Genomic DNA, 55,778 nt, shown 5'->3' with positions numbered 1-55,778 from the left:
TTTAGGCAAATTAGCGGAAAAGATGATCTAGTCTTAGAATACAAACACACACCAGATCTTTCCGAAGACAGGATGTTTATTTCAAAAGAACAAAAAATAAATACACCAGATATCGGCGAACATTGCATTTACGCGTATGAATATGCAGAAAATTCTATTGCTATAGGAGATATAGAATCGATAAAGCATAGATTATTGTCTATTATATCGAAAGAAGAGAACATCTCCGAAAAGTGTTTTACAATTCTCGATATCGCAAACTTCACGGAAAATGAGAACTTGATACGACTAGCCGCAGACAGCTGCTACAAATCCCTCAATAAATTCTCCTTTAACCTCTCGGAAAAATGGCTGAATGGAACACAGCTAAGCGATAGCATTAAAGAGCACGTACGACAACAGAATAGAAAAAGCACTACGATCGCTAGAGGGAAATTCTTGTTCCAGTTCACTTGCCGGAAAGCGGTCTGGCAAACACTGGCACGCAACGCATCTTTTAGAAATATGACTATCGATGATTATCTAGATGTATGTATTGATATAGCTATTGGAGATGGAAGTTTTTATGGGGAATTCTCTCCAAATGATATCTCAAAAATTTATGATATACTACTATCGCCGAAAAGCAAAATACTGTCTCGACACATGGAGGCAGTAGCAAAAATAATAATTGAAATTAGAAGTGTTCTTGAGAGAGAAAAACTTGTATATAGCCACAATATACTTGAGCATCTCATAATAGAACATGCCCAAGAAGATGGATTCACGAAAATAAAAACGTTTCGCGCGAGGATTACTAGAAATATGGAGAAAGACGTCAATAAAATATCCAAAAGATTTCGTCTTTCAAAATCCGAGGCGCGAGGAGTAATTATATCATCCATTTTAGATAAGGCCGATCCGGAATTTATAAGTAAAGTTCACGCTTTAGTTAAATCTAAATCGGACAAACTGCACAAAAATTTTGAATCGCAAGCAATTAAATATTATAATAAATATATCAATTACATACCAGATTTGTAAATTGCATTCTTTCGAGTGATAGTGCGTTGTTCGTCGCCCCGCCCACGCATGCCGTATCACGGCGATGCGCAAACGCGCAAAGAGTCAACGGTATATAATAAAAAACGGCCTCCGCCGGCTTCCCAACCCCAAAAAAAACGGCAAGAGCCCGGCTGTTAGGCCGGGCTGCTTGTCCGATGGGCGTCGTATAGGGTCAAAGCCCTGTTCGACGGGGGCTGTTACTTGCGCTTCTTGGTCGTCGGCAGGGGGGCGGGTTGGGCCGCCTCCTGCGCGATGCGCATCGCCCGCAACTTTTCCGTCTTCTTGTCGCGGGCGGCGGCTTCCTGCGCCACGATGGTCTTGGCGGCGGAATCGGTTTCCGCGGCCTTCGTCGCAGCGCTGACCTTCGTCGGCTTGAAAAACTGTTGTCGGGTCGCTGTCATCGCTTGCTCCTCTGCCGTCATCGTGACGTCGTGCCGATCAACCGGCTACGCGGCCCGGACCCGGGAGCGGCTTGCGCTTGGGACCAGGGATGAGGCCTTCGCGCTGGGCCTTCTTGCGGGCGAGCTTGCGGGCGCGCCGAACGGCTTCGGCCTTTTCGCGGGCGCGCTTTTCAGACGGCTTTTCATAGGCGCTGCGGGCCTTCATTTCGCGGAAGACACCTTCGCGCTGCAGCTTCTTCTTCAGAACGCGGATGGCCTGTTCGATGTTGTTGTCGCGGACGAGTACCTGCAAAACATATCCTTTCCATCGCGGCCGTGCGGCCGCCGCTGATTGTGATTATTTGTTAACGCGAATGCTGGATGGCTTGAACCAGGGTTCGCTTCCCTTGGAGGAAGCGGACGCACTGCCGCCACTGCGTATTTCCACCGTATCCGTCGCTTCGATGTCGCTCGCGACGATCCGGCGTTCACACGTCTCGTTGCCGAGACGCACTCGATATTGTGCCTCGCCGTGGTCGGACGGCAAGACCCCGACCACCCGGCAGACCCGTTCGCTGTCGGCCGATCGAAACAGATCGGCCTTGAGGGTGACCGTGTCGCCGATCGCAAATCGTTTCCGGCTCATGGACAACTCCCCGAACGTGATCAAAGGCGTGCACTCGAAACAAAAAGGCCGGGCTTTACCCCGACCTCTTCCTGTCGCTCGCCGTCTCGACTGCCGGTACATCCGTGGTCAGCCAAGAGGAACGACAATTCTTATGCGGCGCGCAGGTTGTCGGCCGAGCTCTTGCCCGACTTGCGGTCCTGAACGATGTCGTAGCTGACCTTCTGGCCTTCGGCGAGCGAGCGCAGGCCCGCACGTTCGACGGCGGAAATGTGAACGAACACGTCGTTGGCGCCATCATCAGGAGCGATAAAGCCAAAACCCTTGGTGCTGTTGAACCACTTCACAGTGCCTGAATTCATAACGATATCCTTTCAATCGTTGGAGAAAGCGACAAAACAGTCGCATGTAAATCGACGATGAGAGGAGATCTGACCGTGCCAAGAGGCGAGAGACAAAGGTCACAAGCAAAGTTCGATATGTGGGATGTAGGCTTTTATTCTGCCTTTCGCAAGGGAATTTTATCCGTTTAACCCGGCAAAGCACGGAAAATATTTGATAATCCCTCGTTTAATCAGGGAGATAGGCATCGAAATCATGGGCACGGAGTGCGGGTAAAGCGTCGGCCGCAACCACCGTTTCGGCCACGATCACGCTACTCGGCCGCCTCCTCCTTGAGCGCCTCCACGGCGGTCGCGAGTTCGTAGGAATAGCCTTCCAGCATGGCATAGGCCTGCTCGATGGCGGCGATCTGGCCCTCGGCATTGCGAATCGCCTCGGCAATCGATTGCGAGCGGGCGCGCAGCATCGAGCCGAGGAAATCCGTGCCGGCCTTGCGGCCGAGCCGGTCGATATGCTGGCGCACGCGGTTGCGGTGGCGTTCGAGCTCCAGGATGTGGAAGCGGCTCTTGACGATGTCGTCGGAAAGCTTGCGCCGCATCGCGGCCAGGGGATCGAAGCTGCCGGGTTCGCGCTCGTCGAGGATGACGTCGTTGACGAGCGGTTCCAAGAGCATCAGGCCCTTCAGGTCGCGCGGATCGGCGAGCTGCGGGTCGAAGCCGGTATCGTCGAAAACCTTGCGGCGCACGGGATCGCGCAGCAGGTCGTAGCAGGCCTGGAGGCGGGAAAACTGGTCGGCATCGCCGCCCGAATCCGGATGCACGCCCTTGGCGGCCCTGCGATAGGCGGTCTTGACCGCATTGTCGTCGGCATCGCGCTCTATACCGAGCATGGCGTAGGGATCGATCACGCGGCCACCTGTCCGTCTCTTAGCATTCGTCGTCTGTCCTAGTCCCGCATCCCTCGGCCATCAAGGGCGAAGCGGGAGGAAGTTTCCGACCCCGAGGGGACGAAATTGTGGTCGCGCCGGGGCGATGCACAGAAAGCGCTATTCCGCCGCCGCGGCTGTCGTCGCGCGGGCCGAGAGAACCGCGGCAAAGGCGGCCGAAATGACCTCCGGCCCCGCGCCCGGCTTCGTCGCATCGGTGGAAAGGATCTGCCGGTAGCGCCGCACGCCCGGAAAACCCTGGAACAGGCCGACCATGTGGCGCGTCACATGCGCCACCCGCCCGCCATCCGCCACGACCCGCGCGGCATAGGCCATCATCGCGTCGCGCACGGCTTCCCAATAGTCCACAGGAAGATCCTGCGGGCTGACAATCGTTTCAGAGGACTGGTGGCCTTCCGGCGACAGCGGATGCGGGAAAAGCCCGTCCACGCCCGTCAGGACGCCGCTATCCTGATAGGCGGCGCGGCCGAGCATGACGCCATCGAGGTTTTGCATCTCCTCGACAGCCTGATTCAATGTGTGAAGCCCGCCGTTGAGCCCGATGAAAAGATGCGGATTTTCCGCCTTCAGCCGGTGAACGAGACCGTAGTCGAGCGGCGGAATATCGCGGTTCTCCTTCGGCGAAAGGCCCTGCAACCAGGCTTTTCGCGCATGGACCCAGACGGCATCCGTGCCGGCGGCCTGGATGCGCGAGACGAGGTCGCGCAACGCCACCTCCGGGTCCTGGTCGTCGACGCCGATGCGGCACTTGACGGTGACGGGGATCGACACCGCCGCCTTCATCGCCGCCACGCAATCGGCGACGAGCTGCGGCTCGCGCATCAGGCAGGCGCCGAACGTGCCGGATTGCACCCGGTCGGAGGGGCAGCCGACATTGAGGTTGATCTCGGCATAACCGAACCCCTCGCCGATCCGCGCCGCCTCGGCGAGCTTTTGCGGATCGTTACCACCGAGCTGGAGGGCGACAGGATGTTCTTCTACATCGAAGCCGAGCAGCCGGTCGCGATTCCCGCGCAGGATCGCGTCGGCGACGATCATTTCCGTAAAGAGCAGCGCGTTCTTCGTCATCTGCCGCGCGAAGACGCGGTAGTGTCGGTCCGACCAGTCGATCATCGGAGCAACAGCGAAGATATTTTTATTATTATAAATCAATCATTTAACTCGTCTTTTTACTTCTCGTCGGGCGGATCTCTCGAAACGAAATTTCTCCGACACGCCGTTATGCGATCATCGGTTCGCCAAGTTTAACACGGGATAGCAAATGTTACACCGCCAATCAAAGTGTTACCCTGTGCGGAACTAAGCGTTTCGTCGATACGTCAGATGCACTCTGCAATCATTCCCAAACGAGACGAGCGGTCGTAACCCACACAAAAGTCCCTTACGCGATCGTCACTTCTAGCCTCTTACAGCGTGGTTTAAAACCAATCCCGTTTCCATACCAAGGCCCGCGCCGGCGGGAGACATAGATTGGGTGTGGAGCGATGTGAACCCGGCTTGAGGAAACCTTTAAAGCCATGGGGCGAACACGTTGCGCACAAGTGGAACGAACTTTTCGGCCGCGAACGTTGGCGTCGGATGTGAGTTGCCGATGTTACTGCGAACAACTGGCCACAACTCACGATCTGGATATTTTTCCTGCCCTCTCCTACAAGGTCTCCCAGACGAAGGCCTTTTAGGTGTGTAGATCATGCGATTTACCGAACTTTAAGCAGCACCCCGAGCGCAACAAACCTTTGTCTCTTCCTCTCTAGCTGCCTCATCACAAGCGAGTGTATCGCGCGAGGGTTGATACGAAGCTCACCACGTAATCCCTGAATCTGGTATGACATCAATATTGCCGACCAGCAGCATCACAAAATCCGTCGCACTCGGGTGTTTTCGATGTTACCTCGGAGACCGGGTCCAACTCAATTTTCGGCCCTTCACAATCCAGATTCGCGGTGAGCCCGCGCTTTGAGACTCTTTACCAGCCGTGCTAGAAACGTTGAGTAGCACTCAACCCGATCGCAACGGCACTGGACAGAGAATGAACGGCGACGCGAAGACGACAATTGAAGATCTCTTTGACCTGAAAGGCGCAGACCGAGAAGCAAAAGCCTATGCGTTTTTGTATGCAGCGTTCAGACGCACCGAGATCAGCGCCAATCCAGTTCGTGACGCGTTAGACTGCTTAATTCCGTTCATCGTTCCCTACACAAATCAAATTGCCGGGAAACAGATTACGTCCGCTGGGATTAAATCATATCTGAGTGAAAGCTTCGGCTTTGAGATTCCTCTGTATGCAGTAGACCAACTTGTCGAGGCTTTACAGCAGCAAAATTACGTTGAATATCGGCGAACCGTTAAGGCACATTTTGCATGTGCCCATGAGAGTACCTTCGACGCCGTCAAGTCGGAAATTGAAACTGATTTCGACGACATCATTTCTCAACTCACCGCTTACGCACAGTCTGTCGGATTTACGATGAATCCGTCTTCAGGGAGCTGGGGCGATGCCCTTATAAGCTTTTTGCGGATTCGAACCGAAAAATCAGCGCCGCGTATTGTTAAAGTAAAGAATGTCCTACTCGACCCAAGCAGTATAGAAATGGCCATTGTTGGTGGTTTCATACAACATCTTCATGATAATACAGAAGATATACACTTCAGCAAGATATTAAACATTTTCATGGGTGTCTTGATTGAGGACTTCATTTCCTCCGTGACAGCGATAGGTCAGATTGACCTCGAGAAGCCGGTGACAGTATTTTATGACACTGCCGTCCTGATGCGCCAACTTGGCTGCTCAGGAAAAATTCTGCGGTCGGCAACAGAAGAATTGACGCGTTATCTTCAGGATCTGGGATTTCAGATCAGATACTTTTCAGGAAACGAGGCCGAAGTCAGCGGCATTATCGATACAATCGTCCATATTAAGGATACGGGCGGCGAGTTGGAAGGCGAGACAGCTGCTGCGATCGCTGCTGGTGATGTGGGTACAAGCGATCTGCGCTTACTTCAGAACGCATTTCAGGAGCGCCTTGCCGCGTCAAATATTTTTCCCGCTGGCGATCTAGAACAGAATGCCCTGGAGAACGCCCGGTTTCAAATTGACGAACGAGGATTTGCGGAATTCTTGTTCCGGAGCTCGACTGCGGCGGGAAAGCCGTACGGCGTCCAGAATCGGCAGAACGATGCCGGATTCCTTGCGTCGGTGATGCGTCTCCGGCGTGGCAGCCGAGCAAGGGATTTAGCCGATTGCGGCTACGTTTTTGCGACCCCCAACAAGTTCTTGGCTGTGCAGTCGCGACGCTACCTTATCGACCAGCATGCAATTGGGTACGGAACCTTTCCACCCTTCATAGCGCTGGGTCAACTAGCCACGATAGCTTGGCTTCTCAAAGATCAAACCATCCCACCCGAAAAAGCTGGGAGGGAGTTGCTGACTAATTGTTTCGCCGCGGTAAGGCCGGACGCAGAGTGGTTTGGCTATTTCAGGGAAGGAATGGAGAAAGTCACTGGCGCACTCGACGACTTCACAAGCCAAGGGAAAAACGCGCTGACAATGCAGGCTGCGCGCCGCATAGCGCAGGAGGAGAGCTTCGGGAACTCGAGCATCGTCAGACAGCTAAATATGGCAGAGATTCTCAGTCGTGCGGAACAAGAGCACGCACGTCTAGATGCCGAGCGGATCGCCGCCGCTGAAGCAGAGCAACTGCGCAACGACCTCGATCGGGCAAAACTCATTTCCGATTCTGAGACGGAAATCGAGCGATTGAAGGCGAGTGCTGACGTAGAGATGCGGGAAGCCGTACGCAAAGCGATCGAAGAGAATACAGCCCGTTTATCTGCCGAAGCGGAAGAGGCCCGTAAAGCTGCATTACTTGCTCGAGCGGGACAGATTGTCACCGGCCTCAAGATCGCTGTCCTTACATCGCTTATCCTCGCAGTGCTTTATAATGTGTACCTGCTGTCCGTGAACGCACCAGCGAGTGGCACTACGTTGTCTCTAACTGTTATTTTAGCGCTAATGAATATTCCCGCTTTCGCCGATCTACTTAAATTCCCATTCATGGAAAGAGGGACAGAGGCTCTTCGACATTGGCTCGCTAAGCGCATGGGAAATTAGTACGCAATTCGAGAGGTGAAAGTTTGGTATCAAACCATTGAGCTGATGAAGTTGCCCCCTAAACTAACGCTCGTCCGCTCGATTCAGGGTAACACGCAGGGTAACATTTTCGATACGATACGTATAACTATCTGATTAATATTGTACTTTCCGTATCAATCGACCAGTCGATCATCGGCGCGGTGGCGAAAATCTTCGTCCCCGTGCTGACGGCCTGGTGGTACATCGTGCTGGCGTTGGCTCTTTCTGTCATGGCCGGGCTCATACTCCAAACGCGACGGAAAAACCACCCTCGGCCCTTTGCCTGCGCGGCCGGGCGGGTGCAGTATCGCCGGGAATCATCTTGGAGGAGAATGCCGATGCCGCTCTATGCCCTGGACGACGACCAGCCGACGCTGCCCGCGGACGACCGCTACTGGGTGGCGCCGGATGCCAATGTCATCGGCAGGGTCATCCTCGGCGAGGATGTCGGCATCTGGTTCGGCGCGACGCTGCGCGGCGACAACGAGCCGATCACGGTCGGCGCGCGCTCGAACATCCAGGAGGGCGTCGTCGTGCATACCGATCCCGGCAAGCCGGTGACGATCGGCGAAGGCTGCACGATCGGCCACAGCGCCATCATTCACGGCTGCACCATCGGCGACAATTCGCTGATCGGCATGGGCGCGACGGTGCTGAACGGCGCGGTGATCGGCAACAACTGCCTCGTCGGCGCCAATGCGCTGGTGACGGAGGGAAAAGTCTTTCCGGACAATTCGCTGATCGTCGGCGCGCCCGCCAAGGCGATCCGCACGCTGGACGAGGCGGCGCTTGCTGGTCTGAAGCGCTCCGCCGACAGCTATGTGCGCAACTGGCAGCGCTTCAAGAAGGGCCTGAAGCCGGTCGGCTGAATAATCCGCCTTCCCCGCCCGTCATACGTGCAGCATGATAGGGTAGGCCTCCGGGTTTTCAGGGGAGCATGGACATGCTTCTGCGCGCCGTCGTTTTCGTCCTTGCGGTCCTGCTGCTCGCGCCGGCACAGGCGGCGGTCAAGGTCGCGCTGCTCATCGGCAACGCCGCCTATGCCGACAGCGCATCGGCCCTTCGCAATCCGCCAAACGACGTCGCCGCGCTCAGAAGCGTGCTGGAAGCGGCGGATTTCGAGGTGACCGTGGTGGAGAATGCGGGGCGGGCCGCCATGTCGCGAGCGCTGTCCGAGTTTTCCGAAACCGCTGCGCAGGCCGAGATCGGCCTCATCTATTATTCCGGCCACGGCATCGAAATGAACGGCGAGAACTTTCTCATGCCCGTCGATGCGACGCTCGAATCCGATGTCGACGTGGAATATGAGACGGTGGCGCTCGGCAAGCTCGTCGATGCCCTTTCCGGTGTCAAAAAATTCAAGCTCGTGCTCGTGGATGCCTGCCGCGACAACCCGCTGTTCAGCAAGATGAAACGCCCCTGACGCGGGGCGGCGCGACGAAGGGCCTTGCCCGGATCGAGAGCACGCAGAGCAACCTCCTCATCGGCTTTGCCACCTCGCCCGGCGAAATCGCGCTCGATGGCGAGGGAGACAGCAGCCCCTATGCCAGCGCGCTTGCCCGCCATCTCGTCACGCCGGGGCGCGAGGTCGAAGTGGTGCTGCGCTCCGTGGCCAAGGACGTCTTCGAAGCGACCAAGGGCAAACAGCGCCCGTATATCACGGGCTCGCTCTTCGAAACGGTGATCCTCGGTCGTGAGGCCGAAGAGGCGCCCGCGGCCGTCGACCCCTGCCGCGACGCCGCGGTCCACTGGCAGGCGGTCAGTTCACGCGGCAACATGGCCCTGCTGAAAGAACATGTCCGCCTGTTTCCCTCCTGTGCGTTCGCGTCGCTGGCGAAGGTGGAGATCCAGGAGTTGCTGAAATCAAACGCTGAGCAGGCAACGACGGAAAGCATCTCCATTGCGGCCGGCCTGACCGTCAAACAGGCCTTCGAGCAACTGGCGCAGGATGCCCGGCTCGACGGCGACCTGCCGGCAGAGCTGCCGGCAGAGGGCGCCCTGATGCCCGGCACCTATGCGCTTGCGCGTGGCGCGACGCGCGCGGACGTTGTGCGGCAGATGCAGGCGGCGCAGGCCGAGCTCATCGGCCGGATATGGGCCGGCCGGCAGAAGGGCCTGCCGCTTGAAAATCCCGAACAGCTCGTCATTCTCGCCTCGATCATCGAGCGGGAGACCGGCCTGCCGGCGGACATGCCGAAATTCGCGGCGGTCTTCGTCAACCGCCTCAAGAAGGGCATGCGGCTGCAATCCGATGCGACGATGATCTATGGTCTCTTCGGCGGCGACGGAAAGCCCGTCGGCCGGGCAATTCTCCGGGCGGACCTTGAGACGAAGACGCCGTACAACACCTACCAGATTCCCGGCCTGCCGCCGACGCCGATCGCGCTTCCCGGGCAGGCCTCGCTTGAGGCGGCCGCAAATCCCGCAGCGACGGACGATCTTTATTTCGTGCCGGATGGCAATGGCGGCCATGCTTTTACGGCCACGCTGGCAGAGCACAACGTCAATGTCCGCCGCTGGCGCAAGCTCGCCGCCGAAACGCGGGTAAAGGCTGAATGAACCGGAGGCTCACGCGCAGCCGGCGCAGGTGCCGCGGATCTCGATCGTCGTCTTGCCGGTCTTGAAGTTGCGGTCCTTGGCAAAACCCTTCAGCCGGTCCTCGATCACATGGTCGTGGAATTCGTCGACCTTGCCGCAGGTCTCGCAGATGGTGAAGGCAGTGAGGCCGTGGGCGTGGCAGCCATCTTCCGGATGGGCGCAGGCGACAAAGGCGTTGATGCTTTCAAGCCGATGCACGAGGCCGAATTCCAAGAGCTTGTCGAGCGCGCGATAGACCTGCAAGGGCGCGCGAAAACCGCTGTCGCGCAGCTTGTCGAGGATCGAATAGGCGCTGAGCGGGCTGCCGGAATGCGAGAGCACGTCGAAGACCAGGCCCTGGTTGCGCGTCAGCTGTTGTGTGGTCATGTGTTGCGTGGTCATGCCTGACCTCCCTGGCCCATGGCCGGCTGTTGGGTTGTGCCCGTCCTGGGCTTCGTCAGCAGGCTCAGGACGAAGAGGCCGAGCGCTGCGACGACGATCGAGGGACCGGAGGGCGTATCGAATTTCAGGGAGCCGAACAGCCCGCCGACGACCGCAAGCGCCCCGATGACGGAGGCGAGCACGGCCATGATCTCCGGGCTGGTGGAAAAGCGCCGGGCGGTGGCGGCCGGGATGATCAGCAGCGAAGTGATCAGCAGGATGCCGACGATCTTCATGGCGATGGCGATGACGAGCGCCATGAGCAGCATGAAGGCGAGCCGCGCCCGTTCCGGCTGCAGGCCCTCGGCCTCCGCCAGTTCCGGGTTGACCGTCGAGGCGATCAGCGGGCGCCACATCCAGACGATGGCGAAGAGGACGAGAATGCCGCCGCCCCAGACGAGGTCTACGTCGGCACGCGTCACGGCCAGGATGTCGCCGAACAGGAAGCCGACGAGGTCGATGCGTACCCAGGTCATGAAGGAGACCAGGACGAGGCCGATTGCCAGTGTGGCATGCGACAGGATGCCGAGCAGCGCGTCGGTGGAGAGCGTGCCGCGTTTCTGCAACAGCAGCATCAAGAGCGACACCGCCGCGGCGACGAGGAAGACGCTGATCAGCAGGTTGAAATCCATCAGCAGCGACAGCGCGACGCCGAGCAGCGCCGAGTGCGCCATCGTATCGCCGAAATAGGCCATGCGCCGCCAGACGACGAAACAGCCGAGCGGCCCGGCGGTAATGGCAAGCCCCACGCCCGCGACCAGCGCGCGTACAAAGAAGTCGTCAAGCATCGCGGGCCTCCCCGGCCTGGCCAGCCGGCGCCGGGCCGTGGTCAAGGCCGCAGCCGCAGTTCGGCCCGTGCGTGTGCACGATGCGCATCGGCCCCGCCTTGCCGCTCGGCAGAACTTGCGTGTGATGCCCGTCGCCCGGCCGGCAATCGTCGGTGATCGAGCCATCAGCATGCTGCACCCGGCCGTCCGGCAGATGCGTATGGTCGTGGTCGTGATTGTAGAAGGCGAGCGTCTGGCCGGCGCGGGCGCCGAAGAGGCGGAGATATTCCGGGCTCTGGCTGACGGCCTCCGGCGTGCCGCGGCAACAGACATGACCGTTCAGGCAGATGACGGTATCCGTCTCGGCCATCACGACATGCAGATCGTGCGAGATCAGCAGGATGCCGCAGCCGGTCGTGTTGCGGATCGTCTTGATGAGGTCGTAAAGCGCGATCTCGCCGGAAAAGTCGACGCCCTGCACCGGCTCGTCGAGCACAAGCAGATCGGGCTTGCGGGCGATCGCGCGGGCGAGCAGCGCACGCTGGAACTCGCCGCCGGAGAGGTGCTGCACCTCGGCACGCGCGAGATGGCGAATGCCGGTGGCGGAAAGTGCGGCGTCGATCTCGGCGCCCTTCAGCGGCGACGTCAGCGTCATCAGCCGGTCGACGGTGAGCGGCATGGTCCAGTCGATCGCGAGTTTCTGCGGCACGTAGCCGACCTTGAGGCCGGCCTTGCGCTCCACCCTGCCCTCGTCGGCCTTCAAAACGCCGATCGCCGCCTTGGCGGTCGTCGACTTGCCGGAGCCGTTGGGGCCGATCAGCGTGACGATCTCGCCGGGTGCTATGGAAAATTCCACGCCGCGCACGAGCCAGCGGCCCTGGCGGCGCACGCCGACGCCGCCAAGCGAGACGAGCGGCGGGACGGTCTTGGTAGGGGTCTGCAGCATCACTTTTTTCCAAAGGCCTGTTGCCACCGGATATGGCACACGTTATAGCATAACGCAATTGATGTAATAACATTACATTCACAATCAAAGACGGAGATCCCCATGCAAAAGGCCGTTCGCGCCCTCTTCCTCTCGACCGCGCTCCTCGCCGCCGGCCCCCTTGCCGCACGGGCGGAGGTGCCGAATGTGGTCGTGTCCATCAAGCCTATTCACTCGCTCGTCGCCGCCATCATGCAGGGGGTCGGCGAGCCGAACCTGATCGTCGAGGGCGCGGCCTCGCCGCATACCTATTCGCTAAAGCCCTCCAATGCGGCGGCCTTGCAGGATGCGGACGTGGTCTTCTGGGTCGGCCACGGGCTGGAGGCCTTCCTGGAAAAGCCGCTGGAAGCACTCGGCGGCAACGCGACCGTCGTCGAGCTGGAGGATGCACCGGGCCTCGAAAAGCTGCATTTCCGCGAGGGTGGGCCGTTCGAGGCGCATGAGGACGAGGGCGAGGAAGGGCACGAGCACGCCGCGGAAGGTCACGACCATGGCAAGGAGGCCGAAGAGGCGCATGCCCATGGCGAGGAAGCCGGGCACGAGGGCCATGAACACGGCGAATTCGACATGCATCTCTGGCTGAGCCCGGACAATGCCCGCGCCATCGCCGCGGAGACGGCAAAGGTGCTTTCCGAAAAGGACCCGGCCAATGCCGAGGCCTACAAGGCGAACCTCGCGAGCCTGAACGACAAGCTCGCCGCCCTCGACAAGGAGGTCGCCGAGACCGTGGCGCCGGTGAAGGACAAGCCCTTCATCGTCTTCCACGACGCCTATCAGTATTTCGAGCATCACTACGGCGTGCACGCCGCCGGCTCCATCACCGTCAGCCCGGAAACCCTGCCCGGCGCCGAGCGCCTGACGCAGATCCGCGACAAGGTAAAGACGCTGGGTGCCACCTGCGTCTTCGCCGAGCCGCAGTTCGAGCCGAAGCTCGTCAACGTGGTAATCGAGGGCACACCGGCAAAATCCGGCACGCTCGACCCGGAAGCCGCAACGCTGGAACCCGGCCCGGACCTCTATTTCACCCTGATGAGGAGCATCGCCACGTCTCTGCGCGATTGCCTCGGGCAGGCTAGCTAAGAGCGCGCATGCAGGCCCTGAAACTGCGGGTTTCCAGGCTTTAGCTGGAGCGAAACGCCCGCCGCACTCTCCGTCATGCTCGGGTCAAGCCCGAGCATGACGAAGGAGAGGCTGATGGGCGCTACCAAGCCCGCAGTTTCCATTCAGCAAAGCTACGGCGGGATCACCCCGCCTTTTTCAGCGCACCAAATGTAATAGTATAACACAAAAGGCAAATTGCATGGACAACCGCCTCCCCGTCACCGTGCTTTCCGGCTTTCTCGGCGCCGGCAAGACGACGCTTCTCAACCATGTGCTCACCAACCGCAGCGGCCTGCGCGTCGCGGTCATCGTCAACGACATGAGCGAGGTCAATATCGACGCCGCCCTCATCCGCGATGGCGGGGCGGACCTGTCGCGCACCGGCGAACAGCTTGTCGAGATGACGAACGGCTGCATCTGTTGCACGCTGCGCGACGACCTGCTGAACGAGGTGCGCCGCCTCGCCGAGATGAACCGCTTCGACTACCTGCTGATCGAATCGAGCGGCATTTCCGAGCCGCTGCCCGTCGCCACCACCTTCGATTTCCGCGACGAGAACGGCCGAAGCCTGTCGGACGTCGCACGGCTCGACACGATGGTCACGGTGGTCGATGCGGCCAACCTGCTCAAGGACTACGGCTCGCAGGATTTTCTGGCAGAGCGTGGCGAGACGGCCGGTGAAGGCGACACACGCACGCTGGTGGAACTGCTGGTCGAGCAGATCGAATTCGCCGACGTCGTCGTGCTCAACAAGGCCGGCGCAGCGAAGCTCGACACCCTGCTTGCCGCCCGCCAGATCGTCGGCGGCCTCAATTCGTCGACCCGCGTCATCGAGACGGATTTCGGCCGCGTCGAGCTTGCCGACATCCTCGGCACCGGCCGCTTCGATTTCGAAAAGGCAAGCGAACATCCGCTCTGGTTCAAGGAACTGCACGGTTTCAAGGACCATGTGCCGGAGACGGAGGAATATGGCATCCGCTCCTTCGTCTACCGCGCGAAAAAACCGTTCCACCCGGCCCGCTTCAAGACCTTCCTCGATGAAAGCTGGCCTGGCGTCATCCGCGCCAAGGGCTTTTTCTGGCTGGCGACACGCCCGCACCATGTCGGCGAAATGAGCCAGGCCGGCGCCCTGGTGCGCAGCGGCCGCCTCGGTCTCTGGTGGGCTGCCGTGCCGCAGCAGCACTGGCCGCAGGACCAGGCCGCACGCGAGGGCATCGCCCGCGCCAGCGATCCGGTCTGGGGCGATCGCCGGCAGGAACTCGTCTTCATCGGCGCCGACCCGATGGACGAAGCCGCAATCCGCAGCAGGCTCGACGCCTGTCTCGTCGAGGCCGAGACATTCGAGCCGGCACGCTGGGCGAACCTGCCGGACCCCTTCCCGTTGTGGCTCCGGCAGGCCGGCTGATCAGGCGGCCGCGCTCAGTCCCGTTCGGTGGATCTCGCCCAGAGATTGACGTCCGCCTCCCGGGCATGGGCGTCGATCTCGGCCAGTTCCTCGGCCGTGAAATCCCGCTTTTCCAGCGCCTTGACGCAATCGACGATCTGCGACGAGCGGCTGGCGCCGATCAGCGCCGAGGTAATGCGCCCGCCGCGCAGCACCCAGGCAAGCGCCATCTGCGCCAGCGTCTGGCCGCGCCGCTCGGCGATGTCGTTCAGCTTGCGGATATTGTCGATGATCTCGGGACGGATGAAATCCTTCTTGAGAAAATGGTTCAGCGCCGCGCGGCTGTCGCCCGGAATGCCGCCGAGATATTTCGTCGTCAGCATGCCCTGCGCCAGCGGCGAGAAGACGATCGAGCCAATGCCGAGCTCTTCCAGCGTGTCCACCAACCCATCGTCCTCGACCCAGCGGTTGAGCATGGAATAGCTCGGCTGGTGGATGATGCAGGGCGTGCCGAGATCCTTCAGGATCGCCGCCGCCTCGCGGGTGCGCTGCGAATTGTAGGAGGAAATGCCGACATAAAGCGCGCGGCCGGAGCGCACGATATGGTCGAGCGCGCCGCAGGTCTCCTCCAGCGGCGTATCGGGGTCGAAGCGGTGGGAGTAAAAGATATCGACATAGTCGAGGCCCATGCGCTTCAGGCTCTGGTCGCACGACGCGATCAGGTACTTGCGGCTGCCCCACTCGCCATAGGGACCCGGCCACATGTTGTAGCCGGCCTTGGAGGAGATGATCAGCTCGTCGCGCAGATGCGCGAAATCGGTACGGAGAATTTCGCCAAAGGCGGTTTCCGCGGTGCCGGCCGGCGGGCCGTAATTGTTGGCAAGGTCGAAATGGGTGATGCCGAGATCGAAGGCCGTGCGGCACATGTCGACCTTGCGGTCATGCGGCGTGTCGTCGCCGAAATTGTGCCACAACCCCAGCGAAATCGCCGGCAGCTTCAGGCCGGAGCGCCCGACGCGGTTGTAGGCCATCGTATCGTAGCGGTTGTCCGCAGGCTGCCAGGCCATGGTTACGTTCCTTTGCATGAATTGAGATGTGTGTCGTACCCTTGGCCGGGGCGCGTTCACAAGAGGCAAGGTCCCCATTTCCCCCAGATGGTGCCCCCATCGATCTCCCCCCTTGAGGGGGAGATGCCCGGCAGGGCAGAGGGGGGTAACGTTTCGGCAAATGTCGCCGGTGCCGACTATGCCGCGCCGTCGCCACCCCCCTCTGTCGCTTCGCGACATCTCCCCCTCAAGGGGGGAGATCAACGGGAGCAAGCGGGACGGACAAAAAAATCCGTCTACCGCAGCAACGCCCGCGCCTCCTCGATACCCAGCGCCTCCGGCTGCGTGCAAGTCGTCACGATGTCCACCGCCCGGCCCTCATCGGCCGAGCGCAGGATCGCCGTTAGCACGTCGATCGTGTGCAGCGAGCGGTCGAGCGAGCAGCGATAGTCGCGGCCGGTCGTCACCGCTTCCATCATGTCGGCAAGACCGATGCCGCGGTAGTTGGCCTGCGTGCCCCAGTCGAACTGGTAGTTCTGGGCGGTCAGCGGGTGATCCCAGACCTCCACTTCCTTCGGCTCGCGGTCATTGCCGGCCACCTCCACCGTGCCGCCGAAGAAATTCGGGTCCGGCACGAAGACGGCGCCATCAGTGCCGTAGAGCTCCATGTTCTGGTGGCGGTGCGCCCAGACATCCCAGCTCGACATGAGCGAGATCTGCGCCCCGCTGACGAATTCCAGGATGGCATGGATGTTGGTCGCGACGACCACCGGCAATGCCTCGCCGAGACGCGGGCCATTGCCGATGATGCGCTCCTCGCGCGCCCTGTTGGCGAGCGCCACGACGCGCTTCACAGGCCCGACGAGATTGACGAGGTTGTTGACGTAATACGGCCCCATGTCGAGGATCGGCCCGCCGCCGGGCGCGAAGAAGAAGTCCGGGTTCGGATGCCAGCTCTCCATGCCCGGCCCCAACACATGCGCCGTCCCCGACATGATCTTGCCGACCTTGCCGCTATCGATGAGATGACGCACGAACTGGTGCGAGCCGCCGAGATAGGTATCCGGCGCCGAGCCGACCTTGAGGCCCTTGGCATCCGAAATGCGGCGCAAATCCTCGCCCTGTTCGAGCGACAGCACGAAGGGCTTTTCCGAATAGACGTGTTTGCCGGCTTCGAGCACCTTCTTCGACACCGGATAATGCGCCTCCGGCACCGTCAGGTTGACGACGACGTCGACGGCGGGATCGGCGAGAAGCGCGTCGATCTCCTGCGCCGCCACACCGAACTCCTCCGAGCGCGCCTTGGACGCGGCCGGGTTGATATCGGCACAGGCGACGAGCTTCAGGTTCCTGAAGGTCGGGATCAGCTTGAAATAGGCGCCCGAAATGTTGCCGCAGCCGATGATGCCGACTCCGTATTCCTTTGTCATATGCTCAGTCCTCAGAATGCCTTGATGGTGGCGATCGAGCGGGTGGCTAGCCGGGTAATGTCCTTCGGATTGTCATGCTCGACGATGAAATGCTTGGCCGGCGTGCCGGTGAGCGCCTTGGCGAGATCGGTCCAAGCAACGGTGCCGTGGCCCACATCCGCCCAGCCGTCCTCGTCGGCATTCTCGCCCTTCGGCGCGATGTCCTTGACGTGCACGGCGGTGATGCGGTCGCCGTATTTCTGGATCCAGGCGAAGGGGTCGGCACCGCCGCGAATGATCCAGGCGATATCCGCTTCCCAGGTGAGGTCCGGCCCGCCGGCAAAGAGGTGATCCTGCGGCACGGTGCCGTCTTCGAGCGCGAAGAACTCGAAATCGTGGTTGTGCCAGCCGAAGGTAAGCCCCGCCTTGCGGATCGGCTCGCCGGCCTGCTGCAAGCGTTCGCCCAGCGCGCGCCAGCCCGCGGCGTCCGTCGGGCGATGCTCCGGCAGGAGATAGGGGCAATAGACGGCCTCAATGCCGAGCGTGCGGCAGATCTCCAGCACGCGGCCGGGCTCCGCCTCCAGCATGTCGAGGCTGAAATGGGCCGTCGGCATGGTGAGGCCGTTGCGGTCGAGATCGGCCTTCACCCGCTGGATGGCCGCATCGTCGAGCTCGGCATAGAGGGCGCTGTAACCCTCGACTTCCTTGTAGCCGGCATCGCCGAGAATGCGGAACACTTCGGCGAAGGGCTGGAAATTGCGGGCGCTGTAGAGCTGGAAGCTGACCGTCTGCATGAATGTCTCCTCGTATTAAGCTTGATGGGTCTGGCAGGAATGAAGATCGAGCCAGTGGAATTGGGGGGCCGCGCCGCTTTCGGCGGGAGTGAAGATCACAGTCTTCTGTACGCCGGCCGTGAGGTCGAAGGCATTGTCGGACCAGCGGCCGGCGACGTCCGCCTCGATCATGACGTGCAGCGCCAGGCCGGTTGCCGATGCGGTGACGGCGAAGCGGCCGTCGTCGCGCGGCGAAACGTCGAGCGTCAGGCCGGAGGCTTCGAGATCGAGCGCCTTGTAGTTGACCGCGACGTGATGCCCCTCGCCCGTCATGCCGTTCGAGGCCGTGAAGGACCAGAAGAGCAGCGTGTCTTCCGGCAGGTCGGCGGAGAAGACGGAGAACAGCATTTCTGCCTTGTCCGGTCCGCATGTGCCTTCAGCGCTGCGATAGGGCCGGCGCTCGCCGGTGAGTGATACGAGCCAGGTGTCGAGCGTCACCGTCACCGGCTCCGCGGTGTCGTTGACGACGGAGAAGCCGATGGTCTCGCCGTCCTTTGACGGGATTGCCGCGACCGCGACGGGCTGGAAGAAGCGGCGCACCATATAGTGCATGGCCTTCCAGCTGCCGCCGTAATCGAGGCTCGACCAGGAGGCGACCGGCCAGGTGTCGTTGAGCTGCCAGTAGAGCGTGCCCATGCAATGGGGTTTGAGCGAGCGCCAGTATTCGACGGCGGTGCGGATGGCGAGGCCCTGCTGGATCTGGCTCAGATAGACGAAGCTCGCGAAATCCTTGGGGAAGCGGAAGTAGCGGAACATGGTGCCCGCGATGCGCTCGTTGCCGCCGGCATTCTTCTGGTGGCTCTCCATCACCGGCGAGGCGATGTTCATGTCCTTCGGCTCCGCGAAGGTCTTCATGACCGGCATGGAGGTGTAGGACTGGAAGCCGAATTCCGAGCAGAAGCGCGGGCGCACAGTGCGGTAATTGTCGAAGGATTTATTCTCGTGCCAGACGGACCAGTAGTGCATGTCGCCGGAACCGTCGGCATGCCAGGCATCGCCGAAATCGAGATAACCCGATGCCGGGCTCGACGGCCACCAGAGGGCGCCGGGCGCGGCCTTCTTCATCGCCACTTCGATGGTGCGGTTGAGGCGGTCGTAGGAAACGAGGTAGCGGTCGCGGTTCTCGCGGCTAACATCGAACCAGGTCAGCGCGCCGACAAGCTCGTTGTCGCCGCACCAGAGCACGATAGAGGGATGCGAGGCGAGCCGCTTGACCTGGTAATCCACCTCGGCGGTCACATTGTCGAGGAAATCGACGGTCGAGGGATAGAGGTTGCAGGCGAACATGAAGTCCTGCCAGACCATCAGGCCCATTTCGTCGCAAAGGTCGTAGAACCAGTCCGGCTCATAAAACCCGCCGCCCCAGACGCGCAGCATGTTCATGTTGGCGTCGACGGCCGATTGCAGCAGGTCGCGCACGCTGGCGGGCGTGATGCGGGACGGCAGCGCATCAGCGGGGATCCAGTTGGCGCCGCGGCAGAAGATCTCGCGACCATTGACCTTCAGCGCAAAGCGGCTGCCGGCGTCGTCCTTGTCGGTGATCAGCTCGACCTGCCGCAGGCCAACACGGCGTACGACGATCTCGGTGGGCGTCTCGACACGCACCGGATAGATCGCCTGCTCGCCATGCCCCGCCGGCCACCAGAGCGCCGGCTTCTCGATGCGGAACATGTGGGTGAGCTGCGTCTCGCCGGCGCTGATGCCGATATCGAGGCGAACGCGCTCCTCACCGAGCGCGAAATGCACCGGCAGGATGCCCGGTTCCTCGGCATGGAACGTGGCGGTCACATAGAGATCAACGGCACCACCGGCATGGTGGAACTGCCGCGTCGTGACATGCTCGATGCGCGCCACCTCCAGCTTGCGGAGCGTGATCTCGCCGTAGATGCCGAGCGGCGCAATCGCGATGTTCCAGTCCCAGCCGAAATGGCTCTGCGGCTTGCGCAGCATGTTGCCGTTCGGGATCGGCGAATTGCCGGTCGACCAGGGAATGAAGAACGGCTGCTCCGCCTGCCGGGCTGCCCCGGCGGCGATGCTCGAATGGATGACCACCTTCAGCCTGTTCTCGCCGGCTTTCAACGCATCGGTTACGTCTGGCCGGTAGCGGCGGAAGCAATTGTCGGTGTCCTGCACCAGCACCCCGTTGAGATAGACGGAGGCCACCGTGTCGATGCTGCCGATATCGAGATACCACTCGCCCTCCAGCATCTCGGGCGCGACCTCGAACGTGCGTTCGATCGCCCAGTCCTTCTCCGCCACCCACTGCACGTCGCGCTCGTTGCGGCCGGCATAGGGATCGGGGATGAGGCCGGCGGCGAGAAGCGAGCTGTGCACGTCGCCGGGGACACGCATCGGCGCGGCGTGTGCGGCGTCGGTGCTGGCGAGTTGCCAGGTGCCGGAAAGGTCGATGGCGGTGATGTCGGATGCTTGGGTCATCATGTGTCTCTAGTGTCTGTCTTCGGGGCATTACCCCCCTCTGGCCTGCCGGCCATCTCCCCCTCAAGGGGGGAGATTGGATGGGGCGAATGCCCCAATCCCCTCTAGCGTTGTGCCGGGAATACCGCCCTGTCCTCCTGCCCATCTCCCCCCTTGAGGGGGAGATGGCCGGCAGACCAGAGGGGGAAGCCCCAAACGCAACGCCCTAAATCCGCTCCTCCGTCCCCGCATCAAACAGCGACGCCAGTCCCATGTCGAAGGACAGCGTCACCGCCGTGCCCGGCGCGAAACGTCGTGCCCCGCCGACGCGGACGGACATCGTGTGGCCGGCATGTTTCAGCCAGAGCAGGTTGTCGGCGCCCATCGGCTCCTCGATGTCCACCGTCGCCTGATGGGTCTCGGCGCCGGCGGCCTCCTCGTTGACCTTCACATGCTCCGGCCGCACGCCGAGCACGACCTTGCGGCCCGGCTGGAGCCGCTCGGCCGCCTTGTAGCCATCGAGCGAGAAGTCGACGCCGTTCACCAGGAACACCGGCTTGCCGCCCCGCTCCGCGATCTCGCCGCGCAGAAAATTCATCGACGGCGAACCGATGAAGCCGGCGACGAACATGTTGCGCGGCTCGTTGTAGATCGTGTTCGGATCGGCAAGCTGCTGGATGACGCCGCTCTTCATGATGGCGATGCGGTCGGCGAGCGTCAGCGCCTCGATCTGGTCATGGGTGACGTAGATCATCGTGTTCTTCAGCGACTGGTGCAGCCGCTTGATTTCGACACGCAGCTCCGAGCGGAGTTTCGCATCGAGGTTGGAAAGTGGCTCGTCGAACAGGAAGACGTCGACGTCGCGCACCAGCGCCCGGCCGATCGCCACGCGCTGACGCTGGCCGCCGGAGAGCTCCGAGGGCTTGCGCTTGAGCAGCGGACCGATCTGGAGGATTTCGGCGGCGCGGGCGATGCGCTTTTCGATTTCCGGCCTCGGCATCTTGGCGACCTGCAGGCCGAAGGAAAGGTTCTTCTCCACCGTCATCTGCGGATAGAGCGCGTAGGACTGGAACACCATGCCGATGCCGCGATCCTTCGGCTCCTCCCAGGTGACGTTCTTGTTCTTGATGAAGATCTGGCCGCCGGTCGGCTCCAGCAGGCCGGCAATGCAGTTGAGCAGGGTAGACTTCCCGCAGCCGGACGAGCCGAGCAGCACGAGGAATTCGCCGTCGCCGATATCGAGATTGAGGTTTTCGAGCACGTTGACCGCGCCAAAACTCAAAGACAGGTCTTTGATGGAGACTGATTTCTGCATGGCTTAACCCTTGACTGCGCCGGCGGCGATGCCGCGGACGAAGAGACGTCCCGACACGAAATAAACGATGAGCGGAACCGCGCCGGTAAGCAGCGTTGCGGCCATGTTGACGTTGTATTCCTTCACCCCCTGGACGGAGTTGACGATGTTGTTGAGTTGCACGGTCATCGGGTAATATTCCGGCCGGGTGAACACGACGCCGAACAGGAAGTCGTTCCAGATGCCGGTGATCTGCAGGATCATGGCGACGACGAAGATCGGCAGCGACATCGGCAGCATGATGCGGAAATAGATCTGCCAGAACCCGGCCCCATCGATGCGCGCCGCCTTGAACAGCTCTTCCGGCAGCGACGAGAAGTAGTTGCGGAAAAGCAGCGTCAGGATCGGCATGCCGAAGATGGTGTGCACGATGACGAGGCCGGTCAGCGTGCCGTAGATACCCATTTCGCGCAGCACGATGACGATCGGGTAGATCATCACCTGATAGGGAATGAAGGCGCCGACGATGAGAATGGTGAAGAAGACATCCGCGCCCTTGAACTTCCAGTTGGCGAGCGCATAGCCATTGACCGAGGCGACAAGGATCGAGATCAGCGTCGAGGGAATGGTGATGCGCACCGAATTCCAGAAGCCCCGCGAAAGACCGTCGCAGTTGAGGCCCGTACAGGCACTCGCCCAGGCCTTGGCCCAGGGCTCAAAGGTGACCTCCAGCGGCGGCGAAAAGATATTGCCCAGGCGGATTTCCGGCATGCCCTTCATCGACGTGACGACCATCACGTAGAGCGGCAGCAGGTAATAGAGCGCCGCAAGGGTGAGCGTGCCGTAGAGCATGATGTTGCGGCCCGAGAGCACGCGGCGGGGTTTTGCCCCGTAGGGTTCGATACCGGCCTTGGTGGCGGCGGCAAGCGCCGGGCCGACCTTGAGAACAACCCTGTCAGACACGCTTGCGCCCTCCGAATTCGAGATAGGCCCAGGGCACGATGATGATGGCGACCGTGACGAGCATCATGGTGGAGGCGGCAAAGCCCTGCCCCAGGTTCTGCGCCTGGAACATGTAGTCGTAGACATATTTTGCCGGCACTTCCGACGAGATACCCGGGCCGCCGCTCGTCTGCGCCACCACGAGGTCGTAGACCTTGACGATGCCGCTCGCGATGATGACGAGCGTGGTGATGAAGACGGGGCGCATCATCGGGATGATGATGAAGAGATAGGTCTTCCACATCGGGATGCCATCGACGCGCGAGGCCTTCCAGATATCCTCGTCGATGCCGCGAAGACCCGCGAGCAGCAGGCACATGACGAGCCCCGTGCCCTGCCAGAGACCTGCGATCAGCACGCCATAGATGACGATGTCCGAGTTGTAGAGGGGATCGAACGCGAACGTCTCCCAGCCGAGCGAACGCACGACCGACTGCACGCCGAATTCCGGGTTCAAAATCCACTGCCAGACGAGGCCGGTGACGATGAAGGACAGCGCGAAGGGATAGAGGAAGATCGTGCGAAAGGTGTTTTCGAAACGGATCTTCTGGTCCATCAGCGCGGCGAGCAAAAAGCCCATCACCAGGCTGAAGATGAGCGTCAGGACGCCGTAGATCGCGAGATTCTGGATCGACATGATCCAGCGCGGCGCATCCCACAGGCGCTCATACTGGTCGAGGCCGACGAAGTTCGCCCGCGGCAGCAGTTTCGAATTGGTGAACGAATAGACGACCGTCCACACGGTTCCGCCGAGAAAGATGACGACGGCGGTGAGCACCATGGGAATGGAAGCAATCTTGGAACTGAGATTGCGCAGCAATTTACTGGGTCGACCGGTGTGTACCTGGCCCTTCATGGGTCACTCCTCCTTGGTCTTCGATCAGGGGTGGACGACGCCTGCCAACAGCAGGCGCCGGCATCACGAGACCCTGGTCAATCCGCCGAAGCGATGATGTCGGCAAAACGCTTCTGGGCGTCTTCCGGCGTCATCGATGCATTGGCGAAGAATTCGGAGAAGAGGTCTTCCTTCTGCTTCTGGCTATCGGCCGAAAGCAGCTGGTCGACCCATTCGACCACATTGCCCTTGGCAAGGATGTCGAGACCCTTCTTCATGCAGTCGTTGGCGGCGGCGAGGTCGACGTCGCCGCGCACCGGCAGCGAGCCCTTCTTCAGGTTGAAGGCGACCTGCGCCGTTGGACTGATGAGCGTGGAGGCAAGCACCTCCTGCGCTTTCGATTTCTCCTCGTCCTCAAGGACCGGGAAATAGAAGGCATCGCCACCCGTCGCGATCACCTCATTCACGCCAAGGCCCGGAAGGCAGGAATAGTCCTTGCCGGCAACCTTGCCCGCAAGCGCGAACTCACCCTGTGCCCAGTCGCCCATGATCTGGCCGCCGGCCTTACCGGTGATCACCATGTTGGTCGCCTGGTTCCAGTCCTGCACGTTCGTGCCCTTCGACAGGCGACGAGCGTCGTCGGCCGCCTTGAAGACCTTGGCGACATCGGCACCGGCCGCCACTTCGGCGTCCTTGTCCTTGTAGACCTTGTAGAACCTGTCCTTGCCGCCGAGCGCCAGCATCAGCACGTCGAAGGCGCCGGCCGCCTGCCATGCCTGACCGCCGACGGCGAGCGGAACGATGCCGGCCTTCTCAAGCGCCGGCCCGGCGGCGACGAACTCGTCCCAGTTCTTCGGAACGGCAACGCCCGCCGCCTCGAAAGCGCCGTTGGACAGCCACAGCCACTGCCAGGAATGGATATTGACGGGCACGCAATAGATCTTGCCGTCGATCGTGCAGCTGTCGAGCAGCCCCGCCGGCTTGATGATGTCCTTCCAGTTTTCGCGCGTCGCGACGTCGGTCAGGTCGCGCATCAGGCCGGCTTCCACCAACTCCTCGGCCTGGCGGCCATGGTTGAACTGGGTTGCGGCCATCGGATCGCCGCCGGTGATGCGGCTCACCATGATCGGACGCGCCGTGCCGCCGGCGCCGGCAATCGCGCCATCGACCCATTTGTTGCCCGTGGCATCAAAGGCCTTGGCGAATTCGGCGACCGCCGCGGCCTCCCCGCCGGACGTCCACCAATGGGTCACTTCCAGATCGGTCGCATGGGCTGCGGCGAACGGCAGGATCACGGTTGCTGCCAGCATGGCAGCCAAAGAACGGATTTTCATGAGTCTCCTCCCTCACTGAAACGTTGCAGTAAAAACGTAACCCAATCGATTTAATCGCGCAACCGGGCAGCGATCACAAAAACAAGGTTTCTTGTGAAGCAGGGATTTTTGACTCCGAAGAGCATCATTTTGCTCTGCACAAACCGCCGCATCGCAAAGCATCAAGGCCAGATCAACTATCCGTTTTTATTTAACTAATTCCGAAAATAAAGGCTTTACCCAGGAGCGCAATTTCGCAACCGCATAAATTATCGCTTTGCGGCGCAACGCGGGCTCAAGCGCGGGTTGCCGGCAGCCCGTCGAAAAAATCCGCTCGACAAAAGACCTGTATCGTTACAGTTTCACAGACACTCCCGGTAAGGAGTGGCGGGGCGGGTTAAAAAATGTATAACCGGCCCACGGGGCACAGGCGTGGCAGGCAGGGGATGGACAGACGATGAGCGAGGGCCAGGCGACAGCGCTTCCGCCACCGAACGAACGGCCGACGCTGAAGACGATCGCCTTCATGACCGGCCTCGGCATCACCACCGTGTCGCGCGCGCTCAAGGATGCGCCCGACATCAGCGCCGAAACGAAGGAGCGCGTGCGCCTCGTCGCCCGCCAGATCGGCTACCAGCCGAACCGCGCGGGCGTGCGGCTTCGCACCGGCAAGACCAATGTCATCAGCCTGATCCTCAGCCTTGAGGAAGAGATCATGGGCCTGTCGAGCCCGATGGTCATCGGCATCTCGGAAATCCTCGCCACCACGCAATACCATCTCGTGGTGACCCCCTACCGTGCGCAGGGCAATGCTCTGGATCCCGTGCGCTACGTGCTGGAGACGGGTGCGGCGGATGGCGTGATCATCTCGCGCACCGAGCCGAAGGACCCGCGCGTCGCGCTGATGATGGAGCGCAACTTTCCCTTCGCCACCCATGGCCGCACGGAAATGGGGCTTACCCACCCCTACCACGATTTCGACAATGAACGCTTCGCCTACGAGGCCGTGCGAAAACTCGTGGAGCGCGGGCGCAAGCGCCTCGTGCTGCTGCAACCCCCGCCGTACCTGACCTTCTACCTGCACATGCGCGCCGGCTTCGAAAAGGGCATTCGCGATTTCGGCGCGACCGCGCTGCCGTTCAGCCAGGTCAACCTCGACACCAGCCTCGTCGACATCCGCAAGGCGGCCGAAACGATGCTCGACGGCCCAGACGCGCCGGACGGCATCGTCTCGGGCAGCGGCTCCGGTGCCGTGGCGCTGGTCGCAGCGCTGGAGGCGAGCGGCCGCAAGCTCGGCCACGACGTCGACCTCGTCTCCAAGGAATCGCACATGCTGCTGCAATGGCTGCGGCCCGAGGTCGTGACCATGCGCGAAGACATCCGCCTCGCCGGCCGCGAACTGGCAAAAGCCGTGATCGCCCGCATCGAAGGCAAACCGCCGGCCGAGCTCCAGACGCTGAGCTATCCGATCCCGACCGAATGACGGGCGCTTAGTCGCGCCTTACCACATAGACATCATGCCGGTTGCCGGTGCGGCCGATCGAGCGCTGTATGATCGAAATGTCATCGGGCAACATCGAGCGCAAATATTCGGGCGATATGAACGTGAGCCCCCAATCATCCGTGACCGCATCTTCGATAAGCCTCAGATCGCCTTGATTGCCGACCTGCTTGAATGGCTGAAAATAGAAGCCGTCGCGCTCGTAGGTCTTCACGAGATCGAGAAGGAACGTGTCTCGCGTCCATTTCTCATGACCGGCGAAACGCTCGTACTTCGGCAGCGGGACGTCCTTGATGATGCGGGATGCAATGTCGTGCGGTCCGTGCACCGAGAAGAGAAAATGGCCGCCCTTCTTCATGACGCGCCGCATCTCGGAAAACCATCGTTTACCGGCCGCCTCCGAAAAGTGCGTCCAAATGCTCTTCGCAATGATGAGGTCGAACATGCCATCATCAAAGGGTAGCGGCGGTTCCTGCAGGCTCACCTTCGCGACGACGCCGGGAATATGCCTGTTGACCCATTCGATGGACGCCGTGGCGGGGTCGACACCGAACAGGTCCAATTGTTCGCCAAACGCTTTCTGAAGCACCGCGAGATTGCGGCCGGAACTACAGCCAAAGTCGAGCAACGTGCCCTTGATATCGACTCCTGCCTTCTGCAATTCATCAAGCGCGATGTCGGTGTTCTTGAAGTCGTAGTAGATATTGTATTGGCCCGGTATGAAATGGACCGGTGATGCGGGAATCGGCAAACCGAGACCGGCCTCCTCGCGCTCTGCCTGGCTCGCCGCGAGCAGCCATTTGCTCAGTTGATCATGCGCCGTGATGCCGGGTTGCCGGGCGATGCCAAGCTGTTCCATGATCTTGGCGCTTGCCAGAGACGTATCCGGCTCCGAGGTCTCTCTGAATTCCCCCTCCTCGTTATGAGCGATCTCTTGACGACGGCTGGCGAGAAAAGACTGAAATTCTGGGAACATGAAGGTCTCTCAGTTGATTTTTACACGTTCTACACAACCTGTATTTGTCGCGCAATCATTTAGCTTCCTAGGCACAGAGATGATAGGGCGAGTTCAAACAGACGGCAAATACCGACCATTCTGAACCGCCAAAGAAAAACCGCCCGCGAAGGTTCTTTCGCGGGCGGTTTTTTGAACAGGCTCGAAATCAGCCGTTGAGGCCGGAGCCCCACGGGCCGTGGTGGCTGTCGGCGCCGTCGGTGCGGTCGAAGCCGTGGGCGCCGAAGAAGTCGCGCTGGGCCTGGATGACGTTTGCCGTGCCGCGGCCGCGGCGGTAGCTGTCGAAATAGCCGAGGGCGGAGGCGAGTGCGGGCGCCGGCAGGCCATGGAGGGCGGCGGCGGAGACGACGCGGCGCAGAGCACCGTCGGTGTCCTTGACCATCGTCGCGAAGGCCGGGGTGACGATCAGGTTGGCGGCATCCGGTGCCTTGGTGAAGGCGCTGGTGATTTCGTCGAGGAACTGCGAGCGGATGATGCAGCCGGCGCGCCAGATCTTGGCGATCGTCGGCATCGGCAGGTTCCAGCTATATTCCTTCGAGGCGGCGGACATCACCGCGAAACCCTGCGCATAGGCGCCGATCTTGCCGGCGAGAAGCGCGCTTTCGAGGTCCTTGAGGAAGGCGGCCTTGTCGGCGACGGTGAGTGCAGGCACGTCCGGCAGGCCGAGGATCTTTTCGGCGGCTTCACGCTCGGTCTTGAACGAGGAGATGGAGCGGGCGGCGACGGCGGCCTCGATGCCGGTTGCCGGCACGCCCATGTTCTGCGCCTCGATGGCGGACCACTTGCCGGTGCCCTTCTGGCCGGCCTTGTCGAGGATCATGTCGACGATCGGGTTGCCACTGATCGGGTCCTTGGCGGCCAGCACCTTTGCCGAAATCTCGATGAGGTAGGATTCGAGGCGGCCCTTGTTCCACTCGGCAAAGACGTCGGCAATCTCGGGCGCGCTCATCTTCAGGCCGTCGCGCAGGATGCCGTAGATTTCGGCGATCATCTGCATGTCGGCATATTCGATGCCATTGTGGATGGTCTTCACGAAGTGGCCGGCGCCGTTTTCGCCGAGCCAGGCGACGCAGGGGTCGTCATTGTACTTGGCGGCAATCGAGGTCAGCACCTTCTCGACGCGCTTCCACGAATCTTCCGTGCCGCCGACCATGATGGACGGGCCGTGGCGCGCACCCTCTTCACCGCCGGAAACGCCCATGCCGATGAAGGTGAGGCCGGAATCCTTCAGCGCATCGAAGCGGCGCATCGTATCGCGGAAGTTCGCGTTGCCGGCATCGATCATGATGTCGTTCTTTTCGAGGTAGGGGCGCAGCAGTTCCATCTGCTGGTCGACCGCGGCACCCGCCTGGATCATGATGATGATCGGGCGCGGCGGGCGAATGGCGGCGACAAACTCTTCAATCGTGTCGCAGGGCACGATCTGGCCTTGGAGGTCGCCGGCCTCCTCGTAGAATTCCTTCGTGCGCGCCACCGTGCGGTTGAAAACCGCGATCTTATTGCCCTTTTCGGCAATGTTGAGCGCGAGGTTCGACCCCATCACACCGAGGCCGATAAGCCCGATTTCCGCCTGTGCCACGTTCATACCTCCGTAGGATGGCGCGGCGTGGGATTGGTCCGGACCCAGCCGGAAACGCCGCGCAGAAAGAGATTTTGGAGCTCCGCTCCAGCCGACGTGTTTTGGCATTCAAATCGATTTACGACAAGCAAATGTTTGGTGAAGCAACGCTTTTAGAACCAGTTGAAACTAGCCCGCAGGCCGGTCATCACCATCGTCCAGAACACGCCAGGCGGCGCCCTCCACGTCGTCATATTGCCCGCTCTTCAGCGACCAGAGAAAGGCAGCAAGCCCGAGCCCGCCGAGGAAAAGCGCAATCGGAATGAGGAAGACCAGCGTGTTCATGCGGCTTGCACCATGGGCTCGGCCGGGCGCGCCTCGCCGGCTGCACGCGTCGCGAATGCCGGTATCTTTCCGCGCAGCCGCAGCGAGTTCACCACCACGATGATCGACGACGTGGACATGGCGATGGCGGCGATCAGCGGCGTGGCATGGCCGAGAATCGCGACCGGCACGGCAATGACATTGTAGCCGATGGCGAGCGCGAAATTCTGCCGGATCAGGCGGCCGGCGCGGCGGGCGGTCTCAAGGGCGAAAGGCACGGCCTCAAGGCTTTCGTGCAGGAAGACGAAATCCGCCGCCTGCCGGCCGACATCCGCCGCCGTCGCGGGCGCCATGGAGACGTGGGCGGCAGCCAGCGCCGGCGCATCGTTGATGCCGTCGCCGACCATCAGCACGCGGTGGCCATCGGCCGCGCGTTCGGCCACGGCTTGCGTCTTTTCCCGCGGCGAAAGGGCGGCACGCCACCGGCCGACGCCGAGTGCACCGGCAATACGGGCGACGGCGGGCGCACGATCGCCGGAGAGGATGGCCATCTCGATTCCTTCCCGTTTCAGGACGTGAATCGTCTCGGCGGCACCGGCGCGCAAGGCATCCTCGAAGCGGAAGGTTTCGAGCTCCGCACCGTCGCGCGACAGCACGACCTCGGACAGCCCATGCTCCTCCGCGCCCGTGACCGCCTTGCCGCTGGCGAAGGCGCGGTTGCCGAGGCGGAGCAGGCCTTGCCGTGTCGTGGCTTCGAGACCGCCGCCGGCAATCTCCTTTACCCCATCGATGACGGGCATCGGGCCGGCATTGGCACCCGCAAGCGCCATCGAAAGCGGATGGCGCGAATGGGCGGCGAGCGCGGCGGCGAGCGCCAGATGGCCGCGGTTGACCTTGTCGCGGTCGACGAGGCGCGGCTTGCCGAGTGTCAGCGTCCCGGTCTTGTCGAAGACGGCGGTGTCGATTTCGGCGAGGCGCTCCATCGCCGAACCGTCCTTGACCATCACGCCGCCGGCAAAAAGCCGGCCCGCCGCGACGACCTGCACGACGGGCACGGCAAGGCCGAGCGCACAGGGGCAGGTGATGATCAGCACGGCAATGGCGACGAGCATGGCGTGTTTCCAGTCGCCGTCATAAAGGCCCCAGCCGAGGAAGGCGGTAAGCGCCAGCAGATGCACCGCCGGCGAATAGATCTGCGCCGCACGATCCGCGATGCGGCGATAGCGCGCCCTGCCCCCTTCGGCGGCCTCCATGAGGCCGATGACCTCAGACAGGAACGAATTGCGCGCCGTGGCGACCGCCTCGACGGTGAGCGAGCCCGTAAGGTTCATCGCGCCGGCTTCGAGCCGCGTGCCGGGCGTGGCGGCAAGCGGATCGGTCTCGCCATTGACGATCGAGCGGTCGACATCGCTGGCGCCGGACAGCACGCGGCAATCGACGGGGATGCGCTCGCCGGCAGCAATCGAGAGATGTTCGCCTATGGCGATCTCCTCGACCGGCCGATAGTCGCGCGAGCCATCCGCCCGCACCACCATGGCGCCGCGCGGCGAGAGACGCGCCAGACCGGTGATCGCCGAGCGGGCACGGTCGCGCATGACATGGTCGAGCGTGCGGCCGATCAGCAGGAAGAACAGCAGGCTGACCGTCGCGTCGAACCAGGCATGTTCCGCGCTGTGCAGCGTTTCCCACAGCGAGACCACGTAGGAGAGCGTGATGGCGAGCGCGATCGGCACGTCCATATTGGTGCGGCCGTGGCGCAGCGCCTTCCACGCCGACTGGTAGAAAAAGCGGCCGGCATAGATCAGCGTCGGGCCGGCGATGAAGGCGGAAATCCAGTGGAACAGATCACGCGTCGCGGCCTCCGCACCCGACCAGACGGAGACCGAGAGCAGCATGATGTTCGTCGCGGCGAAGCCGGCGACAGCGACGGCGCGAATGAGCTGGTTGCGCAGATAGTCATCGCCCTCGGCGGCCAGCGAGAAGAGATGCGCATCATAGCCGGTAGCCTTGATCGCGGCGGCGATCGCCTGCGGATCGGTCCGCCGCCCCTCGACCTCCTCTTTCCAGACCACGGAAACACGGCGCGTGGACAGGTTCACACGCGCGCGCGCCACTTCGGGCAGTGCATTCAGCGCGCCCTCGATGGTCGTGATGCAGGTGCCGCAAAACACGCCGGGCACGCTGAGATCGCTCTGGCGCAGCCCCTCGTCGACCGGGCGGCTGGCGAGCAACAACTCCTCCGAGGACGGCAAAGCCGCACGCGCCGCCTCGACGGCGCCTTCCGTGCCGGGTGCGCAGCAGCTCATTGCACGCCCCCTCCGGCCACGGTGCGGAGCGTCTGGTGAAAGACCTTCGCGCCGTCGCGCTTCGTGCTGATATCGACGATCCATTGGCCGGCCGGCACGGCGTACTCCGCTACGAATAACCCCTGCCCGACCGGCTGGAGATCGACGGAAAAGTCCTTGCGTTCGTCCACCGGCCGCTTGAAGACGGCCAGGACGTCGTCGGCGATGATCGGCACACCTTTCGCATCGAGGACCTTGTAGGTGATGCGGTTGCCCTCGATCGCCAGGCTGCCCTCAATGCCGCTCGCCGCCAGCGCCTTGGCCTCCGCCACCTTGCCGTTGAACTGCTGGCTGGCGACATAGGTGTTCGGCACAACGAGGCCGCTCCAGCTGTGCGAGGCGTTCCAGGCCATGATCAGGTTGACGGTGATGATGGTGCCGAAGAACAGCACCATGACGCCGAGCATGTGCCAGCCGGTGAAGACGAAACCTTGCTTGTGTTGCGTAGCCATCATTTCGCTCCCGGCGTGTTGAAATTGGCGGAGTAGACGTCGCGTTCGTGGCCCTGCCGGTCCTCGGCGATGATGCGGAACCCATCGGCCGCCTCCGCGAGGCGATCCTTCGGCAGCGTCACGAAGACCCGGATAGCCGTGACCTTGTCCGGATCGGCGGGGATATCGACGCTGCGGCTATCGGCGCTGTCATGGCCCGCGACCTTCATGGTGGCGCCCGGCATGCCCTCGATCGACACGGTGATGACGCGCGGCTCGGGGATCATGTTGAGCAGTTTCACGGCATAGCCGTTGCGCACCGAGCCGTCCGATTCGAGCACGAATTGCGGATTGCGGTCGTGGATGACGTTGAGGTCCAATCGGTCGCGCGACAGCAGCGCGAAGACCAGCGCAAGGCCGGCGAGCGACCAGATGCCGAAGTAGAGCAGCGTGCGCGGCCGGAAGATGATGCGCCAGTCGAAATGGCGGATCTTGTCGCTGAAGCGCCCTCTAGCGTCCCGCACGCGCCTGGGATCGATCGCCGTCGTGCCGCCCGCGGTGGCGAGCGCCATGTTGCTTGAATAGTCCGACAGCGTGGCATAGGCGATCAGGCCGCGTTCCCGGCCGAGCTTGTCCATCACGTTGTCGCAGGCATCGATGCAGAGCGCGCAGGTGATGCATTCCATCTGCTGGCCGTCGCGGATGTCGATGCCCATGGGACAGACGACGACGCAGGCATTGCAATCCACGCAGTCGCCGACGCTTTCTCCTGCGGCGATCGCCTTCTTCGCGTGGCGCGTGCGCGGCTCGCCGCGCCAGTCGTTGTAGGTGACGACCAGCGAGCTTTCATCCAGCATCGCCGCCTGGATGCGCGGCCAGGGGCACATATAGGTGCAGACCTGCTCGCGCATCAGCCCGCCGAAAACGTAGGTGGTGGCCGTCAGAATGGCGACGGTCATGTAGGCGACGGGCGGCGCCTGGAGCGTCGCGAAATTGACGAGCAAGGTTGGCGCATCGGCGAAATAAAAGATCCACGCGCCGCCGGTCGCGACCGCGATCACCAGCCAGATGGCGTGTTTGCTGACGCGTTTCCAGACCTTGTCCAGCGTCCACGGTCCGGTGTCGAGCTTGATGCGCGCATTGCGGTCGCCCTCGATCGCGCGTTCTACGACGAGGAAGAGATCGACCCAAACCGTCTGCGGACAGGCATAACCGCACCAGGCGCGCCCGACGGCGGAGGTGACGAGGAAGAGCCCGAAGCCCGCCATGACGAGCAGGCCCGCCACGAAGAAGAATTCCTGCGGCCAGATCTCGATGAAGAAGACGTAGAAGCGGCGGCCGGCGAGATCGACAAGCACGGCCTGGTCCGGTGCATGCGGGCCGCGGTCCCAGCGGATCCACGGCGTCAGATAGTAGATGCCGAGCGTCACCAGCATGACCAGCCATTTGAACTGCCGGAACCGGCCCTCCGCGCGCTTCGGGAAGATCTTCTTGCGCTTCTCGTAAAGCGGCTTGCGGACCTTCGCCGAATTGACGGGTTCGGCGTCGTGGCGCTCGACGGAATTGTAGATCGTGGTGGTATTCTGTTGCATGGCTTCTGCGGCACCTGTCGTTGTGCCACCACAATGACGCCAACAACCGCCGCCATCGTTGATGTAAGTCAAGTTTGCGGCGTGGCATGGCGTGGCGGGTTGCCGCACAGAAAGGACGTGATGACGGAGACGATCCTGGCGAAACGCTACGGCGATTATCGCGAATATGCCGCCGCGGGCACGCTTTCGGCCGTGCTTCGCTGCGCCTGGATGCACCGGGCGCCAGAGGGCAAACCGGCCTCGCGCATCGCCGTCGTGCCGGATGGCTGCGTCGACCTGCTGTGGACGGAGCACGGTTTTCTCATCGCCGGCCCGGACCGGACGGCCGCCTTTCCAAGGCTGCGGCCGGGCGAAACGATCCTGGGCCTGCGATTCCGGCCGGGCATCGCGCGCCACCTCCTGCGCTGCGATCTCGATGCCCTGACCGGCCAGGTCGTGCCCTTGGCCGATATCCGTCCGGGCGGATTGAGCGGACGCCATGAACGCCTGCTCGCGGCCGGCGATCCGTTGAAAAGGGTCCGGCTCCTGCAGGCGGTTTTCGCCTCGGAGATGCGGGACCTGCCCGCCATGCGGCCCGATGCCGCGGCGCTTCACGCGCTGAGCACGCGATTGCCGGCAGAATCGATCGCCGCCGAAATCGGCGTGACGGAGCGCACCTTGCGGCGGCTGAGCGTGGCGGAATTCGGCTACGGCCCTAAGACGCTCGCCCGCATCCTGCGACTGCAAAAGCTGCTCGACCGGATTGAAACCCCGGAAACGTCGCTGGCCGGGCTCGCCGCCGATTCCGGCTTTGCCGACCAGGCGCACATGAACCGCGACGTGCTGGCGCTGACCAGCCTGACGCCGGGCGAAATCCTGCGGCAGATGCGCGGCTGACTGTCCGTTTCGTTCAAGACTTCGCGGGCCGATCGCGTATGGTTCGCGCCGAAGGAGACAACCGATGACCACCATGCCCGCCCGCATCATCCACCGGACTATTCGGCGCGACTGGCGCACGGTCTATGCCTTTGCCGCCAAGCCGGAAAACATGCCGCTCTGGGCGTCCGGCCTCGCCTCCGGCCTGACGCGCGACGGCGAGGACTGGATCGCCGATGGCGGCCCGATCGGCAATGTGCGCGTGCGCTTTGCCCCGCCGAACGATTTTGGCGTGGTCGACCACACGGTAACACTGCCGAACGGGCTGGTGGTGGAAAATGCGCTGCGCATCGTGCCGAATGGCGATGGATGCGAGGTGATGTTCACGTTGCTGCGCCAACCGGATATGGACGACGCAGCCTTCGAGTCGGACGCGGCGCATGTGACGCGCGACCTCGAAGCGCTGGTAAAACTCATGGAACAGGAGACGCCGCGATGAGCAGCAGGGGCGCGGATCGCAAGATCGACTATATCGAATTCAACGTCGCGGATATCGCCCGGAGCAAAGCCTTCTATGGCGACGCCTTCGGCTGGACCTTCACCGATTACGGTCCGCAATATTGCGAATTCCAGGACGGTCGCCTCACGGGCGGCTTCACGACAACGGCGCCGGTCAAGGCCAACGGCGGGCCGCTGGTCATTCTCTTCGCGGACGATCTGGAGGCCATCTTCGATCGCGTTGAAAAGGCGGGCGGGACGATCGTCAAGCCGATCTTCGACTTTCCCGGCGGCCGGCGTTTCCAGTTCACCGATCCGGATGGCTATGAGCTTGCGGTCTGGTCCGACCGGTAGAATGCCTTCCCTAACGTCAATGTGATCGCCTGAAAGACTTTTATCGAAGCAATTCAGGCTTTTTCAATCAGACGCTCCTAGTGACAAGCCCGCGATCAACAATCGGCGCGGGCTCCTCATGTACAAAATCCTGGGCAAGGCATTGGCGGTGGGCGTGCTCTCCACGCTGGCGTCGCTGATGATCAGCTTCGCCTTCGTTCCCATGATGGGCGGCGAGGTGGCGGGCGCCGGGCTCGTCATGACGATCGTCTGCCCGATCGCCATCTCCATCCCGGCTTCGCTGGTGCATTTCTACTTGGCGGAAAAAGTGCGCTCGGCCAATGCCGCGCTGGCCCAGGCTAAAGACGAGCTCGCCGACGCCTATGCCCGCCTGCAATACCAGGCGCAGCGCGATGCCCTGACCGGCGTCTTCACCCGCGCGACCTTCATGGCCGCCCTCGATGAACGCAGCCGTGCCGGCGCGCATGGCGGCCTGCTCTTCCTCGATGTGGATCATTTCAAGTCGGTCAACGACCGTTTCGGCCATGCGGCCGGCGACGAGGCGCTCATCCGCATCGGTGCCCTGCTGTCCCGGCTCGTCGCGGAAGACGATCTGGTCGGCCGGCTCGGCGGCGAGGAGTTCGCGGTCTTCCTGCACGCGGCCTCGCCGGAGCGCATGCTCGATCGTTCCCAGGCGATCCGCGAGGCGGTGGAAGCCATCGACCTGCGCACCGCCTCGGGCGTGCGGATCGCACTCGGCATCAGCATCGGCGCCTTCCATTGCGCGCCGCGCTTCGATCCCGCCGAGGCGCTCGCCGCATCCGACCGCAATCTCTACCGCGCCAAATCCATGGGCCGGAACATGGTCGTCGCCTGAAGAAAAAAGGCCGCGGAAACCGCGGCCTTCGTGTTTGTGGCGCTTACTCGCCGCCGCCCAGCGAATGCACGAAGACGGCGAGCTGCTTGACGGCCGGGTCGCCAAGGCGGGGCAGCCAGGCGGGCATGACGCCGTGTTTCGGCGACTTGACCTGCGCGGCGATGGCGCCCTCGCCCTCGCCCTTCAGCCAGATGGCGTCGGCAAGGTTGGGTGCGCCCATCTCGCGGTTGCCCTTCGCATCGTCGCCATGGCAGGCGGCGCAGTTGTCCGCGAAGATCTGCTTGCCGGGCTCGATGAGGCTCGCATCCGACGGCGTGCCTGTCAGGCTGACGACATAGGCCGCAACCTGCTTGATCTCGTCGGGCTGGAGGATGTCGCCATAGGCAGGCATTTCCGAGATGCGGGTCTCGTCATCGCCCGGATGGCGGATGCCATGGGCGATCGTCTGGTAGATGTCGTCCACCGTGCCGCCCCAGACCCAGTCGTCGTCGTTTAGGTTCGGGAAGCCGGCCGCACCCGCCGCACCCGAGCCGTGGCACTGGGCACAGTTGACCTTGAAAGCCGAGGCGCCACCGGCAATTGCGAATTGCGAAAGCTGCGGATCGGCCAGGATCTCCTGCAAGGACGATTTTGCGATGCGGTCGACGAAGCCGGCCTGGGCTTCCTTGGCGGTCGCCAGTTCCGTCGCGATATTGGCGCGGCTCGACCAGCCGAGCATGCCCTTGGTCGTGTCGGAGATCAGCGGCCAGGCCGGGAAGGCGATCGTGTAGCCGATCGCCCAGAGGATCGTCGCGTAGAACGTCCAGACCCACCAGCGCGGCATCGGGTTGTTCAGTTCGCGAATACCGTCCCATTCGTGGCCGGTGGTTTCGACGCCCGAGATTTCGTCAATGTGTTTCTCGGCCATGATCAGTCCTCCTTGAGGGGGATTTCGGCGGCCCGTTCGGCGGCCTTGCGGGCGCCGGGGCGAAGGGTGAAGACGACGACGGCGAGGAAGAACAGCGTCATAGCGAGAAGCCCCCAGCTGTCGGCGAAGTGGCGCATGGCGGTATAGGTTTCCATGGGAGCCTCCTCAGCGGTAACCGGCGGCATCGTCATAGGTGGAGAAATCCACCAGCGTGCCGAGCATTTGCAGATAGGCGACGAGCGCATCCATTTCGGTGAGCTTCCTGGGATCGCCGTCGAAATCGCCGAACTTCGCCTTCGGGTAGCGGGACTCGATGCCGGACGTATCGGCGTTCGGGTCGGCCTGCGCCTTCATGTCGGCCTCGGCGTTTTCCAGCATCTCGTCCGTATAGGGCACGCCGACCGCGCGGTTGGCCGAGAGGTGCATGGAGACGTTCTTCACCTCCAGCGGCGTTTCCTTGAGGAAGGCATAGCTCGGCATCACCGATTCCGGCACAACCGAGCGCGGCTCGACCAGGTGCTGGACGTGCCACTCGTTCGAGTAGCGATCGCCGACGCGGGCAAGGTCCGGCCCGGTGCGCTTCGAGCCCCACTGGAACGGATGATCGTACATCGATTCCGCGGCCAGCGAATAATGCCCGTAGCGCTCGACCTCGTCGCGGAAGGGCCGGATCATCTGGCTGTGACAGACATAGCAGCCCTCGCGGACATAAATGTCGCGCCCGGCAAGCTCCAGCGGCGAATAGGGCCGCATGCCCTCCACCTTCTCGATGGTGTTTTCCAGGTAGAAGAGCGGCGCGATTTCGACGATGCCGCCGATGGTGACCACGAGGAGCGAGCCGACGAGAAGCAGCGTCGCGTTGCGTTCGAGGATGGCGTGTTTATCAAGAATGGACATCGGGTCCCTCCTATTCGGCCGGCTGGAGCGCGGGCGCAGCACCCGGGATCGGGGCCTCGTCACGCTGGTAGCCGAGGATTGTCATGGTCACGTTGTAGGCCATGATGAGCGCGCCCAAGAGGAACAGCCCACCGCCGACGGCGCGCAGCACGTAGTAGGGGAACATGGCCGCGACCGTTTCGGCGAACGAGTAGACGAGGAAACCCTGCTCGTCATATTCGCGCCACATCAGGCCCTGCTGGATGCCGGCAACCCACATGACGGCCGCGTAGACGACGATGCCGAGGGTGGCGAGCCAGAAGTGCCAGTTGACCATGCGGATCGAGTAGAGCCGCTCGCGCTTCCACAGTTTCGGCACGAGGAAGTAGATTGCGCCGAAAGTGATGAGGCCGTTCCAGCCGAGCGCGCCGGAATGTACGTGGCCGATCGTCCAGTCCGTATAGTGGCTGAGCGAGTTGACCGACTTGATCGACATCATCGGGCCTTCGAAGGTCGCCATGCCGTAGAAGGCGACGGCCATGACCATCATGCGCACGATCGGGTCGGTGCGGATCTTGTCCCAGGCGCCTGACAGCGTCATCAGGCCGTTGATCATGCCGCCCCACGAGGGCATCCAGAGCATGATCGAGAAGACCATGCCGAGCGTCTGCGCCCAGTCGGGCAGCGCCGTGTAATGCAGATGGTGGGGGCCGGCCCAGATATACATGAAGATCAGCGCCCAGAAGTGAATGATCGACAGCCGGTAGGAATAGACCGGGCGGTTCACCTGCTTCGGGATGAAATAGTACATCATGCCGAGGAAGCCGGCCGTCAGGAAGAAGCCCACGGCATTATGGCCGTACCACCATTGCGTCAAAGCATCCTGCACGCCGGAGAAGGCCGAGTAGCTCTTCACGCCGAGGAAGGAGACGGGGACCGCCAGGTTGTTGACGATGTGCAGCATGGCGATCGTCACGATGAACGACAGGAAGAACCAGTTCGCCACGTAGATATGCGGTTCCTTGCGGGTCATGATCGTGCCCAGGAACGCGATGAGATAACAGACCCAGACGACGGTCAGCCACAGGTCGACATACCATTCCGGCTCGGCATATTCCCTGCCCTGCGTGATGCCGAGAAGATAGCCGGTGGCGGCCATGACGATGAAGAGCTGGTAGCCCCAGAACACGAACCAGCCGAGATTGCCGCCGAAGAGCCGGGCGCGCGAGGTGCGCTGCACGACATAGAAGGAGGTCGCGATCAGCGCATTGCCGCCGAAGGCGAAGATGACCGCCGAGGTGTGCAGCGGGCGCGTGCGGCCGAAGTTCAGCCAAGGCTCGATGTTGAGATCGGGGAAAGCCAGCTGCAGCGCCACGACGACGCCGACCAGGAAGCCGACGACGCCCCAGAATACCGTCGCGATGACGCCGTACTTGATGACCTCGTCGAAATAGCCGTCGTCATCCGAAGACGACTTGGCGGCGACGGCGGGCGCAAAGGAAATGCGCCGCACCATGAAGAGCGTGCTGGCCAGCAGCACGAAGAAGAGCACCCACATATGGGCCTCGAAGAGCCTGTCCTGGGCAAAGGCCGCGCCGAGCAGCGCGATGAACGCTCCCAAGGCCAGGACGATCGTTTCCGTCATGAATTTCATCGTTGGCATCCCCCAACCGGTCAATTTCCCGCTCAAGCCGGCTCCCTCGCGGAGCAGGCCCTTGCGCTCGATTGAGGCTTCGCAGATGCGCAGGCGAGCATCCTTGACATGGATCAAGGCAGCGGACGGAAGCCGGCGGCATCAAAGGGACAGGTTGACGCAGCCGCGCGTCGCACGGCGCCGCGGCCCTTCCCAAACGAGGAAGCACGAGATGACGGACTATGCAGATATCGCCCGGCTGCTTTCGGACCGCCCGACGGACACGGTTTCGCTGGACTGGCTGAAGAAGGCCCACGACACGCAGCTGACGCTGTGCGAAGCGCTGGAGGAGATCGCCGACAGCCTGCCGGCAAACATCAACCGGCAGAAATGCATGTATGCCGCGAAATCGCTGATTCCGCTGGTCAACGGCGTGCATCGCTACGAGGAGGAAGCGGTCTTTCCGCTCTTGGAGCAGGCGGCGACCGGCAACCGCGACCTCACCGAGACGATCGTCCGGCTGAAGTTCGAACATGTCGAGGACGAGTGTTTCGCGGAGGAACTGACCGACACATTGACACGGCTCGGCAGCGGCGACGGCACCGTCAACGCGGAAGCCGCGGGCTACATGCTCCGCGGTTTCTTCGAATCGATCCGGCGCCACATCGCCTTCGAACAGCAGTTCATGCTGCGCGGCACCGGCCTGGCGTCCTGAAACTCAGGCCGCGATCGGCCCGCGCGTCTCCAGCGTTTCCTGGAGCACGAGGATGGCGCCGAGCACGTTTCCGGCGGCCGACATGCAGGGCGTCATGCGGCAGCGCGTGATGGAATTGCCCCGCCGTGGAGAGATATAGTCGTACTCCACCACCTCGCCCGAAAAACAACGGTCCAGATGCCGCTTCACGCGGCCGTCGAAGCGCTGCATGCCGATGAATTCCACGATGTGGCGTCCCACCAGATCGATGGGCTTCTCGCTGAAGCGCTGGGCGTTCAGCGGGTTGGAATAGAGATAGCGGTAATCCGTCGTGATGACCGCCACGCGATCCGGCAGGCTGTCGAGGATCGCCTCGTTCAGCAGGCCATCCTCCACCACCCGCGGCGCCGCGACGGGCCGCGCGACATCCTGCATGTCCACGCGGAAGGGCCTGGCGGCCTCATCGGTGCCGAAATAACGATCCAGCAGGAGCTTGAAATTATGCGCCTGCCGGAGCACGCAGGCCCTGTCTTCGGATTCCTCGCGCAGGAGGTCCACCACGAACTGGAACTGGGAGCGGAGTTCGGAGACGTCGCTCGCCTCCCGCTGCAACACGGCCACCAGGGCCGGCTCGATTTCCTTGTCCAGCATGGAAACCAGTCGTTCGTTTCCGATCTTGACTGCATGCTGAAGTTGCGAATACTTAAACCAGAACAACTCTACAAGAGCTTTCAATTGTTGCTCCCTGAATTGCTGAAATCTACAGCAATTGCATCATTACACTACTTAAATTGTCCGGAAACAGGATATAGCTTTGATCTTTCCTCCCGCAAATATGCTGTCCAAAGCGCTTCTATTAGCAAAATGGTAACAGCGTACGGAAGGATGTCAAACCCTTAATTAGCCTAAAGTCGTATAATTCGGAATAATGAATACGTTCAGATTTAGAATAGAAAGAAAGAAATCGTAAGCACTCAAGTAATAAGGCTCCGCTTGATATTCCAGCGGTCGTGATACCACAACCACTGGCCGGGATACTCCCGCACCCACTGCTCCACCTTGTCGTTCAGCATCTGCGCGGTCGCGTCGACATCGACGGCGCCGTTCTCCTTGCGGGGCACCGCCATCGCCGGCTCCAGCTCCAGGCGGTAGCGGTTGCCGGGCAGGCGGATGCAGCGGGCGGGATAGACCTCACAGTCGAACTGGCGCACGAGCTTTGCGAGCAGCGGGTTTGTCTGCACGTCGCGGCCGAAGAATTTCGTGTGCAGCCCCTTGTTGAACTTCTGGTCCACAAGCACGCCGACCGGCCCGCCGGCATCCAGCTTGCGCGCCAGCGTGAAGGAGGAGCCGGCATGGGACGGCACAAGGTGGCCCATGCGCTCGCGGCGGAATTCGAACACCTTTTCCGCGACATAGGGGTTGTTCGGCGGCCGGAAGAGCACCGTCACGTCGAGCCCGAAGGCAGCCCCTGCCACCGGCAGCAGCTCGAAATTGCCGGTATGCGCGGTGAAGACGATGAACGGCCGCGGGTTGTCGCGCAGATCCACGAAGAGCGGAATGCCGGAAACCTCGATGCGGCCGGGCGTCGGTCGCGCGGGATCGAAATCGAAAAGCCGGTCGAGGAAGACATATTCGGCGGCAAGCCGGCCCATATTGCCCCAGGCGTCGAGCGCGATCGCCTGGATCTCCGCCTCCGGCTTTTCCGGAAAGGCATTACGCAGGTTGGTGAGCGTCAGCGTGTGGCGGCTCGTCTTCGGGCCGATCCAGCGCGCGAAACGGTCGGCGAAGTTGATGGCGCCATCCGCCGGCAGCAGCTTCAGGAGGTTGAGCAGGCCGAAGGCGAACTGCGCCACCAGCCATTGCTTGGTGTTCCTTGCCGCGAGAACCAGGCGTGTGACGACCATCCGCACGGGCGTCAGTCCAGCCTCAGGACAATCTTGCCGAAGATCTGGCGCGATTCCATGCGTTCCAAAGCGGTCGCAATGCCGTCGAAGGTGATTTCGGTGTCGATGACCGGGTGCACGAGGCCGCGCGCCATCTTCTGCATGGCATTCGACATGTTCTCCATGCGGCAGCCGAAGGAGCCGAGCAGCTTCAACTGCTGCTGGAAAAGCATCATCAGGTTCATATCGGTCGAGATGCCCGAGGTGGAGCCGCAGGTGACGAGACGCCCGCCGCGCTTCATGCAGAGCATCGAGCCCGCCCAGGTATCCTTGCCGACATGTTCGAAGACGACGTCGACGCCCTTCTTCTTGGTCAGCTTGCGCACGACGCCCTCGAAGCGGTCTTCGCGGTAGTTGATGACATGGTCGGCGCCGAGCGCCTTCGCCCGTTCGATCTTGTCGTTCGAGCCGACGGTTGTGATGACGGTGCAGCCGATTTTCTTGGCAAGCTGGATGGCCGCCGAGCCGATGCCGGAGCCGCCGGCATGGACGAGGATCGTCTCGCCCGGTTCGAGTCTCGCGTTGTCGAACAGCATGTGCTCGACCGTGCCGAAGGTGACGGGGGCGAGTGCGGCCGCGACCGCATCCACGCCGGGAGGAGCCGGCACGAGCAGGCGGGCGGGAAGGTTCACCTTCTCCTGCGCAAAACCATCGAGGTGGAAGCCATGCACGCCGCCGACATGTTCGCAGAGGTTGTCGCGGCCTTCGCGGCACGGCTTGCAGAGGCCGCAAGTGCGCGCGCCATAAATCGAAACGAGCTGGCCGGGCAGCACGCTGGAGACACCGGGGCCGAGCGTCTCGACGACGCCGGCCGCTTCCGCGCCAATGACGAGCGGCATCTTGCGCTTGGCGAACGCCATGCCGCGCCAGCCCCAGACGTCGATATGGTTGAGCGCCACGGCTTTCACGCGCAACGTGACCTCGCCGGGGCCGGGGGCGTCCGGTTCCGGAATATCGGTCAGTTCAAGCTTGCGGTCGTCGAGAAGCTGCAGGGCGCGCATGGCAAAATTCCTATCAGGCCGGTTCGGCCGTCATGACGAGGCTGGCGTTCTGGCCGCCGAAGCCGAAGGAGTTGGAGAGAACTGCGGTGACGCGCGCATCGCGCTTCACGTTCGGCACGACGTCGAGAACGATCGCCGGGTCGGGGTTCGTGTAGTTGATGGTCGGCGGAAGCGTGCCGGTTAGCATGGTCTGGATCGAGAACACCGCCTCGACGGCACCCGCCGCCGTCAGCGTATGGCCGATCATCGACTTGTTGGACGAGACCGGAATGCCCGCCAGCTTCTCGCCGAAGACGGTCGACATGGAGAGATATTCCATCTTGTCGTTTTCCGGCGTCGAAGTGCCATGCGCATTGATATAGCCGATGCCGCTCTCGTCGATGCCGGCGTCTTCCAGTGCGGCACGAATCGTCGCAATCGCCGGGCCGCCATCCGGCGAGGAGCGCGTGCGGTGGAAATGGTCGGCCTTCTCGCCGCAGCCCTTGAGGATGCCGAGCACCTTGGCGCCGCGCGCGATGGCGGATTCCAGCGATTCCAGCACGAGCGTCGCCGCACCTTCGGCAATGACGAAGCCGTCGCGGTCCTTGCTGAAGGGCTTTGAGGCCTTGGTCGGCGGATCGTTCTGCGTCGATAGCGCGGAAAGCAGCGCGAAGCGGATCAGCGCTTCGGCCGTCACCGAGCCATCGGTGCCGACGGTGAGCGCCCGGTCGGTGCGACCCTGGCGGATCGCCTCGACGCCGAGCTGGATGGCGGTGGCGCCGGAAGCACAAGCGGTCGACAGCGTCACCGGCAGCCCACGCGTGCCAAAACGATCGGCAAGGCGCTCGGAGATCGCCCCGAAGGCCCAGGCCTCATGCAGCGCCGGTTCGGGCTTGTCGCGCAGCACGGAAAGGAAGCGGTCATAAGCATCGCCCGGACGCTGCGACGGCGGCGCGCGGTCGGCCAGCGCGAAACGATCGCTCCAGTCCGGCTCGATCGGCGGCGCGGCCAGGAAGAGCGGGCCGCCGAAGTCGCGGGAAAGGCCGGCCTGCGCCAGAGCCTCGTCCGTCGTCTCGCGGGCATAGGCGAAGGAACGCTCGACCGGGTTTTCGACGGGAAGGTCGATGAAATCGACGGTGCCGGAAATACGGGTGTTGAGCCCTTCGACGGGAAAACGCGTGATGCCGTGGATGCCGGACACGCCGCCGGTCAGCGCTGCCCAGTTGTCCTGGAGCCCCTGCCCGAGCGAGGTGATCACGCCCATGCCGGTAATGGCGACGATCGGGCGACCGAGATGATCCCTGTAAGCGGCTTTCGTCATGGCCGTAACCTCACTTCTCTGCGACAAGAATTGCGACGCCCTCGCCGCGCGAATGCCCGACCGTCGTGACAACAGCGGCGCGCGCCGGCGCGCTCATCGCCGCCTCGGACGCCGCATCGAACGGGGCGACCTTGAGACCCGCGCCGAGCGTCAGCGCGGCAAGCGCCAGGCCGAGCGGAAACTGCGCTTCGAGCGCCTGGCCGGTGACGGCGCTGAAGCCGCGCACCGGGCTGCCGGGAAAGCGTTGGTCGAGCCAGGCCCGTTCCCGCGCCGTCGGGCCATGCTGGCCGGAAGCGCCGGAGAAGACCAGGGTGTCGGCGCCCGTCGCAGCACCCTCCGCCAATTGATCGAGGCGGGCTTCGAGCCGGCCCTCGTCGCGCGAACCGCGGTCGCCGCCGATCGCGTCGATCGTCGCATAGATGCGCGCATTGCGGGCCTCGGCATGCGCCCGGGATTCGAGGATCAGGAAGGCCGCCGCGGTGCCGGTGATGATGCCGCCGCCGGCATCCTCGACGCGCGACCAGAGCGGCGCCCAGCCGCCGGTCGCATGCGCGCCGATCGCCTCATAGAGCAGGATGACGTCCTGCCGTTCGGCAACCAGCGCACTGCCGACGAGCGTATGCGTCGACTGGCCGGAACGGATGCGGTGGAAGGCGGTCTCGACGGCGCTGATGCCGGCCGCCTCCTCGCCCATGAAGGTACGCGAGGAGCCCGTGACCTTGTGCACGATGGAAATATTGCCGGCGAGCAGATTGGAAAGCTGGGCAAGGAACAGCGTCGGACGCAGTTCCGTCGTCAGCTTCTCGTTCAAAAGCCGCTCGCGATCGTTGCGCTTCAGGCCCTCGTCGACGATCAGGGAATCGACCGCGATATCGCGCTCGCCGCCGCCGGCCGCCACGATCATGTCCATCGTGCCGCAGGCTTCCGCATTGTCCTTGAAGCCGGCATCGTCCAGCGCAAGGCCCGCGGTGAACACGCCGAGGCGCTGCCAGTTCTCCATCTGGCGCTGGTCGCCACGCTTGGGGATCTGCTGGTTCCAGTCGATCTCCGGCATCGGATGCACCGGATAGGGCGCGAAACGGGCCGTCTCGATCTTCAGGTCCGGCGCCGTCGCGGCACCGAGGATCGCCACATGCGCCTGCGCCCCGACACCCTGACAGGTGACGATGCCGACGCCCGTGATCACCACATCGTTGTTCGCCATGCTCACTTTCCTTCCGCAGACGCCTCGAGCGCCTCGAACAAACCCACCTCGCCCGCGCGCTTGCGCACGATATCGCCGAGCGGCACCTCGGCAAACGGCACGGTGCGCAGCTTCAGCTGCGCGTCGCAGACCTTCTTGCCGGCCGACGTGATCTTCGCCTTGGTCACGGCATAACCCGACCCGTCATGCTCCAGCACGGCCTCGATGTCGAGCACCGCATCGGGCTCGACGAAGGCGCGCATCTTGGCGCCGTCGACGGTCATCAGGAAAGGCATGGCGGCAAAATCCGTCGCCGCCAGCACGAGGAAGCCGGAGGCCTGTGCCATCGTCTCGATGAGAAGCACGCCGGGAACGAGCGGCATGCCGGGGAAATGGCCTTCGAAGACGGGGCTTTGCGCGGGCACGACCGAGCGGGCCTTCAACACGCGGCGCGCGCCGTCGATGGCTTCCACGCGATCGATCATCTGGAAATATTCGAGCAGCATCGGGATATCACCTGCGGCGGGGTCCGGAAATCGAAAGGCCTGCCGAAGTCGGCAGGCCGCGAGCCAAAGGCACCGGGATCGTCCAGTCAATCCCGCCGAGGCGGGCGCCGTAACCTCAAGCCTTGGCGGCGCGAAGCTCGTCGATCTTGGCGCAGAGGTTCTTCAGGACGAAATACTCTTCCGTCGCGACCTTGCCTTCGTTGACTTCCTGCGTCCACTGTTCCAGCGGGATCTTGATGCCGAATTCCTTGTCGATCGCGAAGACGATGTCGAGGAAGTCCAGGCTGTCGATGCCGAGATCGTCGATCGTGTGGCTGTCAGGCGTGATCGTCTCGCGATCGATCTCGCTGGTCTCAGCAATGATGTCGGCAACCTTGTCGAATGTAGCAGTCACGCCCATACCTCATGAATCTATAGTCGCGCGATCCTATAGGGAAAACGGACGCAATTGCCAATGGGGTTTGATGAGGGCCCTGCGCAGTCGGCGCTGCTGTGTTGCGCAAACAGCATGGCGCAACCGCCGGTCAGACCGCGATGGAATGCCGGCCGCGGCCGCTGGCGAGATGCGCGTCGAAGACGGCGGCGACCGTGCGGGCAAAGGGCCGCCCGGCCGGCGTCAGCAGGAAACGCTCCCCGTCGATGCGGCAGAGGCCATCCCTGTCGGCGGCTGCAAAGCCGGTCGCCTCCGCGCGGATCGTACGGCGAAACGCCGACGGCAGGTCGGCGAAGGCAAAACCGAAATCGCACATGACCCGTTCGATGACGAAGGCGCGGGCGCGATCCTCCTCCGTCAGCGCGTAGCCCCGCACCGCCGCCAAGCCATCCTCCTCCACCCGGCGCAGATATTCGCCCGTCGCCGGCATGTTCTGGATATAACCTTGCGGAAGCTGGCCAATGGAAGAGGCGCCGAGGCCGATCAGCGCATCCGCCTGGTCATCGGTATAGCCCTGGAAATTGCGCCGCAGCGTGCCTTGCCGCGCCGCAAGGGCAAGCCGGTCCGCCGGCAGCGCGAAGTGGTCGATGCCGATCGCTTCATAGCCCACCGCCACCAGCATCTCCGCCGCCATCGTCATTTGATGGAACCGCGCGACAATGCCCGGCAGGACCGCCTCGTCGATCATCGTCTGGTGCTTCTTCATCCACGGCACATGGGCATAGCCGAAGAGCGCGATGCGATCGGGAGCCAGCGTAATGACCGCGCGCACGGTTTCCGCCAGCGTTTCCATGGTCTGGTACGGCAATCCATAAAGAATGTCGCAATTGACCGAGCGCACGCCCCGCGCCCGCGCCGCCTCCACCACGCCGCGCGTCTGTTCGAAGGTCTGGATGCGGTTGATCGCTTTCTGCACCTTGGGATCGAAATCCTGGATGCCGAGGCTGGCACGCGTCATGCCGATTTCGGAAAGCGCATCGTGGCGGGCCTCGTCGAGATCGTTCGGGTCCATCTCGACGGAGATTTCCGCATCGCTCGCGAAGGCGAAGTTTTGCGCCAGACAGTGCTTGAGCGCGATCATGTCCTGCGGCCGCAGCAGGGTCGGCGAGCCGCCGCCGAAATGCAGCGCGGTGACGGGTGCGTCGCGCGAAACGCGGGCGCCGACCGCGGCGATTTCGGCGTGAAGTCCCTTCAGATAGGCCTCGATCGGCTCGTAACGCAGCGTCTGCTTCGTGTGGCAGGCGCAGAACCAGCAGAGCCGGTCGCAATAGGGAATGTGGGCATAGAGCGACAGCCGATTGTCCCGCCCGAGCAGGCCAAGCCAGTCCGCATAGACCTCCGTGCCGATACTATCGTTGAAATGCGGCGCGGTCGGATAGCTTGTATAACGCGGCACCGGCGACGAAAGGCGTTTCACGAGGTCGTCCTGCATGGTCATCTCCTTGCTCGCCAAGGCAAATAAACCTGAAATGGCCGCCGCCATTTGATTTTGATCAAGTGAAAGGCGGAATGACTGGTCTAGGATTTGACAATAGTCAGGAAGCGCCATTTTGCCGCGAGGCGGCACGCTTTATGTTGCTGTCTGCGTGCGGTAGCACCGCGATATGCGCCGCAAGGCGAAAGGAAACCGATATGGAAATTCGCCGCCAAGATATCCATAATTCCGATATCCCGCTTGTCTGCCGCGCCTGCGAGGCACGCCATGGCGGCGTATGCGGCGTGCTGACGGCCGAGCAGCTGACCGAGCTCAACAAACATTCCTCCCGCCACCGGCTGGACAGCGGCGCCGAAGTGATCGGCCAGGGCGAGACGGTGGTGAACTATTCCAACATCATGCGCGGCGTGGTGAAGCTGACGAAGGTGATGGCGGACGGCCGCCAGCAGATCGTCGGCCTGCAGTTCGCGCCCGATTTCCTCGGCCGCCCGTTCCTCGCCGAAAGCGCGATCTCCGCGGAAGCGGCGACGGAAAGCGAAATCTGCAATTTTCCGCGCAACGTGCTCGACCGGCTGGTCAAGAGGACGCCGGAGCTGGAGCACCGGCTGCACCAGCAGGCGCTGAAGGAGCTGGACGAGGCGCGCGACTGGATGCTGACGCTCGGCCGCAAGTCGGCGCAGGAGAAGGTCGCGAGCTTCCTCTACCTCATCGCCACCCATATCGACCCGGAAAGCGTCGACATGTCCTCGTTCGACCTGCCGCTGTCACGCGCCGATATCGCCGATTTCCTCGGGCTGACGATCGAGACCGTCAGCCGCCAGTTCACCAAGCTGCGCAAGGAAAACGTCATCCGCATCGAGAACAACCGCCACGTCACGGTTCCCGACATGGACCGCCTGATGCGCCACGCCGGCAACGACTAAGGCTTCCCCTCGCCTCAGCGCGTGATAACGATGCGCGTGTTCGAAAGCCCGCTGCGGTTTGCCATCTGGTAGAACGTCGCCGCATTGTCCGGCGAGAGCCGCACGCAGCCATGCGAGGCCGGCCGGCCCAGGCGCTTGGTCTCATAGGTCGCGTGCACCGCATATCCCCCCTTGAAGAAGATCGCGAAGGGCATGGGCGCGTTGTTGTATTTGCGCGAACGGTGGTTGCGCGACGCCCATTTCGCGCTCCAGGCGCCCGTCGGCGTGCCATAGCCCTTGCGGCCGGTGGAGACGCGCCAGCGGTGCTTGACCACGCCGTTCTGAGTAACGGTCATGGTTTGCGAAGAAAGGCTGATCTGTGCGGTAATGTTGGCGGCAAGTGCGGTCTGGGTTTGAAACAGTACAAGAAGGAATGCGACTGCGGTCGCAAATAACTTACGCATGACTTCCCCTCAAAACGATTGGGCATGGCTTGAACGCCATGTCTCACGGCGAGACAGAATATAGACGTTTCAGCCTTCCGCAATATTGACGGGGGTGGCGAAAAGAAAACGAAGTTAAGCTGTAAAATTTTAGTGAAGTGCGGCCCGGGCGCTCAAAGCAGAGCGGAAAGAAGCGCCGCCAGCAATACAACGCCCGCAAGAGCAGCGCAGGCTGCGGAAAATATCCGCAAGGACAGATCGATATCCGCGATCGTCGCCACGGTGCGGCCGCTGGCATTCATCATCGGCTCATCGACGCGCGTGCCGCCATAGATGCGCGGGCCGGCAAGGCCGATGCCAAGTGCCCCGGCCATGGCGGCTTCCGGCCAGCCGGAATTCGGCGAGCGATGCAGGCCGCTGTCGCGCAGCGCCGTGCCGATTGCCGCCCGCGCCGCCGCCCAGCCCTTGCGCAGCCACGCGCCGGCGGCGATGAAGGCGATCGACAGGCGCGCGGCCGGCCAGTTGGCGAGGTCGTCCAGCCGGGCGGAGGCCCAGCCGAAATCGAGATATTTCGCGTTCTTGTGGCCGATCATCGAATCGGCCGTGTTCAACATCTTGTAGGCGAAGAGGCCCGGCAGGCCGAACAGCGCATACCAGAGGGCCGGCGCCACGACGCCGTCGGAAAAATTCTCCGCGAGGCTTTCGATGCCCGCCCGGCAGACCGCCGGTTCGTCGAGCGTCGCCGGATCGCGCCCGACGATCATCGACACGGCCTGGCGCCCGCCTTCCAGCCCACCGCGCTTGAGGCCGCTGGAAACGGCGCGCACGTGATCGTAGAGGCTCTTCTGGGCGAGGAAGATCGCGACGACGACGATCTCGACGATGGCGCCAATGAGCCCAAGGGGGCCGAGAAGTCGGTGCACGAGGACACCGAGGAAGACGCTGGCCGCAAGCAGCACGGCAATCCCGACCGCGCCATTGAACCGTTTGGTGTCGGCGGAGAGGCGTTTTCCGTTGAAGAGCTTGTCCATCAGCCCGATCGCGCGGCCGAACAGCACGACCGGATGCGGCACGCGCCGCCAGAGCTTTTCCGGATCGCCGACGAGGCGATCCAGCACGAGGGCGAAGAACAGCAGGAAAAGCGTCTCCGTCATCGACCGGCCATCCCCTCCGCCAGCGCCGCGGCAAGCCGCGCATCCCCTGCGGCATCGGGCGTAAGGCCGAAGCGCAGCCAGCGCGGATTGTAGTCGAACGGCCTGACAAGGATATGGCGGCGGCAGAGCGCTTCGTGGAGGGCCGCAGCATCCGCATGCTCGACCAGCGAAAAGAGACCGGTGCCGCCTACGACCGTGAGACCCGCGCCGGTCAGTACCGCATCGAGCGCCGCCTTGCGCGCCGCAATGGAGCGGCCAATGACGGTAGTGTCGGAGCCCATCAGGCGTGTTGCGATGGTGAGCGCCGGGCCGGAGACGGCCCAGGGGCCAAGCCCGTCCTCGATACGCTCGATCACCGCTGTCTCGCCGACAACGAAGCCGAGGCGCAGGCCCGCGAGGCCGAAAAACTTGCCGAAAGAGCGGAAGACGAGAAGACCCGGCCGGCCTTCGCCGGCAAGCGGCGCGATGCAGCTTTCCGGGCGCATGTCGCCAAAGGCCTCGTCGACGACCAGAAGTCCGCCCTCGCCCGCGACGCGGGCATGCAGGTCGAGCAGCGTCTCGCGTGAAAACAGGCGGCCGTCCGGGTTGTTCGGATTGACGACGATGACGAGGCCGTGTGCGCCTGTCACTTCCGCGGGGTTGGCGACGCGATCCACCGGCACGCCGGCATTGCCAAGCACGCGGGCATATTCGCCATAGGTCGGCGAAAACACGGCGGCGCGGCGGCCGGCGGCGACGAGGCGCGGAAGCAACTGAATGACGGATTGCGTGCCGGGAACCGGGAGCGGCAGCGCATTGGGCGTGCCGTAGTAGCGGGCGGCGGCAGCGCGGGTTTCGTCCTGCCGGTGGCGATCCGGCAGGCGGTGCCAGGCGGCGACATCGACCTCGGGAAGCACGGCGGGAATGGGGTTGATACCGGTGGAAAGGTCGAGCCAGTCCTCCGGCCGGCCACCGAAACGCGCGGCCGCCGCGGCAATGCCGCCGCCATGCACGATAGGCGGCGCGGTCATGCCGCCTCCGGCGCGAGATCGATCAGGTGCATGTAGGAGCCGCTGACGGCACCGCGCCGCAGGCCGGCCTCGCCGAGATCGTCGCCCATCGCATCCGTGACGGCAAAGAGGCGCTCCGCCTCACCTTCATGCACGACAGTCGAATAATGGAATTCATGCGCCGTCATCGGTGCGGCAAACCCGCTGCCCTCAAGCGGCGTGACACGGCGATAGCCGAGATGGCGGCGGCGTTCGGCAAAGCTGGTGACGAGCGGCAACAGGCCGAGCATCTCGTAGCGCGATCCATCCGCCGCAACCAGAGCCTCCCCCAGAGTCATATACCCCCCGCATTCGCCATAGACACGCGCCCCCCGGCGCGCCACCGAATGCATGCCTAGGCGGAAATGGCCGGCATTGGCAAGAGCCGGCCCATGCAGTTCCGGATAGCCGCCGGGCAGATAAACCGCATCGGCGTCGGCGGCCGGCGCTTCGTCGGCCAAAGGCGAGAAGAAGGAGAGGCTTGCACCAGCACCGCGCCAGCCGATCAGCAGGTGCTCGTAGGTGAAGGCGAAAGCGACGTCCTGGGCGATGGCAATGCGCTGGCCGAGCGGCGGCAAGCGCGAAACGGACGGCCCCGGCGCCTGCAAGGCGCGAGTCGCCGCCACCGAAACCAGCCGATCGAGATCGCAGCAGCGCTTCACCACATCCGCCGCATGCGCGATAAAACTTTCCAGCCTGCCATGCTCGCCGGCCTGCACCAGGCCGAGATGGCGCTCCGGCAGGGCCAGCGCCGGATCGCGCTCCAGCACGCCGAAAATCTCGACGCCGCTTGCCTCCAGCGCACCACGCAGCATCGCCTCGTGCCTGACGCTGCCGACCTTATTGAGGATGACGCCGGCAACCTGGATATCGCGGCGGAAATCCCGGTAGCCCAGCACCATGGCCGCGACGGACTGGGACAGGCGGCTGCAATCCACGACGAGCACGACCGGCAGGCCGAGCGTTGCCGCAAGGTCAGCCGGCGCGCCGGTGCCGTCGGCAGCCCCGTCGAAAAGGCCCATCATCGCCTCGATCAGCAGGAAATCGCCCGCGCCGGCCTGCGTGGCGGCATTGTCCCGGATCATTTCCGGGCGCATCGCCCAGGGATCGTAGTTGAGGCAGGGCTTGCGGCTGGCGGCGGCGTGGAAGGCCGGGTCGATATAGTCCGGCCCCGCCTTGCCGGAGACGAGACTGAGGCCGGCATCGGCCAGCGCGCGCGCCAGTCCCAGCGTCACCGTCGTCTTGCCGGAGCCGGACGCAGGCGCGGCGATGAGCAATCCGCTCATGCCTGGTCCTTCATTTCATGCGAACGAAACGGATCGGGTGCCAGAGTGCGGCCCGCCGTCAGCGCACCGAGCCAGTCGAGCGAGGGCCGCAGCCGCACGACCTCGCCGACGACGACGATGGCGGGCGGCTCGATGCCGGCGGCGGCGACATCGGCCTCGGCACGCGCGAGCGTGGTTTCCAGCACCTGCTGCTCGGCGGTCGCGGCATTGCAGACGAAGGCGACCGGCTCGTCCGGCGAACGCCCTCCGGCGATGAGGTTGGCGGCGATCTGGCCGATATGTTTCATCGCCATATACATGACGATGACGGGGGAGCCCTTGGCGATGCCTTCCCAGTTGATGCGGTCCGGCACGAGGCCGGAGGAATCATGGCCCGTCAGGAAGGTGACCGCGTGGTTGACCTCCCGGTGGGTGACCGGGATGCCGGCATAGGCAAGCCCGCCGATGCCCGCCGTAATGCCCGGCACGATGCGGAAGGGAATGCCGTGTTCGACCAGCGTCAGCGCCTCCTCGCCGCCGCGCCCGAACACGAAGGGATCGCCACCCTTCAGCCGCAGCACGCGATGGCCGACGCGCGCCAGCTCGACGAGCCGCAGCGAAATGTCCCGCTGCTTGTGCGAGGGTTTGCCCCCGCGTTTTCCGGCGAATTCCAGCACGGCGCCGGGACGTGCGAGCGACAGGCACTCGGCATTGACCAGCGCATCATGCACGATGACATCCGCCTGCTGGAGCGCATTGGCGGCATGCAGCGTCAGCAGGCCCGGATCCCCCGGCCCGGCGCCGACGAGCCAGACGCTGCCTTTTTCCATCGACGGGAGGGCGGAAAACAGGGTCTGCATCAGGCGTGGTCCCGGCTTGAATCAAGGAAAGAGGAGACGGAATCACTTCCGGAGGAATCCCCCGCAAAGGATTGGAAAGATTCCGCGATCGCCACGGTCGCATGCGCCGATTTCGTCTTTTCCACGATCAGCCTGCCGCCTGCCCCGGCCTGCGCCAGCGCCGCCGCCTCGGCGACACCGTGGCAGCCGGTATGGGCGAAGACGATCGTCGATGGATTGGCAAGCCGCGGCGTCTCTGCCTCAAGACGTGCGGCTGGGAAGGTCACGAGCGGCGCAAAAAAATGCCGGGCAACGGCGTGCATGGCCGGCTCATCAGCCCGCACATCCAGCGTCGCGACGAAGGCGACGTCCGAGGGGCGCGCGACGACCGATATGGCAAGATCGATGAGTTCGGCGGGGGGCGTGCCGCGTTCGCAGCCGAGGCCGAGCACGAGCGATCGTCGTCCGGCGTCCCGTGATGTGGCCTCTTGGCGCATTGGCGGTCTCTCGCAAAATTCCACGCGAAAGGGCCCGGCCATGCCGTCTCCGACAGTTCCGGATGAAGCCCCGTCTTGGTCGGCCGCACCGGACACCGCTCGGCCCGCCAGGCGGGCACCGTCGCACCCTCCTTAGTACCGGAGGGCGAAAGGCCGGTCAAACCGGATTGCGCCAGCGACGATGCCGGATGCGGCATGCCTCAGATGGTTTGCAGGTTGGCGATCACGATTTCCCGCCAGATGCGCGTCGGCGACACCCAGGCTTCCGGCGCGTTGTAATTGCCGGAGAAAATAACGCAGGCGAGTTCTGCATCCGGCATCAGCCACAGCCGCTGACCGCCATTGCCGAAGCCGGCCACCCACGGCCGCACCTCGCCGAAGGCCGGCACGAATGCCGCGTCGGTGAACCATTAGCGGCCATAACCAAGCCCGTCATCGGTCGGGACAACCCGCGCACATGATTTTTCGATCCAGCGTTGCGAAACGATCTGCCGACCTCTGGCAAGACCATTGTCCAGCACCATCTGGCCGATCCGCAGCAGATCCCCCGGCCGCAGGCGAAGGCCGGATGCGGGGGACGCAACGCCGTCCCGCCCGCTCATCCATTCGAAATCCAGGATACCGAGCGGTGCAAACAGCGCGTCGCGGGCAAAATCCTCGATCCTGAGCCCCGTCCCGCGCTCGATCACCGCGCCCACCAGCGCCGTCGCACCACCCGAATAGACCCAGCGTGTGCCGGGCGCATGCAAAGCCGGCTGCGCCAGCACGAAACGATAGCGGTCCGGCGCGTTTTCCATCGCGATCTCGCTGTTCAGCGGATCGGCATAGGAGCGGTATTCGTCCCATTCGAGCCCGAGCGTCATGGTCAACGCATGGTCGATCGTCAGGCCGGCGCGCGCCGGATCGGCCGCAAGGTCGGGATATTCCGGAAACTGGGCAAGAAGCGGTGCCTCCGGCGGCGGAACGAGACCGCGATCGAGGGCGATACCATAAAGCAGGCCGACGACGCTCTTCGTCACCGAACGCAGATCATGCAGCGTGCCGGCATCGAAGGCGACGGTGCCGAGCGGCATGCCCCAGCTCTCGTCCGGCGCCTCGCGATAATGCTCCAGCACCAGCTTGCCGCAGCGGCTGACCAACACGGCATGCACATCGCGGATCAGGCCCGATTCGATGCCGGCCAGAAGTTTCCGCTCCAGCCCGGCGGCAAACCCCTGCTCCTCAGCCGCAGCACTTTCCAACGCGCCTACAGATCCGTTCATGTTCAACCCCTCTTTCGCCGCGCACCACTCTACATACGCACCACCAGCCTGTTTGATCCGTGTTGCGCGAAACGCACAAGAGGCCTGGCAACGTGAGGCTTTGCTTTTGCCGCGCAGTCTGACAGAAGACCAGCCACGTCTCTCCCTCGCGCCCCCGAGTACCGTCTTGGCCGATATCGCCCCTCAGATCCTGTTCTTCCTGTTTCTTGCCGCCTTCCTCGCCGGCTTCATCGATTCCATTGCGGGCGGCGGCGGCATGATCACCATTCCCGCCATG

Annotated in this window: 59 protein-coding genes (2 of these 59 running past the window's edge); 15 read left to right on the top strand and 44 right to left on the bottom strand. The window is 62.9% G+C overall.

The window, feature by feature from the left end; genetic code table 11:
- Positions 1-1,023: the 3' portion of a hypothetical protein gene (locus GB927_RS05065; protein WP_256115550.1), read on the top strand. 81 nt of this gene lie to the left of the window's left edge; 1,023 of the gene's 1,104 nt are visible here — the last part of the coding sequence; its start codon lies beyond the left edge, outside the window; it ends in the stop codon at positions 1,021-1,023.
- Between the two features lie 218 nt (positions 1,024-1,241).
- Here GB927_RS05065 and GB927_RS05060 read toward each other — a convergent pair whose 3' ends face one another.
- The 6 genes from GB927_RS05060 to dusA all read right to left on the bottom strand — a co-directional run bounded on the left by GB927_RS05060 (position 1,242) and on the right by dusA (position 4,450).
- Positions 1,242-1,445: a hypothetical protein gene (locus GB927_RS05060; RefSeq protein ID WP_256115549.1), complete on the bottom strand. Its 204-nt coding sequence runs from the start codon at positions 1,443-1,445 to the stop codon at positions 1,242-1,244.
- 37 nt (positions 1,446-1,482) lie between these two features.
- Positions 1,483-1,737 (bottom strand): 30S ribosomal protein S21, encoded by a 255-nt coding sequence (gene rpsU, locus GB927_RS05055; protein WP_256115548.1) that lies wholly within the window; start codon positions 1,735-1,737, stop codon positions 1,483-1,485.
- Between the two features lie 45 nt (positions 1,738-1,782).
- A complete protein-coding gene (locus GB927_RS05050; protein ID WP_256115547.1) occupies positions 1,783-2,070 on the bottom strand; it encodes a cold-shock protein in 288 nt (95 codons plus the stop codon).
- Between the two features lie 131 nt (positions 2,071-2,201).
- The gene (locus GB927_RS05045) at positions 2,202-2,411 is read right to left on the bottom strand and encodes a cold-shock protein (RefSeq protein WP_256115546.1); all 210 of its coding nucleotides are present in this window, start codon (positions 2,409-2,411) and stop codon (positions 2,202-2,204) included.
- Positions 2,412-2,704: 293 nt separating this feature from the next.
- A complete protein-coding gene (locus GB927_RS05040; RefSeq protein WP_256116167.1) occupies positions 2,705-3,280 on the bottom strand; it encodes a J domain-containing protein in 576 nt (191 codons plus the stop codon).
- Between the two features lie 156 nt (positions 3,281-3,436).
- Positions 3,437-4,450: a tRNA dihydrouridine(20/20a) synthase DusA gene (gene dusA, locus GB927_RS05035; RefSeq protein ID WP_439655469.1), complete on the bottom strand. Its 1,014-nt coding sequence runs from the start codon at positions 4,448-4,450 to the stop codon at positions 3,437-3,439.
- A gap of 916 nt (positions 4,451-5,366) precedes the next feature.
- On the opposite strand from dusA, the gene GB927_RS05030 reads away from it, so the two are divergent.
- The 4 genes from GB927_RS05030 (at position 5,367) to mltG (ending at position 10,028) form a co-directional block, all read left to right on the top strand.
- Positions 5,367-7,448 (top strand): hypothetical protein, encoded by a 2,082-nt coding sequence (locus tag GB927_RS05030; protein WP_256115543.1) that lies wholly within the window; start codon positions 5,367-5,369, stop codon positions 7,446-7,448.
- 359 nt (positions 7,449-7,807) lie between these two features.
- Positions 7,808-8,338, top strand: coding sequence for a gamma carbonic anhydrase family protein (locus GB927_RS05025; protein WP_256115542.1), 531 nt, complete (start codon positions 7,808-7,810; stop codon positions 8,336-8,338).
- 68 nt (positions 8,339-8,406) lie between these two features.
- The gene (locus GB927_RS05020) at positions 8,407-8,892 is read left to right on the top strand and encodes a caspase family protein (RefSeq protein WP_256115541.1); all 486 of its coding nucleotides are present in this window, start codon (positions 8,407-8,409) and stop codon (positions 8,890-8,892) included.
- On the top strand, positions 8,826-10,028 hold the full coding sequence (mltG, locus tag GB927_RS05015; protein ID WP_369431628.1) for an endolytic transglycosylase MltG: 1,203 nt from the start codon (positions 8,826-8,828) through the stop codon (positions 10,026-10,028). The genes GB927_RS05020 and mltG overlap by 67 nt, the downstream gene beginning before the upstream one ends.
- 9 nt (positions 10,029-10,037) lie before the next feature.
- Here the strand turns inward: mltG and GB927_RS05010 are convergent, their stop codons facing one another.
- From GB927_RS05010 to GB927_RS05000, 3 genes are read right to left on the bottom strand one after another with little or no spacing between them, the layout of a single operon-like run.
- The gene (locus GB927_RS05010) at positions 10,038-10,433 is read right to left on the bottom strand and encodes a Fur family transcriptional regulator (protein ID WP_305110887.1); all 396 of its coding nucleotides are present in this window, start codon (positions 10,431-10,433) and stop codon (positions 10,038-10,040) included.
- Positions 10,434-10,444: 11 nt separating this feature from the next.
- On the bottom strand, positions 10,445-11,275 hold the full coding sequence (locus GB927_RS05005; RefSeq protein WP_256115537.1) for a metal ABC transporter permease: 831 nt from the start codon (positions 11,273-11,275) through the stop codon (positions 10,445-10,447).
- Positions 11,268-12,200, bottom strand: a complete 933-nt coding sequence (locus GB927_RS05000; protein WP_256115536.1) for an ATP-binding cassette domain-containing protein — start codon at positions 12,198-12,200, stop codon at positions 11,268-11,270. The genes GB927_RS05005 and GB927_RS05000 overlap by 8 nt, the downstream gene beginning before the upstream one ends.
- A 102-nt stretch (positions 12,201-12,302) precedes the next feature.
- Here GB927_RS05000 and znuA point away from each other — a divergent pair, with 102 nt between their 5' ends.
- Complete coding sequence (gene znuA, locus GB927_RS04995) at positions 12,303-13,319, top strand: zinc ABC transporter substrate-binding protein ZnuA (protein WP_256115535.1); 1,017 nt, start codon at positions 12,303-12,305, stop codon at positions 13,317-13,319.
- Here znuA and GB927_RS04990 read toward each other — a convergent pair.
- The gene (locus GB927_RS04990) at positions 13,316-13,447 is read right to left on the bottom strand and encodes a hypothetical protein (protein WP_256115534.1); all 132 of its coding nucleotides are present in this window, start codon (positions 13,445-13,447) and stop codon (positions 13,316-13,318) included. The genes znuA and GB927_RS04990 overlap by 4 nt on opposite strands.
- A gap of 92 nt (positions 13,448-13,539) precedes the next feature.
- On the opposite strand from GB927_RS04990, the gene GB927_RS04985 reads away from it, so the two are divergent.
- Positions 13,540-14,745, top strand: coding sequence for a GTP-binding protein (locus GB927_RS04985; RefSeq protein ID WP_256115533.1), 1,206 nt, complete (start codon positions 13,540-13,542; stop codon positions 14,743-14,745).
- Positions 14,746-14,759: 14 nt separating this feature from the next.
- Here the strand turns inward: GB927_RS04985 and mgrA are convergent, their stop codons facing one another.
- The 8 genes from mgrA to GB927_RS04945 form a co-directional block, all read right to left on the bottom strand.
- Complete coding sequence (gene mgrA / locus GB927_RS04980) at positions 14,760-15,791, bottom strand: L-glyceraldehyde 3-phosphate reductase (RefSeq protein WP_256115532.1); 1,032 nt, start codon at positions 15,789-15,791, stop codon at positions 14,760-14,762.
- Between the two features lie 275 nt (positions 15,792-16,066).
- Positions 16,067-17,200 (bottom strand): Gfo/Idh/MocA family protein, encoded by a 1,134-nt coding sequence (locus GB927_RS04975; protein ID WP_256115531.1) that lies wholly within the window; start codon positions 17,198-17,200, stop codon positions 16,067-16,069.
- 11 nt (positions 17,201-17,211) lie between these two features.
- Positions 17,212-17,973: a sugar phosphate isomerase/epimerase family protein gene (locus GB927_RS04970; protein WP_256115530.1), complete on the bottom strand. Its 762-nt coding sequence runs from the start codon at positions 17,971-17,973 to the stop codon at positions 17,212-17,214.
- Positions 17,974-17,988: 15 nt separating this feature from the next.
- On the bottom strand, positions 17,989-20,448 hold the full coding sequence (locus tag GB927_RS04965) for a beta-mannosidase (protein WP_439655468.1): 2,460 nt from the start codon (positions 20,446-20,448) through the stop codon (positions 17,989-17,991).
- 205 nt (positions 20,449-20,653) lie between these two features.
- Positions 20,654-21,742 carry an ABC transporter ATP-binding protein gene (locus tag GB927_RS04960; RefSeq protein ID WP_256115528.1) on the bottom strand — a complete coding sequence of 363 codons (1,089 nt, stop codon included), beginning with the start codon at positions 21,740-21,742 and terminating at the stop codon, positions 20,654-20,656.
- Positions 21,743-21,745: 3 nt separating this feature from the next.
- A complete protein-coding gene (locus tag GB927_RS04955; RefSeq protein ID WP_439655467.1) occupies positions 21,746-22,684 on the bottom strand; it encodes a carbohydrate ABC transporter permease in 939 nt (312 codons plus the stop codon).
- Positions 22,677-23,579, bottom strand: a complete 903-nt coding sequence (locus tag GB927_RS04950) for a carbohydrate ABC transporter permease (RefSeq protein ID WP_256115527.1) — start codon at positions 23,577-23,579, stop codon at positions 22,677-22,679. Before GB927_RS04950 ends, GB927_RS04955 begins: the two co-directional genes overlap by 8 nt.
- Positions 23,580-23,656: 77 nt before the next feature.
- Positions 23,657-24,892, bottom strand: coding sequence for an ABC transporter substrate-binding protein (locus GB927_RS04945; RefSeq protein ID WP_256115526.1), 1,236 nt, complete (start codon positions 24,890-24,892; stop codon positions 23,657-23,659).
- A gap of 436 nt (positions 24,893-25,328) precedes the next feature.
- Between GB927_RS04945 and GB927_RS04940 the strand changes: the two genes are divergently transcribed.
- The gene (locus GB927_RS04940) at positions 25,329-26,354 is read left to right on the top strand and encodes a LacI family transcriptional regulator (RefSeq protein ID WP_256115525.1); all 1,026 of its coding nucleotides are present in this window, start codon (positions 25,329-25,331) and stop codon (positions 26,352-26,354) included.
- Positions 26,355-26,361: 7 nt separating this feature from the next.
- Here GB927_RS04940 and GB927_RS04935 read toward each other — a convergent pair whose 3' ends face one another.
- The 6 genes from GB927_RS04935 to ccoG all read right to left on the bottom strand — a co-directional run bounded on the left by GB927_RS04935 (position 26,362) and on the right by ccoG (position 33,637).
- A complete protein-coding gene (locus tag GB927_RS04935) occupies positions 26,362-27,348 on the bottom strand; it encodes a class I SAM-dependent methyltransferase (protein WP_256115524.1) in 987 nt (328 codons plus the stop codon).
- Positions 27,349-27,535: 187 nt separating this feature from the next.
- Positions 27,536-28,966, bottom strand: a complete 1,431-nt coding sequence (gene gnd / locus GB927_RS04930) for an NADP-dependent phosphogluconate dehydrogenase (RefSeq protein ID WP_256115523.1) — start codon at positions 28,964-28,966, stop codon at positions 27,536-27,538.
- Positions 28,967-29,134: 168 nt separating this feature from the next.
- Positions 29,135-29,290 carry a cbb3-type cytochrome oxidase assembly protein CcoS gene (ccoS, locus tag GB927_RS04925; protein WP_256115522.1) on the bottom strand — a complete coding sequence of 52 codons (156 nt, stop codon included), beginning with the start codon at positions 29,288-29,290 and terminating at the stop codon, positions 29,135-29,137.
- Positions 29,287-31,575, bottom strand: coding sequence for a cation-translocating P-type ATPase (locus tag GB927_RS04920; RefSeq protein ID WP_256115521.1), 2,289 nt, complete (start codon positions 31,573-31,575; stop codon positions 29,287-29,289). Before GB927_RS04920 ends, ccoS begins: the two co-directional genes overlap by 4 nt.
- Complete coding sequence (locus GB927_RS04915) at positions 31,572-32,066, bottom strand: FixH family protein (RefSeq protein ID WP_256115520.1); 495 nt, start codon at positions 32,064-32,066, stop codon at positions 31,572-31,574. Before GB927_RS04915 ends, GB927_RS04920 begins: the two co-directional genes overlap by 4 nt.
- On the bottom strand, positions 32,066-33,637 hold the full coding sequence (gene ccoG, locus GB927_RS04910) for a cytochrome c oxidase accessory protein CcoG (protein ID WP_256115519.1): 1,572 nt from the start codon (positions 33,635-33,637) through the stop codon (positions 32,066-32,068). Before ccoG ends, GB927_RS04915 begins: the two co-directional genes overlap by 1 nt.
- Positions 33,638-33,757: 120 nt before the next feature.
- Here ccoG and GB927_RS04905 point away from each other — a divergent pair, with 120 nt between their 5' ends.
- From GB927_RS04905 to GB927_RS04890, 4 genes are all read left to right on the top strand, one after another.
- Positions 33,758-34,513 carry a helix-turn-helix domain-containing protein gene (locus GB927_RS04905; RefSeq protein ID WP_256115518.1) on the top strand — a complete coding sequence of 252 codons (756 nt, stop codon included), beginning with the start codon at positions 33,758-33,760 and terminating at the stop codon, positions 34,511-34,513.
- Positions 34,514-34,577: 64 nt separating this feature from the next.
- Entirely contained in the window at positions 34,578-34,991 is a 414-nt protein-coding gene (locus tag GB927_RS04900) for an SRPBCC family protein (RefSeq protein ID WP_256115517.1), read from the top strand.
- Entirely contained in the window at positions 34,988-35,344 is a 357-nt protein-coding gene (locus tag GB927_RS04895) for a VOC family protein (protein WP_256115516.1), read from the top strand. Before GB927_RS04900 ends, GB927_RS04895 begins: the two co-directional genes overlap by 4 nt.
- Before the next feature lie 118 nt (positions 35,345-35,462).
- Positions 35,463-36,200, top strand: coding sequence for a GGDEF domain-containing protein (locus GB927_RS04890; RefSeq protein ID WP_256115515.1), 738 nt, complete (start codon positions 35,463-35,465; stop codon positions 36,198-36,200).
- A 43-nt stretch (positions 36,201-36,243) separates the two neighbouring features.
- Here the strand turns inward: GB927_RS04890 and ccoP are convergent, their stop codons facing one another.
- The 4 genes from ccoP to ccoN are packed head-to-tail and all read right to left on the bottom strand — an operon-like array spanning position 36,244 to position 39,637.
- On the bottom strand, positions 36,244-37,107 hold the full coding sequence (gene ccoP / locus GB927_RS04885; protein ID WP_256115514.1) for a cytochrome-c oxidase, cbb3-type subunit III: 864 nt from the start codon (positions 37,105-37,107) through the stop codon (positions 36,244-36,246).
- A 2-nt stretch (positions 37,108-37,109) separates the two neighbouring features.
- The gene (locus GB927_RS04880) at positions 37,110-37,262 is read right to left on the bottom strand and encodes a CcoQ/FixQ family Cbb3-type cytochrome c oxidase assembly chaperone (RefSeq protein ID WP_064330326.1); all 153 of its coding nucleotides are present in this window, start codon (positions 37,260-37,262) and stop codon (positions 37,110-37,112) included.
- A 10-nt stretch (positions 37,263-37,272) separates the two neighbouring features.
- Positions 37,273-38,004: a cytochrome-c oxidase, cbb3-type subunit II gene (gene ccoO, locus GB927_RS04875; RefSeq protein WP_256115513.1), complete on the bottom strand. Its 732-nt coding sequence runs from the start codon at positions 38,002-38,004 to the stop codon at positions 37,273-37,275.
- A 10-nt stretch (positions 38,005-38,014) separates the two neighbouring features.
- The gene (ccoN, locus tag GB927_RS04870; protein ID WP_256115511.1) at positions 38,015-39,637 is read right to left on the bottom strand and encodes a cytochrome-c oxidase, cbb3-type subunit I; all 1,623 of its coding nucleotides are present in this window, start codon (positions 39,635-39,637) and stop codon (positions 38,015-38,017) included.
- Between the two features lie 211 nt (positions 39,638-39,848).
- Here ccoN and GB927_RS04865 point away from each other — a divergent pair, with 211 nt between their 5' ends.
- A complete protein-coding gene (locus GB927_RS04865; protein WP_256115509.1) occupies positions 39,849-40,331 on the top strand; it encodes a hemerythrin domain-containing protein in 483 nt (160 codons plus the stop codon).
- Positions 40,332-40,334: 3 nt separating this feature from the next.
- Here GB927_RS04865 and GB927_RS04860 read toward each other — a convergent pair whose 3' ends face one another.
- The 8 genes from GB927_RS04860 to hemN all read right to left on the bottom strand — a co-directional run bounded on the left by GB927_RS04860 (position 40,335) and on the right by hemN (position 48,108).
- On the bottom strand, positions 40,335-40,961 hold the full coding sequence (locus tag GB927_RS04860; RefSeq protein ID WP_256115508.1) for a PAS domain-containing protein: 627 nt from the start codon (positions 40,959-40,961) through the stop codon (positions 40,335-40,337).
- A gap of 323 nt (positions 40,962-41,284) precedes the next feature.
- Positions 41,285-42,214 (bottom strand): lipid A biosynthesis lauroyl acyltransferase, encoded by a 930-nt coding sequence (locus GB927_RS04855; protein ID WP_256116165.1) that lies wholly within the window; start codon positions 42,212-42,214, stop codon positions 41,285-41,287.
- Between the two features lie 11 nt (positions 42,215-42,225).
- Positions 42,226-43,254, bottom strand: a complete 1,029-nt coding sequence (locus tag GB927_RS04850) for a zinc-binding dehydrogenase (protein ID WP_256115507.1) — start codon at positions 43,252-43,254, stop codon at positions 42,226-42,228.
- Between the two features lie 13 nt (positions 43,255-43,267).
- The gene (locus GB927_RS04845) at positions 43,268-44,554 is read right to left on the bottom strand and encodes a beta-ketoacyl-ACP synthase (RefSeq protein ID WP_256115506.1); all 1,287 of its coding nucleotides are present in this window, start codon (positions 44,552-44,554) and stop codon (positions 43,268-43,270) included.
- Positions 44,555-44,564: 10 nt separating this feature from the next.
- A complete protein-coding gene (locus tag GB927_RS04840) occupies positions 44,565-45,764 on the bottom strand; it encodes a beta-ketoacyl-ACP synthase (RefSeq protein WP_256115505.1) in 1,200 nt (399 codons plus the stop codon).
- Entirely contained in the window at positions 45,761-46,243 is a 483-nt protein-coding gene (locus GB927_RS04835; protein ID WP_256115504.1) for a 3-hydroxyacyl-ACP dehydratase FabZ family protein, read from the bottom strand. Before GB927_RS04835 ends, GB927_RS04840 begins: the two co-directional genes overlap by 4 nt.
- A 115-nt stretch (positions 46,244-46,358) precedes the next feature.
- Positions 46,359-46,643, bottom strand: coding sequence for an acyl carrier protein (locus tag GB927_RS04830; protein WP_256115503.1), 285 nt, complete (start codon positions 46,641-46,643; stop codon positions 46,359-46,361).
- Between the two features lie 124 nt (positions 46,644-46,767).
- Entirely contained in the window at positions 46,768-48,108 is a 1,341-nt protein-coding gene (gene hemN, locus GB927_RS04825; protein WP_256115502.1) for an oxygen-independent coproporphyrinogen III oxidase, read from the bottom strand.
- 200 nt (positions 48,109-48,308) lie between these two features.
- Between hemN and GB927_RS04820 the strand changes: the two genes are divergently transcribed.
- The gene (locus tag GB927_RS04820; RefSeq protein WP_256115501.1) at positions 48,309-49,034 is read left to right on the top strand and encodes a Crp/Fnr family transcriptional regulator; all 726 of its coding nucleotides are present in this window, start codon (positions 48,309-48,311) and stop codon (positions 49,032-49,034) included.
- 14 nt (positions 49,035-49,048) lie between these two features.
- On the opposite strand, the gene GB927_RS04815 is transcribed toward GB927_RS04820, so the two are convergent.
- The 8 genes from GB927_RS04815 to GB927_RS04780 form a co-directional block, all read right to left on the bottom strand.
- Positions 49,049-49,477: a L,D-transpeptidase gene (locus tag GB927_RS04815; protein ID WP_256115500.1), complete on the bottom strand. Its 429-nt coding sequence runs from the start codon at positions 49,475-49,477 to the stop codon at positions 49,049-49,051.
- Between the two features lie 152 nt (positions 49,478-49,629).
- Positions 49,630-50,610 (bottom strand): adenosylcobinamide-phosphate synthase CbiB, encoded by a 981-nt coding sequence (gene cbiB, locus GB927_RS04810; protein ID WP_256115499.1) that lies wholly within the window; start codon positions 50,608-50,610, stop codon positions 49,630-49,632.
- A complete protein-coding gene (cobD, locus tag GB927_RS04805) occupies positions 50,607-51,620 on the bottom strand; it encodes a threonine-phosphate decarboxylase CobD (RefSeq protein WP_256115498.1) in 1,014 nt (337 codons plus the stop codon). The genes cbiB and cobD overlap by 4 nt, the downstream gene beginning before the upstream one ends.
- Positions 51,617-52,924 (bottom strand): cobyrinic acid a,c-diamide synthase CobB, encoded by a 1,308-nt coding sequence (locus GB927_RS04800; protein ID WP_256115497.1) that lies wholly within the window; start codon positions 52,922-52,924, stop codon positions 51,617-51,619. The genes cobD and GB927_RS04800 overlap by 4 nt, the downstream gene beginning before the upstream one ends.
- Positions 52,921-53,763 (bottom strand): uroporphyrinogen-III C-methyltransferase, encoded by an 843-nt coding sequence (cobA, locus tag GB927_RS04795; protein WP_256115496.1) that lies wholly within the window; start codon positions 53,761-53,763, stop codon positions 52,921-52,923. Before cobA ends, GB927_RS04800 begins: the two co-directional genes overlap by 4 nt.
- Complete coding sequence (locus GB927_RS04790) at positions 53,763-54,239, bottom strand: cobalamin biosynthesis protein (protein WP_256115495.1); 477 nt, start codon at positions 54,237-54,239, stop codon at positions 53,763-53,765. The genes cobA and GB927_RS04790 overlap by 1 nt, the downstream gene beginning before the upstream one ends.
- Positions 54,240-54,439: 200 nt before the next feature.
- Positions 54,440-54,628 (bottom strand): hypothetical protein, encoded by a 189-nt coding sequence (locus tag GB927_RS04785; RefSeq protein ID WP_256115494.1) that lies wholly within the window; start codon positions 54,626-54,628, stop codon positions 54,440-54,442.
- Positions 54,629-54,649: 21 nt separating this feature from the next.
- On the bottom strand, positions 54,650-55,501 hold the full coding sequence (locus GB927_RS04780; protein ID WP_256115493.1) for a serine hydrolase domain-containing protein: 852 nt from the start codon (positions 55,499-55,501) through the stop codon (positions 54,650-54,652).
- A gap of 166 nt (positions 55,502-55,667) precedes the next feature.
- On the opposite strand from GB927_RS04780, the gene GB927_RS04775 reads away from it, so the two are divergent.
- Positions 55,668-55,778 carry the start of a TSUP family transporter gene (locus GB927_RS04775; RefSeq protein WP_256115492.1) on the top strand. Its footprint extends 675 nt past the window's final position, so the window shows 111 of its 786 coding nt (coding positions 1-111); its start codon is at positions 55,668-55,670; its stop codon lies beyond the right edge, outside the window.

Origin of the sequence: Shinella lacus (genome assembly GCF_010994755.1) — a bacterium.
Classification (GTDB): Bacteria; Pseudomonadota; Alphaproteobacteria; order Rhizobiales; family Rhizobiaceae; genus Shinella; species Shinella lacus.
Note: the sequence above shows the minus strand (reverse complement) of the source record. Positions and strands in the feature narration are given on the sequence as shown.

Coding starts and splice junctions, on each gene's coding strand:
- GB927_RS04820 (WP_256115501.1), top strand. CDS start 48,309: ATGGAAATTCGCCGCCAAGATATCCATAATTCCGATATCCCGCTTGTC.
- GB927_RS05040 (WP_256116167.1), bottom strand. CDS start 3,280: ATGCTCGGTATAGAGCGCGATGCCGACGACAATGCGGTCAAGACCGCC.
- GB927_RS04975 (WP_256115531.1), bottom strand. CDS start 17,200: ATGACAAAGGAATACGGAGTCGGCATCATCGGCTGCGGCAACATTTCG.
- GB927_RS05030 (WP_256115543.1), top strand. CDS start 5,367: ATGAACGGCGACGCGAAGACGACAATTGAAGATCTCTTTGACCTGAAA.
- znuA (WP_256115535.1), top strand. CDS start 12,303: ATGCAAAAGGCCGTTCGCGCCCTCTTCCTCTCGACCGCGCTCCTCGCC.
- GB927_RS04835 (WP_256115504.1), bottom strand. CDS start 46,243: ATGCTGCTCGAATATTTCCAGATGATCGATCGCGTGGAAGCCATCGAC.
- GB927_RS04855 (WP_256116165.1), bottom strand. CDS start 42,214: ATGGTCGTCACACGCCTGGTTCTCGCGGCAAGGAACACCAAGCAATGG.
- GB927_RS04920 (WP_256115521.1), bottom strand. CDS start 31,575: ATGAGCTGCTGCGCACCCGGCACGGAAGGCGCCGTCGAGGCGGCGCGT.
- GB927_RS05010 (WP_305110887.1), bottom strand. CDS start 10,433: ATGACCACACAACAGCTGACGCGCAACCAGGGCCTGGTCTTCGACGTG.
- ccoS (WP_256115522.1), bottom strand. CDS start 29,290: ATGAACACGCTGGTCTTCCTCATTCCGATTGCGCTTTTCCTCGGCGGG.
- GB927_RS05050 (WP_256115547.1), bottom strand. CDS start 2,070: ATGAGCCGGAAACGATTTGCGATCGGCGACACGGTCACCCTCAAGGCC.
- GB927_RS05005 (WP_256115537.1), bottom strand. CDS start 11,275: ATGCTTGACGACTTCTTTGTACGCGCGCTGGTCGCGGGCGTGGGGCTT.
- GB927_RS04985 (WP_256115533.1), top strand. CDS start 13,540: ATGGACAACCGCCTCCCCGTCACCGTGCTTTCCGGCTTTCTCGGCGCC.
- GB927_RS04790 (WP_256115495.1), bottom strand. CDS start 54,239: ATGCGCCAAGAGGCCACATCACGGGACGCCGGACGACGATCGCTCGTG.
- GB927_RS05025 (WP_256115542.1), top strand. CDS start 7,808: ATGCCGCTCTATGCCCTGGACGACGACCAGCCGACGCTGCCCGCGGAC.
- GB927_RS04860 (WP_256115508.1), bottom strand. CDS start 40,961: ATGCTGGACAAGGAAATCGAGCCGGCCCTGGTGGCCGTGTTGCAGCGG.
- dusA (WP_439655469.1), bottom strand. CDS start 4,450: ATGATCGACTGGTCGGACCGACACTACCGCGTCTTCGCGCGGCAGATG.
- cobD (WP_256115498.1), bottom strand. CDS start 51,620: ATGACCGCGCCGCCTATCGTGCATGGCGGCGGCATTGCCGCGGCGGCC.
- GB927_RS04970 (WP_256115530.1), bottom strand. CDS start 17,973: ATGCAGACGGTCAGCTTCCAGCTCTACAGCGCCCGCAATTTCCAGCCC.
- ccoG (WP_256115519.1), bottom strand. CDS start 33,637: ATGCAACAGAATACCACCACGATCTACAATTCCGTCGAGCGCCACGAC.
- ccoO (WP_256115513.1), bottom strand. CDS start 38,004: ATGTCCATTCTTGATAAACACGCCATCCTCGAACGCAACGCGACGCTG.
- cbiB (WP_256115499.1), bottom strand. CDS start 50,610: ATGACGGAGACGCTTTTCCTGCTGTTCTTCGCCCTCGTGCTGGATCGC.
- GB927_RS04900 (WP_256115517.1), top strand. CDS start 34,578: ATGACCACCATGCCCGCCCGCATCATCCACCGGACTATTCGGCGCGAC.
- ccoP (WP_256115514.1), bottom strand. CDS start 37,107: ATGGCCGAGAAACACATTGACGAAATCTCGGGCGTCGAAACCACCGGC.
- GB927_RS04850 (WP_256115507.1), bottom strand. CDS start 43,254: ATGCGCGCCCTGCAGCTTCTCGACGACCGCAAGCTTGAACTGACCGAT.
- GB927_RS05045 (WP_256115546.1), bottom strand. CDS start 2,411: ATGAATTCAGGCACTGTGAAGTGGTTCAACAGCACCAAGGGTTTTGGC.
- GB927_RS04915 (WP_256115520.1), bottom strand. CDS start 32,066: ATGGCTACGCAACACAAGCAAGGTTTCGTCTTCACCGGCTGGCACATG.
- GB927_RS04845 (WP_256115506.1), bottom strand. CDS start 44,554: ATGACGAAAGCCGCTTACAGGGATCATCTCGGTCGCCCGATCGTCGCC.
- GB927_RS04950 (WP_256115527.1), bottom strand. CDS start 23,579: ATGAAGGGCCAGGTACACACCGGTCGACCCAGTAAATTGCTGCGCAAT.
- GB927_RS04895 (WP_256115516.1), top strand. CDS start 34,988: ATGAGCAGCAGGGGCGCGGATCGCAAGATCGACTATATCGAATTCAAC.
- GB927_RS04945 (WP_256115526.1), bottom strand. CDS start 24,892: ATGAAAATCCGTTCTTTGGCTGCCATGCTGGCAGCAACCGTGATCCTG.
- mgrA (WP_256115532.1), bottom strand. CDS start 15,791: ATGGCCTGGCAGCCTGCGGACAACCGCTACGATACGATGGCCTACAAC.
- GB927_RS05020 (WP_256115541.1), top strand. CDS start 8,407: ATGGACATGCTTCTGCGCGCCGTCGTTTTCGTCCTTGCGGTCCTGCTG.
- GB927_RS04890 (WP_256115515.1), top strand. CDS start 35,463: ATGTACAAAATCCTGGGCAAGGCATTGGCGGTGGGCGTGCTCTCCACG.
- GB927_RS04880 (WP_064330326.1), bottom strand. CDS start 37,262: ATGGAAACCTATACCGCCATGCGCCACTTCGCCGACAGCTGGGGGCTT.
- GB927_RS04865 (WP_256115509.1), top strand. CDS start 39,849: ATGACGGACTATGCAGATATCGCCCGGCTGCTTTCGGACCGCCCGACG.
- hemN (WP_256115502.1), bottom strand. CDS start 48,108: ATGCAGGACGACCTCGTGAAACGCCTTTCGTCGCCGGTGCCGCGTTAT.
- GB927_RS04965 (WP_439655468.1), bottom strand. CDS start 20,448: ATGACCCAAGCATCCGACATCACCGCCATCGACCTTTCCGGCACCTGG.
- GB927_RS04830 (WP_256115503.1), bottom strand. CDS start 46,643: ATGGGCGTGACTGCTACATTCGACAAGGTTGCCGACATCATTGCTGAG.
- GB927_RS04815 (WP_256115500.1), bottom strand. CDS start 49,477: ATGCGTAAGTTATTTGCGACCGCAGTCGCATTCCTTCTTGTACTGTTT.
- ccoN (WP_256115511.1), bottom strand. CDS start 39,637: ATGAAATTCATGACGGAAACGATCGTCCTGGCCTTGGGAGCGTTCATC.
- GB927_RS05060 (WP_256115549.1), bottom strand. CDS start 1,445: ATGACAGCGACCCGACAACAGTTTTTCAAGCCGACGAAGGTCAGCGCT.
- GB927_RS04780 (WP_256115493.1), bottom strand. CDS start 55,501: ATGAACGGATCTGTAGGCGCGTTGGAAAGTGCTGCGGCTGAGGAGCAG.
- GB927_RS05000 (WP_256115536.1), bottom strand. CDS start 12,200: ATGCTGCAGACCCCTACCAAGACCGTCCCGCCGCTCGTCTCGCTTGGC.
- GB927_RS04905 (WP_256115518.1), top strand. CDS start 33,758: ATGACGGAGACGATCCTGGCGAAACGCTACGGCGATTATCGCGAATAT.
- GB927_RS04940 (WP_256115525.1), top strand. CDS start 25,329: ATGAGCGAGGGCCAGGCGACAGCGCTTCCGCCACCGAACGAACGGCCG.
- GB927_RS04960 (WP_256115528.1), bottom strand. CDS start 21,742: ATGCAGAAATCAGTCTCCATCAAAGACCTGTCTTTGAGTTTTGGCGCG.
- cobA (WP_256115496.1), bottom strand. CDS start 53,763: ATGCAGACCCTGTTTTCCGCCCTCCCGTCGATGGAAAAAGGCAGCGTC.
- GB927_RS04800 (WP_256115497.1), bottom strand. CDS start 52,924: ATGAGCGGATTGCTCATCGCCGCGCCTGCGTCCGGCTCCGGCAAGACG.
- GB927_RS04935 (WP_256115524.1), bottom strand. CDS start 27,348: ATGTTCCCAGAATTTCAGTCTTTTCTCGCCAGCCGTCGTCAAGAGATC.